The 56,797-nt window shown below is 68.9% G+C and carries 55 protein-coding genes, 3 tRNA genes and 1 pseudogene (2 of these 59 running past the window's edge); 35 read left to right on the top strand and 24 right to left on the bottom strand.

Translation table 11 applies throughout. The features are described 5' to 3' along the window. A protein-coding gene (locus BLQ91_RS29260; protein ID WP_090101903.1) for a CCA tRNA nucleotidyltransferase crosses the window boundary here: on the bottom strand, positions 1–147 show its 5' end (the start). Its footprint begins 1,296 nt before the window's first position; the window shows 147 of its 1,443 coding nt (coding positions 1–147); it begins with the start codon at positions 145–147; its stop codon lies beyond the left edge, outside the window. A 42-nt stretch (positions 148–189) separates the two neighbouring features. Between BLQ91_RS29260 and BLQ91_RS29255 the strand changes: the two genes are divergently transcribed. The 9 genes from BLQ91_RS29255 (at position 190) to BLQ91_RS29215 (ending at position 10,414) form a co-directional block, all read left to right on the top strand. Then, positions 190–708 carry an NUDIX hydrolase gene (locus BLQ91_RS29255; RefSeq protein WP_090101901.1) on the top strand — a complete coding sequence of 173 codons (519 nt, stop codon included), beginning with the start codon at positions 190–192 and terminating at the stop codon, positions 706–708. Next, positions 705–3,005, top strand: coding sequence for a DUF6049 family protein (locus BLQ91_RS29250; protein WP_090101899.1), 2,301 nt, complete (start codon positions 705–707; stop codon positions 3,003–3,005). The genes BLQ91_RS29255 and BLQ91_RS29250 overlap by 4 nt, the downstream gene beginning before the upstream one ends. Then, positions 3,002–4,651, top strand: coding sequence for a murein biosynthesis integral membrane protein MurJ (gene murJ, locus BLQ91_RS29245; protein ID WP_245733880.1), 1,650 nt, complete (start codon positions 3,002–3,004; stop codon positions 4,649–4,651). The genes BLQ91_RS29250 and murJ overlap by 4 nt, the downstream gene beginning before the upstream one ends. A 37-nt stretch (positions 4,652–4,688) precedes the next feature. Further along, positions 4,689–6,206: a protein kinase family protein gene (locus tag BLQ91_RS29240; RefSeq protein ID WP_090101897.1), complete on the top strand. Its 1,518-nt coding sequence runs from the start codon at positions 4,689–4,691 to the stop codon at positions 6,204–6,206. 67 nt (positions 6,207–6,273) lie between these two features. Further along, positions 6,274–6,891 carry an RNA polymerase sigma factor SigM gene (gene sigM, locus BLQ91_RS29235; RefSeq protein ID WP_090101895.1) on the top strand — a complete coding sequence of 206 codons (618 nt, stop codon included), beginning with the start codon at positions 6,274–6,276 and terminating at the stop codon, positions 6,889–6,891. After that, positions 6,888–7,634: a hypothetical protein gene (locus BLQ91_RS29230; RefSeq protein WP_245733879.1), complete on the top strand. Its 747-nt coding sequence runs from the start codon at positions 6,888–6,890 to the stop codon at positions 7,632–7,634. The genes sigM and BLQ91_RS29230 overlap by 4 nt, the downstream gene beginning before the upstream one ends. A gap of 77 nt (positions 7,635–7,711) precedes the next feature. After that, complete coding sequence (gene trxB, locus BLQ91_RS29225) at positions 7,712–8,692, top strand: thioredoxin-disulfide reductase (protein WP_090101893.1); 981 nt, start codon at positions 7,712–7,714, stop codon at positions 8,690–8,692. Positions 8,693–8,726: 34 nt separating this feature from the next. Then, positions 8,727–9,056 carry a thioredoxin gene (trxA, locus tag BLQ91_RS29220; protein ID WP_090101891.1) on the top strand — a complete coding sequence of 110 codons (330 nt, stop codon included), beginning with the start codon at positions 8,727–8,729 and terminating at the stop codon, positions 9,054–9,056. Positions 9,057–9,274: 218 nt separating this feature from the next. Further along, positions 9,275–10,414 (top strand): N-acetylmuramoyl-L-alanine amidase, encoded by a 1,140-nt coding sequence (locus BLQ91_RS29215; RefSeq protein ID WP_090101889.1) that lies wholly within the window; start codon positions 9,275–9,277, stop codon positions 10,412–10,414. A 50-nt stretch (positions 10,415–10,464) separates the two neighbouring features. Here the strand turns inward: BLQ91_RS29215 and BLQ91_RS29210 are convergent, their stop codons facing one another. Then, a complete protein-coding gene (locus tag BLQ91_RS29210) occupies positions 10,465–11,097 on the bottom strand; it encodes a GNAT family N-acetyltransferase (protein WP_090101887.1) in 633 nt (210 codons plus the stop codon). A gap of 134 nt (positions 11,098–11,231) precedes the next feature. Between BLQ91_RS29210 and BLQ91_RS29205 the strand changes: the two genes are divergently transcribed. Next, a complete protein-coding gene (locus BLQ91_RS29205; RefSeq protein WP_090101886.1) occupies positions 11,232–12,548 on the top strand; it encodes an aminotransferase-like domain-containing protein in 1,317 nt (438 codons plus the stop codon). A 17-nt stretch (positions 12,549–12,565) separates the two neighbouring features. Further along, positions 12,566–13,510, top strand: coding sequence for a D-alanine--D-alanine ligase family protein (locus tag BLQ91_RS29200; RefSeq protein ID WP_090101885.1), 945 nt, complete (start codon positions 12,566–12,568; stop codon positions 13,508–13,510). 88 nt (positions 13,511–13,598) lie between these two features. Here the strand turns inward: BLQ91_RS29200 and BLQ91_RS29195 are convergent, their stop codons facing one another. From BLQ91_RS29195 to rsmG, 3 genes are all read right to left on the bottom strand, one after another. After that, a complete protein-coding gene (locus tag BLQ91_RS29195) occupies positions 13,599–14,570 on the bottom strand; it encodes a ParB/RepB/Spo0J family partition protein (protein WP_090101884.1) in 972 nt (323 codons plus the stop codon). Beyond that, positions 14,567–15,442, bottom strand: coding sequence for a ParA family protein (locus tag BLQ91_RS29190; RefSeq protein ID WP_090101883.1), 876 nt, complete (start codon positions 15,440–15,442; stop codon positions 14,567–14,569). The genes BLQ91_RS29195 and BLQ91_RS29190 overlap by 4 nt, the downstream gene beginning before the upstream one ends. A gap of 95 nt (positions 15,443–15,537) precedes the next feature. Further along, the gene (gene rsmG, locus BLQ91_RS29185; protein WP_090101882.1) at positions 15,538–16,185 is read right to left on the bottom strand and encodes a 16S rRNA (guanine(527)-N(7))-methyltransferase RsmG; all 648 of its coding nucleotides are present in this window, start codon (positions 16,183–16,185) and stop codon (positions 15,538–15,540) included. 209 nt (positions 16,186–16,394) lie between these two features. Here rsmG and BLQ91_RS43440 point away from each other — a divergent pair, with 209 nt between their 5' ends. Further along, complete coding sequence (locus BLQ91_RS43440; protein WP_090101881.1) at positions 16,395–16,844, top strand: protein-tyrosine phosphatase family protein; 450 nt, start codon at positions 16,395–16,397, stop codon at positions 16,842–16,844. A gap of 136 nt (positions 16,845–16,980) precedes the next feature. Here the strand turns inward: BLQ91_RS43440 and BLQ91_RS29175 are convergent, their stop codons facing one another. The 5 genes from BLQ91_RS29175 to rpmH form a co-directional block, all read right to left on the bottom strand. Further along, complete coding sequence (locus BLQ91_RS29175; RefSeq protein ID WP_176959999.1) at positions 16,981–17,550, bottom strand: Jag family protein; 570 nt, start codon at positions 17,548–17,550, stop codon at positions 16,981–16,983. Between the two features lie 30 nt (positions 17,551–17,580). Beyond that, positions 17,581–18,618 carry a membrane protein insertase YidC gene (yidC, locus tag BLQ91_RS29170; protein ID WP_090101880.1) on the bottom strand — a complete coding sequence of 346 codons (1,038 nt, stop codon included), beginning with the start codon at positions 18,616–18,618 and terminating at the stop codon, positions 17,581–17,583. A 5-nt stretch (positions 18,619–18,623) separates the two neighbouring features. Further along, entirely contained in the window at positions 18,624–18,881 is a 258-nt protein-coding gene (gene yidD, locus BLQ91_RS29165; RefSeq protein ID WP_030480223.1) for a membrane protein insertion efficiency factor YidD, read from the bottom strand. Next, positions 18,878–19,171: a ribonuclease P protein component gene (rnpA, locus tag BLQ91_RS29160; RefSeq protein ID WP_374235882.1), complete on the bottom strand. Its 294-nt coding sequence runs from the start codon at positions 19,169–19,171 to the stop codon at positions 18,878–18,880. The genes yidD and rnpA overlap by 4 nt, the downstream gene beginning before the upstream one ends. 74 nt (positions 19,172–19,245) lie before the next feature. Further along, entirely contained in the window at positions 19,246–19,389 is a 144-nt protein-coding gene (rpmH, locus tag BLQ91_RS29155; protein ID WP_030465619.1) for a 50S ribosomal protein L34, read from the bottom strand. A gap of 347 nt (positions 19,390–19,736) precedes the next feature. Here rpmH and dnaA point away from each other — a divergent pair, with 347 nt between their 5' ends. The 11 genes and pseudogenes from dnaA (at position 19,737) to BLQ91_RS29105 (ending at position 32,310) form a co-directional block, all read left to right on the top strand. After that, positions 19,737–21,344: a chromosomal replication initiator protein DnaA gene (gene dnaA, locus BLQ91_RS29150; protein WP_090101878.1), complete on the top strand. Its 1,608-nt coding sequence runs from the start codon at positions 19,737–19,739 to the stop codon at positions 21,342–21,344. A 753-nt stretch (positions 21,345–22,097) separates the two neighbouring features. Further along, on the top strand, positions 22,098–23,222 hold the full coding sequence (gene dnaN, locus BLQ91_RS29145) for a DNA polymerase III subunit beta (protein ID WP_090101877.1): 1,125 nt from the start codon (positions 22,098–22,100) through the stop codon (positions 23,220–23,222). A gap of 43 nt (positions 23,223–23,265) precedes the next feature. Beyond that, positions 23,266–24,180: a phosphogluconate dehydrogenase (NAD(+)-dependent, decarboxylating) gene (gnd, locus tag BLQ91_RS29140; RefSeq protein ID WP_090101876.1), complete on the top strand. Its 915-nt coding sequence runs from the start codon at positions 23,266–23,268 to the stop codon at positions 24,178–24,180. 3 nt (positions 24,181–24,183) lie between these two features. Then, a complete protein-coding gene (gene recF, locus BLQ91_RS29135; protein ID WP_090101875.1) occupies positions 24,184–25,290 on the top strand; it encodes a DNA replication/repair protein RecF in 1,107 nt (368 codons plus the stop codon). A 154-nt stretch (positions 25,291–25,444) separates the two neighbouring features. Further along, a complete protein-coding gene (locus tag BLQ91_RS29130) occupies positions 25,445–25,942 on the top strand; it encodes a DciA family protein (protein WP_176959998.1) in 498 nt (165 codons plus the stop codon). 227 nt (positions 25,943–26,169) lie between these two features. Continuing rightward, entirely contained in the window at positions 26,170–28,140 is a 1,971-nt protein-coding gene (gene gyrB, locus BLQ91_RS29125) for a DNA topoisomerase (ATP-hydrolyzing) subunit B (RefSeq protein ID WP_090101873.1), read from the top strand. Between the two features lie 54 nt (positions 28,141–28,194). Then, positions 28,195–30,744 carry a DNA gyrase subunit A gene (gyrA, locus tag BLQ91_RS29120; protein WP_090101872.1) on the top strand — a complete coding sequence of 850 codons (2,550 nt, stop codon included), beginning with the start codon at positions 28,195–28,197 and terminating at the stop codon, positions 30,742–30,744. 310 nt (positions 30,745–31,054) lie between these two features. Continuing rightward, the gene (locus BLQ91_RS29115) at positions 31,055–31,726 is read left to right on the top strand and encodes a DUF3566 domain-containing protein (RefSeq protein ID WP_176960007.1); all 672 of its coding nucleotides are present in this window, start codon (positions 31,055–31,057) and stop codon (positions 31,724–31,726) included. Positions 31,727–31,801: 75 nt separating this feature from the next. Continuing rightward, positions 31,802–31,875, top strand: a tRNA-Ile gene (locus BLQ91_RS29110). Between the two features lie 198 nt (positions 31,876–32,073). Further along, a pseudogene (locus BLQ91_RS42200) lies at positions 32,074–32,193 on the top strand (DLW-39 family protein); the annotation flags it as partial. A 44-nt stretch (positions 32,194–32,237) separates the two neighbouring features. Continuing rightward, positions 32,238–32,310: transfer RNA gene (locus tag BLQ91_RS29105), tRNA-Ala, on the top strand. A gap of 69 nt (positions 32,311–32,379) precedes the next feature. On the opposite strand, the gene BLQ91_RS29100 is transcribed toward BLQ91_RS29105, so the two are convergent. Next, positions 32,380–32,775 (bottom strand): DoxX family protein, encoded by a 396-nt coding sequence (locus BLQ91_RS29100; protein ID WP_090101870.1) that lies wholly within the window; start codon positions 32,773–32,775, stop codon positions 32,380–32,382. A 108-nt stretch (positions 32,776–32,883) separates the two neighbouring features. Here BLQ91_RS29100 and BLQ91_RS29095 point away from each other — a divergent pair, with 108 nt between their 5' ends. Next, positions 32,884–33,417: a DUF2020 domain-containing protein gene (locus BLQ91_RS29095; protein ID WP_090101869.1), complete on the top strand. Its 534-nt coding sequence runs from the start codon at positions 32,884–32,886 to the stop codon at positions 33,415–33,417. 13 nt (positions 33,418–33,430) lie between these two features. On the opposite strand, the gene BLQ91_RS29090 is transcribed toward BLQ91_RS29095, so the two are convergent. Then, positions 33,431–33,997, bottom strand: a complete 567-nt coding sequence (locus BLQ91_RS29090) for a hypothetical protein (RefSeq protein ID WP_090101868.1) — start codon at positions 33,995–33,997, stop codon at positions 33,431–33,433. 93 nt (positions 33,998–34,090) lie between these two features. Between BLQ91_RS29090 and BLQ91_RS29085 the strand changes: the two genes are divergently transcribed. Together BLQ91_RS29085 and BLQ91_RS29080 are read left to right on the top strand one after the other, a co-directional pair. Then, on the top strand, positions 34,091–34,639 hold the full coding sequence (locus BLQ91_RS29085) for a peptidylprolyl isomerase (protein ID WP_090101867.1): 549 nt from the start codon (positions 34,091–34,093) through the stop codon (positions 34,637–34,639). Next, the gene (locus tag BLQ91_RS29080) at positions 34,636–35,553 is read left to right on the top strand and encodes a rhomboid family intramembrane serine protease (protein ID WP_245733878.1); all 918 of its coding nucleotides are present in this window, start codon (positions 34,636–34,638) and stop codon (positions 35,551–35,553) included. Before BLQ91_RS29085 ends, BLQ91_RS29080 begins: the two co-directional genes overlap by 4 nt. A gap of 7 nt (positions 35,554–35,560) precedes the next feature. On the opposite strand, the gene BLQ91_RS29075 is transcribed toward BLQ91_RS29080, so the two are convergent. Together BLQ91_RS29075 and crgA are read right to left on the bottom strand one after the other, a co-directional pair. After that, positions 35,561–35,956: a PH domain-containing protein gene (locus BLQ91_RS29075; protein ID WP_176959997.1), complete on the bottom strand. Its 396-nt coding sequence runs from the start codon at positions 35,954–35,956 to the stop codon at positions 35,561–35,563. Positions 35,957–36,189: 233 nt separating this feature from the next. After that, on the bottom strand, positions 36,190–36,456 hold the full coding sequence (gene crgA / locus BLQ91_RS29070) for a cell division protein CrgA (RefSeq protein ID WP_090101865.1): 267 nt from the start codon (positions 36,454–36,456) through the stop codon (positions 36,190–36,192). A 327-nt stretch (positions 36,457–36,783) separates the two neighbouring features. On the opposite strand from crgA, the gene BLQ91_RS29065 reads away from it, so the two are divergent. Further along, entirely contained in the window at positions 36,784–37,824 is a 1,041-nt protein-coding gene (locus BLQ91_RS29065) for a class E sortase (protein WP_245733877.1), read from the top strand. After that, a complete protein-coding gene (locus BLQ91_RS41660) occupies positions 37,824–37,979 on the top strand; it encodes a hypothetical protein (protein ID WP_090101863.1) in 156 nt (51 codons plus the stop codon). Before BLQ91_RS29065 ends, BLQ91_RS41660 begins: the two co-directional genes overlap by 1 nt. Positions 37,980–38,550: 571 nt before the next feature. On the opposite strand, the gene BLQ91_RS29055 is transcribed toward BLQ91_RS41660, so the two are convergent. Further along, positions 38,551–39,894 carry an FAD-dependent oxidoreductase gene (locus tag BLQ91_RS29055; protein ID WP_090101862.1) on the bottom strand — a complete coding sequence of 448 codons (1,344 nt, stop codon included), beginning with the start codon at positions 39,892–39,894 and terminating at the stop codon, positions 38,551–38,553. 77 nt (positions 39,895–39,971) lie between these two features. Between BLQ91_RS29055 and BLQ91_RS29050 the strand changes: the two genes are divergently transcribed. After that, a complete protein-coding gene (locus BLQ91_RS29050) occupies positions 39,972–40,613 on the top strand; it encodes an aminodeoxychorismate/anthranilate synthase component II (protein WP_090101860.1) in 642 nt (213 codons plus the stop codon). A gap of 53 nt (positions 40,614–40,666) precedes the next feature. On the opposite strand, the gene pknB is transcribed toward BLQ91_RS29050, so the two are convergent. Genes pknB through BLQ91_RS29015 form a run of 7 tightly spaced genes read right to left on the bottom strand, consistent with a single transcriptional unit; the run spans position 40,667 to position 50,309 of the window. After that, positions 40,667–42,673, bottom strand: coding sequence for a Stk1 family PASTA domain-containing Ser/Thr kinase (gene pknB / locus BLQ91_RS29045; protein WP_090101858.1), 2,007 nt, complete (start codon positions 42,671–42,673; stop codon positions 40,667–40,669). Between the two features lie 55 nt (positions 42,674–42,728). Next, the gene (locus tag BLQ91_RS29040) at positions 42,729–44,207 is read right to left on the bottom strand and encodes a serine/threonine-protein kinase (protein ID WP_090101855.1); all 1,479 of its coding nucleotides are present in this window, start codon (positions 44,205–44,207) and stop codon (positions 42,729–42,731) included. Continuing rightward, on the bottom strand, positions 44,207–45,679 hold the full coding sequence (locus BLQ91_RS29035; protein WP_090101853.1) for a peptidoglycan D,D-transpeptidase FtsI family protein: 1,473 nt from the start codon (positions 45,677–45,679) through the stop codon (positions 44,207–44,209). Before BLQ91_RS29035 ends, BLQ91_RS29040 begins: the two co-directional genes overlap by 1 nt. Then, a complete protein-coding gene (locus tag BLQ91_RS29030; protein WP_090101962.1) occupies positions 45,676–47,148 on the bottom strand; it encodes an FtsW/RodA/SpoVE family cell cycle protein in 1,473 nt (490 codons plus the stop codon). Before BLQ91_RS29030 ends, BLQ91_RS29035 begins: the two co-directional genes overlap by 4 nt. Positions 47,149–47,151: 3 nt before the next feature. Then, positions 47,152–48,570 (bottom strand): PP2C family protein-serine/threonine phosphatase, encoded by a 1,419-nt coding sequence (locus BLQ91_RS29025; protein WP_090101851.1) that lies wholly within the window; start codon positions 48,568–48,570, stop codon positions 47,152–47,154. Next, positions 48,567–49,028, bottom strand: a complete 462-nt coding sequence (locus BLQ91_RS29020) for an FHA domain-containing protein FhaB/FipA (protein ID WP_030480247.1) — start codon at positions 49,026–49,028, stop codon at positions 48,567–48,569. Before BLQ91_RS29020 ends, BLQ91_RS29025 begins: the two co-directional genes overlap by 4 nt. Before the next feature lie 51 nt (positions 49,029–49,079). Next, a complete protein-coding gene (locus BLQ91_RS29015) occupies positions 49,080–50,309 on the bottom strand; it encodes an FHA domain-containing protein (RefSeq protein WP_090101849.1) in 1,230 nt (409 codons plus the stop codon). A gap of 117 nt (positions 50,310–50,426) precedes the next feature. Here BLQ91_RS29015 and BLQ91_RS29010 point away from each other — a divergent pair. The 4 genes from BLQ91_RS29010 (at position 50,427) to BLQ91_RS28995 (ending at position 53,046) form a co-directional block, all read left to right on the top strand. Next, a tRNA-Leu gene (locus BLQ91_RS29010) sits at positions 50,427–50,509 on the top strand. A 124-nt stretch (positions 50,510–50,633) separates the two neighbouring features. After that, positions 50,634–51,410 carry an NADP-dependent oxidoreductase gene (locus BLQ91_RS29005; protein WP_143022854.1) on the top strand — a complete coding sequence of 259 codons (777 nt, stop codon included), beginning with the start codon at positions 50,634–50,636 and terminating at the stop codon, positions 51,408–51,410. A gap of 315 nt (positions 51,411–51,725) precedes the next feature. Next, the gene (locus BLQ91_RS29000) at positions 51,726–52,343 is read left to right on the top strand and encodes a hypothetical protein (RefSeq protein ID WP_090101845.1); all 618 of its coding nucleotides are present in this window, start codon (positions 51,726–51,728) and stop codon (positions 52,341–52,343) included. Positions 52,344–52,389: 46 nt separating this feature from the next. Next, positions 52,390–53,046 (top strand): NAD(P)H-binding protein, encoded by a 657-nt coding sequence (locus BLQ91_RS28995; RefSeq protein WP_090101843.1) that lies wholly within the window; start codon positions 52,390–52,392, stop codon positions 53,044–53,046. Between the two features lie 247 nt (positions 53,047–53,293). On the opposite strand, the gene BLQ91_RS28990 is transcribed toward BLQ91_RS28995, so the two are convergent. After that, positions 53,294–54,589, bottom strand: a complete 1,296-nt coding sequence (locus tag BLQ91_RS28990; RefSeq protein ID WP_245733876.1) for a D-arabinono-1,4-lactone oxidase — start codon at positions 54,587–54,589, stop codon at positions 53,294–53,296. Between the two features lie 72 nt (positions 54,590–54,661). Between BLQ91_RS28990 and BLQ91_RS28985 the strand changes: the two genes are divergently transcribed. Beyond that, complete coding sequence (locus BLQ91_RS28985) at positions 54,662–55,843, top strand: amino acid deaminase/aldolase (protein WP_090101839.1); 1,182 nt, start codon at positions 54,662–54,664, stop codon at positions 55,841–55,843. On the opposite strand, the gene BLQ91_RS28980 is transcribed toward BLQ91_RS28985, so the two are convergent. Beyond that, a complete protein-coding gene (locus BLQ91_RS28980; RefSeq protein ID WP_218130449.1) occupies positions 55,840–56,484 on the bottom strand; it encodes a TetR/AcrR family transcriptional regulator in 645 nt (214 codons plus the stop codon). The genes BLQ91_RS28985 and BLQ91_RS28980 overlap by 4 nt on opposite strands. Positions 56,485–56,566: 82 nt before the next feature. Between BLQ91_RS28980 and BLQ91_RS28975 the strand changes: the two genes are divergently transcribed. Beyond that, on the top strand, positions 56,567–56,797 hold the start of the coding sequence (locus BLQ91_RS28975; RefSeq protein WP_090101835.1) for a GH1 family beta-glucosidase. 1,017 nt of this gene lie beyond the right edge of the window; 231 of the gene's 1,248 nt are visible here — the first part of the coding sequence; its start codon is at positions 56,567–56,569; the stop codon falls past the right edge of the window.

Raw genomic sequence — 56,797 nt, 5'->3', positions numbered from 1 at the left:
CGGGCGTTCCAGCACGGCGTCGCGCACACTTCCACCCACGAGGTAGAGGCGCTTGCCGCCGGCGGTGAACCGAGCGGCGAGCTCAGCGACGACTGGTGTGATGGTGGGCTGTTCCACCACCGCATTCTGCTGGAGCGGTCGAGACACGGGAAACCAGCGTACTCAAGGTTCGTAAGTACGATCGGCCGTATGCCCTCGTCAGCAGCGCGTTCCGGAGGAAGCCCCCAGCCGGGGCGCCGGAAGAGGCGACGGGGCAGGCGGCTCAGGACGGTCGACGAGACGTCGGCGGGTGGCCTGGTGCTCGACGGCGAGCAGCGGGCCGCGGTGATCGGCAGACTTGACCGGCGGGGCCGGTTGCTGTGGTCTTTGCCCAAGGGTCACGTCGAGGCCGGCGAGACCGCGGAGCAGACCGCGGTGCGCGAGGTCGCCGAGGAGACCGGTATTCATAGCAGGGTGCTGCGCCCGCTGGGGTCGATCGACTACTGGTTCGTCGCGGACGACCGCCGGGTGCACAAGACGGTTCACCACTTCCTCCTCGAAGCGACGGGGGGAGAGCTTTCCGACGAAGACGTGGAGGTCACCGAGGTGGCGTGGGTGCCACTCGGCGAACTGGACGAGCGACTCGCGTATGCCGACGAGCGCCGCCTGGTCCGCCGAGCCGCCGAACTGCTCTCCGACCGCTGCCGGAACGGGGCGGAGTCGGCGTGAGCCTGAAGAAGTTCGTCTGCACAGCCGCTGTCGCCGCCTTCCTGGTGATCACAGCGCCGCCCGCGGGCGCCGTCGAGCAGTCGCAACCGGACGGGATCGACGCGCTGCCGTTCATGCCGGAGCCCGCCACCCAGGTGTGGGCGACCAGGTCGCTCTCCGCCCAGCCCGGCCAGCCGCAGCCGCAGTTCCTGCGGCTCGACATCGACCAGCTCACGCCCCGGTTCGTCACCGGCGACTCCCCGGCCACCGTCAAGATCACCGGCAGGATCGTCAACGTCGGCGACCGCAAGGTCTCCGACATCGTGCTGCGCCTGGAGCGCGGCGAGCCGCTCGAGGCCGAGGACGACCTGCGCAAGGCGTTGCGGGAGCCGGCGGCCGCCGAGGCGGTGCAGCCCAGGTTCACCCAGGTCGCCTCCGAGCTCGAGTCCGGTCAGCAGAAGGACTTCACGCTCGAGGTGCCGCTGCGGGGCACGGAGCCGACGTCGCTCGAGGTCGAGCGGCCGGGCATCTACCCGATCCTCGCGAACGTCAACGGCAGGCCGGACTACGGCGGCCAGGCGCGGCTCGCGGCGCTGTCCACGCTGCTGCCCGTGCTCGGGGTGCCCGGTGGCGAGACCAAGGGCAAGCCGGGCGCCGGAGCCCAGCTCACGGTCCTGTGGCCGATCGCGGACCGCCCCCGGCTGGTCCGGCTCGGCGGTGAGGGCCGGTCCGAGCTGGTCGACGACGAGCTCGCCGCGTCGCTCTCGGTCAACGGCCGGCTGTACGGCCTGCTGCAGGCCTACGAGCAGGCCATCGCGTCGATGAGCACCGCGATGTGCGTGGCCATCGACCCGGACCTGCTGCGCACCGTCCAGGCGATGAGCACCGGGTACACGGTGCGCGGCGGCGCCGAGGGCAAGGGCAGGGTCGAGGCCAAGCTGTGGCTCGACCGGCTCAAGCTCGCCGTCACCGGCCGCTGCGTCATGGCCCTGCCGTACGCCGACGCCGACCTCGTGGCGCTCAACAGGGCGAAGCTCAGCACGATGCGCACGCTCGCGGTGAGCGACGGCCCCAAGCTCATCCAGGACGTCCTGTCCGTGCGGCCGCTGCCGAACCTGGTGTGGCCCGAGGACGGCGTGCTGGACCAGTCGACGTTCGACGAGCTGGTCACGCCCGTGCCGGACAGGCCCGGCACGGGCGTGAAGTCGCTGCTGCTCGACCCGACCGGTCTCGCGGACGCGCCCGGAACGGCCCCCGTCGGCATCGGCGGCAAGAACCCGGTGACCGCGGTGAAGATCGACTCGATGGTCTCGGACGCCCTGCAGGGCAGCGACTCCCGGCCGCGCACGCTGTCCGGCGTCGCCGCGCCGGTCGAGAGCCAGCCGGTGTCGGTGCAGAACGCGCTCGCCGTCCTGGTGTTCCGCGCGGGGTGGCAGGGCGACGGCCGCAACGTCCTGGTCGCGCCGCCGCGCCGCTGGCACGCGCCGCTGCCGGAGATGACCGAGTTCCTGGCCGCCGCGCAGAAGCTGCTGGCCGGTGGCTACGCGACCCAGACCGGGCTCGAGCAGCTCACCGCGGCCACGCCGTCGGTGACCACCGCCAAGGTCGCGTACCCGGCGGAGGCCGGTGCGCGGGAGATCTCGCCGGTCATCACGAACTCCGTGGCGAACCAGGGCGTGGAGCTCAACGGCCTGGTCGCGGCCATGCAGCAGGAGGACAGCGCCCACGCGTCACCGGCGGACCTGTCCGGTCCGCTGTGGCTCGGCCTGCTGCGCGTGATGTCCGGTGCCTGGCGGCAGAACGAGGAGGGCGCGCGGTCCGCGGCCGTCATCAGCCAGGGCGAGATCGACGCGCTGACCGGCATGGTCGGCGTGACGCAGCCCAACAGCCCGATCCTGCTCGGCTCCGGCGACAGCCCGATCCCGGTCACCATCACCAACAAGCTCGACGTGCGCGTGACCGTGCGGATCAACCTCGCCGACACCCCCGGCATCCGCAAGCTCGACCTCGCCGACCAGGTGCTCCCCGCCCGCGGCGAGCGCGTCGTGCGTGTCCCGGTCGAGGTGCTGCGCTCCGGCCGTTTCCCGGTCACCGTCCGGCTGACCACTCCGGAGGGCGTCCCGCTGGGGGACACTGTCAAGCTGGAGGTGTCGTCGTCCGCCTACGGCACCATCACTGTGATCGTCACCGTGATCGCCGGGATCGCGCTCGTCCTGCTCTCGGGACGGCGCATCTACAAGCGGGTCCGTGCTCGCAACGGCGAGAACGGCGAGGCACCGTCCATCGAGAACGTCACACCGGAGAAGTCGAGCGCGTGAGCGAGACAGCCACGACCACCGAACCAGAGCAGCACAAGCAGGCACCGTCGGTCGCCAGGGCCAGCGGCTCGATGGCGATCGCGACGATCGTCAGCCGAGCCACCGGCCTGCTGTCGAAGGTGCTGCTGATCGCGGTGATCGGCGCCGAGACGCTCGGCGACTCGTACCAGGCGGCGTCGACGCTGCCGACCATGATCAACGAGCTGCTCCTCGGCGGCGTGCTGACCAGCGTGGCGATCCCGCTGCTGGTCCGCGCCGAGAAGGAGGACGGCGACGGCGGCGAGTCCTACGCCCAGTGGCTCATCTCGATGGGCACGCTGATCCTCGGCATCGGCACGGTCGTGGCCATGGCCTGCGCGCCCCTGCTCACGAAGATCTACATCTCCGACTCGGAGAACGCGAACCCCGAGCTCGTCACGGCGTTCGCCTACCTGGTCCTGCCGGGCATCGTCTTCTACGGCCTGACGGCGCTGCTCAGCGCCGTGCTGAACGCACGGCACGTGTTCGGCATCCCGACCTGGGCGCCGGTGCTCAACAACATCGTCGTGATCGTGGTGCTGGGCGTCTACGCGATGCTGCCGGGGGAGCTCACGCTCAACCCGGTCCGGATGACCGACACGCACCTGCTGGTGCTCGGTCTCGGCACCGCGCTCGGCGTGCTGGTGCAGGCGTCGGTGCTGTTCCCGGCCCTGAAGAAGACCGGTTTCAAGTTCAGGTGGCGGTTCGGCTGGGACTCGCGCCTCTCGGAGTTCGGCAGCCTGGCGTTCTGGGTGCTGCTCTACGTCGGCCTCGGCCTGGCCAGCATGACCGTGCTGACGAAGGTCGCGACCAGCGCCTCCGGCACGCTGACCGCGTTCAACTACCAGTGGCTGATCGCGCAGGTGCCCTACGGCGTCCTCGGCGTCTCGCTGCTGACGGCGCTGATGCCGAAGATGAGCCGGGCGGCCGCGCACGACGACAACGAGTCGATCGTCCGCGACCTGCTGTTCGGCAACCGCATGTCGGCGATCCTGCTGATGCCGTTCAGCGCGCTGATGACGGCCTCCGGCCTGGCGATCGGTCTCGCCGTCTTCGCACTGGGCGCCTCGGGCGTCACCGGTGGCACGAGGATCGGTCTCGCGCTCGCGCTCTCGGCGTTCGGCCTGGTGCCGTACGCGATCACGCTGCTGCAGCTGCGGGTCTTCTACGCGATGAAGGACGCCCGTACGCCGACGGTCATCCAGGCGTTGATCGTCGCGGTGCGCATCGGGCTGCTGTTCCTCTTCCGCGAGGTGGCCGCGCCCGGCGACGCCGAGCAGCTCGCCGTCGGTGTGTCGCTCGCCATGTCGCTGAGCTTCGTCTTCGGCGCCGTCGTCGGCCAGGTGTGGCTGCGGGTCCGCCTCGGCCGGCTGCGCACCGGCTTCACGATCTGGACCCTCTGCCTGACCGTCGTGGCCTCCTCGCTCGCCTTCGGTGTCGCGAAGGGGTTGAACTGGCTGGTGCAGGACCTGGTCGGCTTCTCGAGCGTGATCGCGTCGAGCTGGGTCGAGGTCGTCCTGGTGACGCTGGTCGGCCTGCCGCTCTCGTACGGCCTGCTGGCGGCGTTCCGGGTGCCCGAGATGCAACCGGCGATCGCCAAGATCAACCGTTTGGTGCGGCGCCGATGACTCCAGGCCGTGACCACCTTCCCGTAACCTGGTCTCCGTGAGTAGCGGAGTCCACGCCGCCCTGGTCCCCGGCGGTGTCATCGGCAACGGCCGCTACCGGCTGCTCGCGAAATCGGGAGCAGACGCCCGGTCCAACGCGGAGCTGTGGCGTGCCAGGGACGGTCAGCTCAACCGGGACGTGGCACTGACCGTCCTGCTGGGCGACCTGGCGAACAACGAGGCCGCGGCCCGAGCCCGCCGGACGGTCGAGCGGGCGATGCACGCGTCGTCGTTCACGCACCCCGGTGTGTCCAGGGTGATCGACGTGCTGACGCCCGGCACCGGCATCCGCCCGGACGAGGGCATCCTCGGCATGGTCGTCGCCGAGTGGACCCAGGGCACCGACCTGGTGGACCTCATCGCGGAGGGCCCGCTGCCGGCGGGTGCCGCGACCCGCCTGCTCGAACCTCTGGGCGCCGCCATCGAGGGCGCGCACCACGCCGGCCTCGTGCTGGGCGCCGACCACCCGCAGCGCATCCGGGTCACCTCGGACGGCCGCCTGCGCCTCGCGTTCCCCGGTCCGCGGCCGGACGCGATCGCGCGCGACGACGTCAAGGGCCTCGGCGCGATCCTGTACCTGCTGCTCACCGGCCGGTGGGCGCTGCCGGGCGGCCCCCAGGGCGTGCCGGTGGCCCCGACCGGGCCGGACGGCTCCGTGGTCGCGCCGAACGCGCTGCACCCGTACCTGCCGCACGACCTGTCGTCCGTGGCGGTGCGGTCGCTGGAGGACACGTCGGTCGGCGGCATCCGCACGTCCGCGGCGATCCTCCAGGTCCTCGACCAGATCGCGACCGAGGAGGCCCAGACGGCGCTCATCCCGCCCGTGTCGTCGGCACGCGATGACGACGACAAGGTCGTGTGGACGACACAGCGGCCGAGGCAGGACAAGCAGCAGAAGAAGAAGCTGTGGATCAGCGTCGGCGTGCTCGCCCTCGCCACGCTCACCGTGATCGTGTGGCTGAGCGTGCAGATCGTCGGGTTCTTCAGCGACGAGCCCTCCAAGGGCGGCGGCCCGACCGTGGTGATCAACCAGCCGGGGTCGAACGGCCAGTCCGCGCCCGTGCCGGCGCCCGCCGGACCGGTCCAGCCCGGCCAGATCGGCGTCTACGACGTCACGAACCAGGCGGACAACGCGAACCAGGCGAGCAGGGCCGTCGACAGCAATGCGAGCACGTTCTGGCGGACCGACAACTACTTCCAGCCCTTCCCGACGTTGAAGCCGGGCATCGGGCTGATGGCGTCGTTCGCCGAGCCGGTCAAGCTGGCCTCGATCACGATCACCTCACCCAGCAAGGGCACGAAGGTCGAGATCCGGGTGGCGTCCGCGCTGGACTCACCGCTCGAGGAGACCAAGGTCATCGGCGTGGCGGACCTGTCCGACGGGCAGACGCAGATCCAGCTGAACGAGCACGAGCCGACCGGGCACGTCCTGGTCTGGATCACGCAGCTGACGAGCTCCGGCGGCGGCAAGAACCAGTCCGAGATCCGCGAGGTCCTCTACACGCGAGCCCAGTAGGACTACGCAGGCGCTTTGAGCAGACCTGTCCGGGTGATCTGTGATCACCGCCGCTAAAGTCCTCCCCGTGACCGCCGCAGCCAGCTCGGACGCCGATCTCATCTCGGCCCACGCCGCAGGTGACCCCTACGCGTTCTCGGAGCTGGTCAAACGGCACCGCGACCGGATGTGGGCGGTGGCGCTGCGCACGCTGCGCGATCCCGAGGAGGCCGCGGACGCGCTGCAGGAGGCGTTCATCTCGGCCTTCCGGGCGGCGGCGTCGTTCCGCGCCGAGTCACAGGTCACCACCTGGCTTCACCGGATCGTGGTGAACGCGTGCCTCGACCGGATGAGACGCCGGCAAACAAGACCGACAGTGCCGCTGCCCGAGGCCGGCCCCGGCGAGCCCGTCGCTCCCCGTGACGCGATGAGCGACCGCGAGACCAGCCTCATGGTGCAGCAGGCGCTGATGGAGCTGCCGGAGGAGCAGCGGGCGCCCATCGTGCTCGTCGACGTCGAGGGCTATTCCGTCGCCGAGACGGCGCGGCTGCTGGGCATCGCGGAAGGCACGGTCAAGAGCCGGTGCGCGCGAGGGCGCGCCAAGCTCGCCAAAGTTCTCGGGCACCTCAGGAACCGAATCGCAGATGCGAACGTCCCAGCTGACGGTGTGAATGTGCAAGAGCAACGTCAGTGGGAGGGTCGATGACCGGCATGGAGCGCGTGCCGATGGGTCCGCCGTGGTCTGTCGACCTCATCGCGGACCTGCACGCGGGCGTGCTGCCCCCTGAGGTCGCCGCACAGCTGCGCCCGAGGGTCGAGGCGGACGCGGAGGCCCGGGAGATCCTGCAGGCGCTGGACGCGACGCTGGCGGACCTGGAGGCGCTGCCCCCGATCCCGATGCCCGACCACGTGGCCGCGCGGATCGACGCCGCGCTGGCGGCCGAGGCCCGTCCGGGCATCGCCCCGGTGGTCTCGCTGAACGACGCCCGCAAGCGCCGCAACCGCAGGCTGGGGATGGGTGGCGCCGGTGTGCTGGTCGCCGCCGCGGCCGCGTTCGGCATCGTCCTGGCCATGTCGCCGGGCGCCCAGCAGAAGTCGAACGACACCGCGCAGCCACCGGCGGCGACGTCGTCCGGCTCGGCTCAGGCCCCTCCTCTGGCGCTCAAGCGCGACGAGCTGGGTTCCGCGGTGGGCGAGGTGCTCAAGGCCCAGAACTACGGGCCGCTGGAGACCTCGGACCGCCTCGCCGGCTGTCTGAAGGGCGGCGGCATCACCAGCTCGGGCAACCCGCTCGGCATCAGCCCGGTCAACCTGGAGGGCAGGGACGCCGTGATGGCGATCCTGCCGGCCGGTCTCGGCCAGTACCGGCTGGTCGTGCTGGACCCGGACACCTGCGGACCGGACAAGCCGCAGGGCGTTCTGGCCGACACCACGATCAAGGCGAGGTAGTCGCTCAAGTCACGGAATCAGCTGCACCTACGATCCGTTGAGGCAGTCAGACGACGAGATCGAGGAGTTGCAGAGCCGTGAGCGTGCGCAACGTGATCATCATTGGATCGGGACCGGCGGGCTACACCGCGGCGGTCTACGCGGCACGCGCGCAGCTGGAGCCCCTGGTCTTCGAGGGTTCGCAGTACGGCGGCGCCCTCATGACGACCACCGAGGTCGAGAACTACCCCGGCTTCCGCGACGGCATCATGGGCCCCGAGCTCATGGAGCAGATGCGCGAGCAGGCCATGCGCTTCGGCGCCGAGCTGCGCGCCGAGGACGTCGAGTCCGTCGAGCTGACCGGCCCGGTGAAGAAGGTCGTCGCCAACGGCGTCACCTACGAGGCCAAGGCCGTCATCCTCGCGATGGGCGCCGCCGCCAGGTACCTGAACATCCCCGGTGAGCAGGAGCTGCTCGGCCGCGGCGTGTCGGCCTGCGCGACGTGCGACGGCTTCTTCTTCCGCGACCACGACATCGCCGTGGTCGGCGGCGGCGACACGGCGATGGAGGAGGCCACGTTCCTCACCCGCTTCGCCAAGTCCGTGACGGTCATCCACCGCCGCGAGGAGTTCCGCGCCTCGAAGGTCATGCTGGAGCGCGCCCGCGCCAACGACAAGATCAAGTGGCAGCTCAACACGCAGGTCACCGACGTCCTCGGTGACGGCACCGTGTCGTCCATCAAGGTCAGGGACACCCAGACCGGCGCCGAGTCCGAGCTGCCCGTCACCGGTTTCTTCCTCGCGATCGGCCACGACCCGCGCTCGGCGCTGGTGAAGGGCCAGGTCGACCTGGACGAGGAGGGCTACGTCCTCACCAAGGGCAAGTCCTCCTACACGAACCTGGACGGCGTGTTCGCCGCCGGCGACCTGGTCGACCACGAATACCGCCAGGCGATCACCGCCGCGGGCTCCGGCTGCTCCGCGGCGATCGACGCGGAGCGGTGGCTCGCCGAGCACGGCACCGAGCAGGCCGAGATCGCCGCCGAGGCCGTCGGCGGCGGCTACGGCAAGAGCAACTGAAGTTCCTTCTGCGAGACCTCTTAGGGAGAGCAACATGGCAGGCGCCACCGTCACGGTGACCGACAAGTCGTTCGCGGACGACGTGCTGACCAGTGAGAAGCCCGTGCTGGTCGACTTCTGGGCGACCTGGTGCGGCCCGTGCAAGATGGTCGCGCCGGTGCTGGAGGAGATCGCGGCCGAGCACGGCGAGAAGCTCACCGTCGCCAAGGTCGACATCGACGCCAACCCGTCGATCGCCCGCGACTACCAGATCATGTCCGTCCCGACGCTGATCCTGTTCCAGGGCGGCCGTCCGGTGAAGCAGATCGTCGGCGCGAAGCCCAAGGCGGCGCTGCTGAACGACCTCCAGGACGTCCTGGCCTGACGAGAAAGTCGCACGGACTGAAAGTCCGCTGCAACGCGCAACGTGACCCGCCCGTCTACCGATAAGACGGGCGGGTCACGTTCGTTCTCGGTGCCGAGCCGGTCCTCCCGGTACGACTGCGAGCAGCCCTGCATTGATCACTGAGCGCAGCAGGGCACAATGAAGACTTCCCAACTGACGCGCCGACCAGTTTCGGCGCCCTAGTCGAGCGAGGGTGCATGCAGCTGCTCCGCCGCGGGGACGTCGGAAGTGATGTTGCCGAGATCCGGTCGACCCTGACCGGGCTCGGAATGCTTCCGCCGGCCGACCCACAGGCGCCGCCGGTGTTCGACCAGCAGGTCGAGCACGCCGTGCGCGCCTTCCAGCAGCAGCGGGGGCTGATCATCGACGGCATCGTCGGCCCGGCGACCTACCGCGCGCTGCGTGATGCGACGTTCCGGTTGGGGGACCGGCCGCTCGCGTACCTGATGTCGCAGCCGACGACCGGCGACGACGTGCTGATGTTGCAGGAACGCCTGCTGGAGCTCGGCTACGACGCCGGCCGCGCGAACGGCGTGTTCGGCCAGCAGACCGAGCAGGCGCTGAGGAACTTCCAGCGCGACTACGGCCTGATCGTGGACGGCATGTGCGGCCCGGACACCGTGCGCGCGCTGCGCCAGCTCCAGCCGAAGGTCCGCGGTGGTCGTCCCGTGCTGCTGCGCGAGCAGGAGCGTGTCCGCAGTGCCGGTTCGCGCCTGTCGGGCAAGCGGATCGTCATCGACCCCGGCCACGGTGGTCAGGACCGCGGTGTCATCGTGAACGGCGTGTCCGAGGCCGACCTCATGCTGGACCTGGCCCGCCGCCTCGAGGGCAAGATGGCCGCCACCGGCATGGAGGCGTTGCTCACGCGCGGTCCGGACAACTGCCCGGACGAGGCGGAGCGCGCCAGGTTCGCCAACGAGGCGGGTGCCGACCTGATCCTGTCGCTGCACATCGACGGCAACTCGTCGCCGAACGCGCAGGGCGTGGCGACGTTCCACTACGGCACGGGCAACGGCACGTCGTCCACGGTCGGCGAGGCGCTGGCCGGGTTCATCCAGCGCGAGGTCACGGCCCGCACGACGATGTCGAACTGCGGTTCGCACCCGAAGTCGTGGGACCTGCTGCGGCTCACCCGCTGCACAGCCGTCCGCGTCGAGGTCGGCTACCTGACGAACGCCGAGGACCGCGCTCGCCTGGCGACGCCCGGTTTCCGCGACATCGTGGCCGAGGGCATCCTCGTGGCCGTGAAGCGCCTGTACCTGCTCGGCAAGGACGACCAGCCGACGGGCACGTTCACGTTCAACGACCTGCTGCGCTACGAGATGTCGAAGAGCTGATCTGACGAAAAAGGCCCCTCGCTTCCGGCGAGGGGCCTTTTTCGTCGGTCCTAGACGGGCCGGAGGCTCGGTTCCGCCGTGGAGACGGTGACGCTGTTGAGGAGGCGCTCCAGCGCGGCCTCGACGTCTTCCTTCCAGGTGATGGAGCTGCGGAGCTCCATGCGCAACCGGGGCCAGCGCGGGTGCGGCCGCACGGTCTTGAAGCCGACGCTCGTGAGGAAGTCGGCCGGCGTGACGCAACTGGGCCCTTCGTCGTCCGGGCGCATGTCGCCGAACGCCTCGATGGCCTTCACGCCGCGACGCGTCAGATCCTTCGCCACGGCCTGCACGAGCACTCGCGCGAGTCCTCCCCCTCGGAACTCCGGGAGGACGTCCAGCGACGTCATGAGGACCGCGTCCGGGCTCACCGGGGACGTGGGGAAGGCGGCGCTGCGCGGCACAGCGGCCGGTGGTGCGTAGAAGACCGAACCGGCGGGAATGCCGTCGCAGTAGATGAGACGGCCGCACGAGCCCCATTCGAGCAGGACGCTGGAGACCCAGGCTTCCTTCTCGAATTCGGTGTCGCCGTATTCCTCGGCCTGCTCTCGCAGGTGAGGAGCCAGCTCCCAGAAAACGCACGTCCTGCTGTGCTTGGAGAGATGCTCCAGGTTGTCCAGCGTGACGCCCACGACGCGACGGGACACCCCAACCTCCACCCGTTAACACACACAGTGAACCCTTACGAGGGTAGGCGAATGTGACGGAAGCCGGAAGGCGCATGCCCTGAACGGGACGACGGTTACACTCGCTCGGGACATTTCCCATTCAGGAGTCCCCCATGACTGTGCCCGGACAGCCCGCGAAGCAGGGCCCCAGAAGCCTTGACCCCCACCTCCGCCGCTACGCAGCGCGCACGGCAGGGATGACGGCATCGGAGATCCGGGCACTCTTCGCGGTGGCGTCCCGTCCCGAGGTCGTGTCGCTGGCCGGAGGCATGCCACACCTGGCCGCGCTGCCCCTGGAGTCGCTGTCCGCGGAGATCGGTCAGCTGGTGGCGTCCGAGGGCCTGGTGGCCCTGCAGTACGGCTCGGCGCACGGTGTTCCGCTGTTGCGCGAGCAGATCTGCGACGTCATGGCTCTGGAAGGCATCAACGGCCACCCGGACGACGTGGTGGTGACCGTCGGCTCGCAGATGGGCCTCGACATGGTCACCCGGATCTTCTGCGACCCCGGTGACGTGGTGATCGCCGAGGGTCCTTCCTACGTCGGCGCTCTCGGGTCGTTCACCGCCTACCAGGCCCAGGTCGTCCACGTCGCCATGGATGCGGACGGGCTCGTGCCGTCGTTGCTGCGCGAGGCGCTGGAGGCCTGCAAGCGCGCCGGGCAGCGGGTCAAGTTCCTCTACACGATCCCGAACTTCCACAACCCGGCCGGCGTGACGCTGGCGGTGTCCCGGCGGGCCGAGGTCCTGGAGATCTGCCGGTCCTACGGCGTGCTGGTGGTCGAGGACAACCCGTACGGACTGCTCGGGTTCGACGGCCAGACGTACCCGGCGCTGCGGTCGATGGACCCCGACAACGTGGTGTACCTCGGTTCGTTCTCGAAGACGTTCGCGGCCGGTCTGCGGGTCGGCTGGGTGCTGGCACCGCACGCCGTCCGCGAGAAGCTGGTGCTGGCCGCCGAGTCGGCCACGCTGTGCCCGCCGACGCTGAACCAGATGATCGTGTCCCGGTACCTGTCCACGCAGGACTGGAAGGGTCAGATCAAGACCTACCGCGAGGCGTACCGGGAACGGCGCGACGCGGCGATCTCGGCTCTCGAGCAGCACATGCCGCAAGGTTCCACGTGGAACATCCCGAACGGCGGCTTCTACGTCTGGGTGACGGTGCCGGAGGGCATCGACACCAAGGCGATGCTGCCCCGGGCCGTGACGGCCCGCGTGGCGTACGCGTCCGGCACCGGTTTCTACGCGGACGGGTTCGGCTCCCGCCAGTTGCGGATCTCGTACTGCTACCCGACGCCGGAGCGCATCCGCGAGGGTGTCCGCCGCTTGGCGAACGTCATCGAGGAAGAGATGCAGCTGGCCGTGACCTTCGGGGCGACGCCGGGCCGTCAGCTGTCCGGTCCGCAGACCCCGTCACCTGACACCGCCTGATCTTTTGGAGTTGTGCTGTGGCTGACCGCATGGTCGCTGTGCTGTCCGGTGGGCTCTCCCACGAACGCGAGGTCTCGATCCGCTCCGGCCGCCGCCTGTCGGCCGCTCTGCGGTCGGTGGGCCTGACGGTGGAGGAGTGGGACGCCGACGCCTCGTTGCTGACGCGCCTGCGGTCGAACCGCCCGGACGCCGTCGTCGTCGCCCTGCACGGCGGCGAAGGCGAGAACGGGTCGGTGCAGGCGATCCTCGAGATGTTCGGGGTGCCGTACGTCGGCACGGACTCGCGAGCGTGCCGGAGGGCGTGGGACAAGCCGACCGCCAAGGCCGAGCTCGCCCGTGCCGGGCTGGCGACGCCGGAGTGGGTCGTGCTGCCGCACGCGACGTTCCGGGAGCTCGGGGCCAAGCCGGTGCTCGACGCGATGGTGTCGACGCTCGGGTTGCCGTTGATGCTGAAGCCGGACCAGGGTGGCTCGGCGCTGGGCGCCCAGGTCGTCCGGGACGCCGCGGAGCTGCCGCCGGCGATGGTCGGCTGCCTGGCGTACGGCGACACCGTGCTGGCCGAGCAGTTCATCTCCGGGGTGGAGGTGGCGGTCGCCGTCGTCGACGGTCCCGAGGGCCCGTACGCGCTGCCCGCCGTCGAGATCGTTCCGGAGACCGGGGTCTACGACTACACGGCCCGGTACACCGCGGGGCTGACCGACTTCCACGCGCCGGCGCGGCTGGACGCGGCGTCGGCCAAGGCGGTGGGGGAGCTCGCGGTGGCGGCGCACCGGTTGCTCGGTCTGCGGGACGTCTCGCGGACCGATGCGATCGTGGCCGAGGACGGGACGGTCTACTTCCTCGAAGTGAACGTGTCGCCCGGACTGACCGAGACGTCGCTCCTGCCGATGGCCGTCGAGGCAGCGGGGCAGTCCCTGGGCGACATCTACGCCGGTTTGGTCGAGCGCGCCGTCGCTCGTTGACCTCTTCTCACAGGTGACGCCCCGTATCCTTTCGAATGCGGGGCGTCATCGTCACCGTGACATAAGGCCCGTGGGTGATCCTATAGGCCTACTCCGATGTCCGAATTGCCGTGTTCGGGCTGATCATGCCGACGATGCGTTCAAGATCGTCAACTGACCCGAATTCGACCACGATCCGGCCCTTCCGCTGCCCGAGTTCGACCTTCACACGGGTGTCGAAGTTGTCGGAGAGCCGCTCGGCGAGCTCCTGCAGACCGGGCGCGTGCATCTGCTTGCGCGGCGCGGCCTTCTCCTTCTTCGGCCTCTCGTTCTTGGCGATCGTCACCGCTTCTTCGGTCGCGCGAACCGACATGCCCTCGGCGACGATCCGGGCCGCGAGGTCTTCCTGCGCGCCGGCGTCGTCGAGACCGAGCAGCGCCCGCGCGTGACCGGCGCTCAGCACGCCCGCCGCGACCCGTCGCTGGACGGGGAGGGGGAGCTTCAGCAGCCGGATGGTGTTCGTGACGACGGGACGGCTGCGACCGATGCGGTCCGCCAGTTCCTCGTGCGTGACGCCGAACTCCTCCAGCAGCTGCTGGTACGCCGCCGCCTCTTCGAGCGGGTTGAGCTGGACGCGGTGGATGTTCTCCAGCAACGCGTCCCGCAGCATCACGTCGTCGGCGGTCTGCCGCACGATCGCCGGGATCGTCTTGAGCCCGGCCTGCTGCGTGGCACGCCACCGGCGCTCGCCCATGACGAGCTCGTACGTGTCCGCGGTCAGCTCCCGGACCACGATCGGCTGCATGAGCCCGAACTCCTTGATGGAGAACGAGAGCTCGTTGATCGCGTCCGGGTCGAACACCTGGCGCGGCTGCTTGGGGTTGGTCCGGATCGCGGTGACCGCGATCTCCCGGTAGACCGCACCTGCGACCTCGCTGACCGGCTGCGGCGCGGCGGTCTTGGTGGCCCCGTTGCCGATGGCCGCGGCGGGCCGGACCGTGCTGGGCGCACCGGCCGGCGGCCCCTGGGGGATGAGCGCGGCCAGGCCGCGCCCGAGTCCGCCCCTGCGCTGCTCCGTCATGCGCCCTCCCTCTTCGCCCCGCGGATCGCGATCTCCTTCGCGGCGTCGAGGTAGCTCATCGACCCGCGCGAGCCCGGGTCGTACGTCAGCACCGTCTGACCGAATCCCGGCGCCTCGGAGACCTTCACGCTGCGCGGGATCACGGTCCTGAGGGCGACGTCGCCGAAGTGGCCGCGCACCTCACTGGTCACCTGGTCCGCGAGCTTGGTGCGGCCGTCGTACATCGTGAGGAGGATCGTCGAGATGCCGAGGTCCGGGTTCAGGTGCTGCTGCACCAGCTCGATGTTGCGCAGCAACTGGCTCAGACCCTCCAGCGCGTAGTACTCGCACTGGATCGGGATCAGCACCTCCTGAGCGGCGACCATCGCGTTGACGGTCAGCAGCCCGAGGCTCGGCGGGCAGTCGATGAAGACGTAGTCGGGCTGCAGCTGGTCGAGCGCCTCGGGGGAGAGCGCCTCCTTCAGCCGCGCCTCGCGGGACACCATCGAGACGAGCTCGATCTCGGCGCCGGCGAGGTCGATCGTCGCGGGAACGCAGTAGAGGTTCGGCGACGTGGGGCTGACCTGAGCCGCCTCGGCGATCGAGATCTCACCGATCAGCACCTCGTAGACCGACGGCGTGCCGCTGCGGTGCTCGACGGAGAGCGCTGTGCTGGCGTTGCCCTGCGGGTCGAGGTCGATCACGAGCGTCTTGAGCCCGTGGATCGCGAGTGCTGCGGCGAGGTTCACCGTGCTCGTCGTCTTGCCGACGCCACCCTTCTGGTTGGCGACGGTGATCACCCGGCGATGGGCAGGCCGGGGGAGCAGTGACTCGTCGGGGTGCAGCACGTTTGCCGCACGAGCTGCCTCTTCTGCAATCGGGGTCCACACCACGGCGCTGTCATCTCCGTTGTTGGTCGGCTTGGCTTTGGTTTGGGGAGGCGCGGTTTCACGTGGAACACCCGCAGAATGGAACTCCGGGTACACGCTCACCGATCCCTCCTGGTCTGGCGTTCGACGATCAGCACCGTCGTCGGCACCTCGAGCACGTCCGCTCCCACCGCGACGACCGAGAGGTTGGCGCCACCTGCCTTGAGCACCGCGGCACCGTCGCGTTCGAGCTCTTCCTGCGCGCGCTCGCCCTTGAGCGCGACCATCCGCCCGCCGCCCTTGAGGAGCGGCAGGCACCACTTCGCGAGCTTCTCCAGCGGAGCCACCGCACGAGCCGTCACCGAGTCGCAGTTCAGCAGCTGCTTGCGGACCGGCCCCTCCTCGGCACGGCCACGCAGGACCGTCACGTTGTCGAGTTGGAGGCGTTCCTTCACTTCCTCGAGCCACGCGATGCGGCGCGCCATCGGCTCGAGCAACGTGATCCTCAGGTCCGGCCGCGCGATCGCCAGCGGCACGCCCGGCAGTCCGGCACCTGACCCCACGTCGACCACGCGCTCGTTCTTCCCGAACAGCTCCTCGATCACCGCCGAGTTGAGCACGTGGCGATCCCAAATCCTGTCGACTTCGCGGGGACCGATGAGTCCACGCTCGACGCCGTGCTCCTCCAGGAGCCTGACGAACTCGGCGGCACGATCGACGTGCTCGCCGAAGACGAGCTTCGCGTTGTCGGGCAACTCCCCGGCCATGTTCTCCGTCCGTGAGCGTTTCACGTGAAACCACGCGGCGGCGGCATTCCGGCGGCCGGTGGAAAAGCTGGCGAATGCCAGGGCACCATCATGACGGATCGACCGTGCGCTCCGCCAAATCCTGAGCGCCGTTTCACGTGAAACTTGGGGGAAAGTTGCTTCCGAAGATCTACACGGTGGCTCGACCGGGTCCGGGCACCGTCTCGACGATGTCCCACCCGGCCGGCGGGGCGCTTCTGGAGAGCAAGCTCCGCGGACTGCGAGAGCTCGGCGTGGACGTCCTCGTGTCGGCCCAGACGGACGGCGAACGGGTCGAGTGCGATCTGGTGGACCAGGCGCGCACGGCTGCCGCGGTCGGTCTGGAGCTCGTCTGCTTCCCGATCGACGACATGACGGTGCCGGACGTGGCGTCGGTGGTCGAGGTGATCCGCCCCCTGCACGCGCGGTACCGGGCTGGGGCGCACGTGGTGTTCCACTGCTGGGCGGGGATCGGGCGGTCGTCGTTGCTGGCCGGGTTGCTGCTGGGGATGGACGGGGTGGAGCCGGGGGAGGCGTGGAGGTTGATCTCGGCGGCACGCGGCTTCCGGGTGCCCGACACGGGGGAGCAGGAGGAGTGGCTCGCCAGGTGGTGGGCGAGTCGGTTTCACGTGGAACAGTGAGTCGATTGCCCGGTCGAAGCGTTCACGGGTCCGGCGACAGCGCCGCACCCGCTCTCTGCACGTACTCGGTTCCGGAGACAGCAAACGGCCCCTGGCTCCAACCGGAACCAGGGGCCGTTCGTCGACCAGGAAGCCGCTACGGCTTGGGGAAGATGATGACCCGGCGCTGCGGCTCCTCACCCTCGCTCTCGCTGTGCACGCCCGAGACGGCGGCGACGGCGTCGTGGACGACCTTGCGCTCGAACGGGGTCATCGGGTGCAGACGGGCGCGCTCGCCCGAAGCCGCGACCTTCTCCGCGGTGGTGCGGCCCAGCTCGGCCAGCTCGGCGCGACGACCGGCACGCCACTGGGCGATGTCCAGCATCAGGCGGGAGCGGACGCCCGTCTCCTGCTGGACGGCCAGACGGGTCAGCTCCTGCAGCGACTCGAGGACGTTGCCTCGGGGGCCCACCAGCTTGGCGAGGTCCTCGCCGCCGTCGATGCTCACGATGGCCCGGCCGCTTTCGACGTCCAGGTCGATGTCACCGTCGTAGTCGAGCAGGTCCAGCAGGCGCTCGAGGTAGTCGCCCGCGATGTCGCCTTCCTGGACGAGCAGGTCCTCGGTCTTGCTCTGCGACTGCGGCTGGGCCGCGGCGTCGGCCTCAGTCGCGGCCTCGGACGACGACGACGCCTCCACGTCGTCGGTCGCCTGCAAGGTCTCCGACACGATGTCTCCTCTCCGGGGCAACGCCCGAAATCAGCGGCGCTTCTTGCTGCCCGGCTTCTTGCTGGTGGATCGGCCTGGGGTCAGACCGGGAATCTCGGTGTTGGCACTGCCGTTCGCGGCGTCCGAGGCGGGCTTGGCAGCGGGCGTCGCACCACCGGGGCCGGCGGTCGGCATGCGCTTGGCGCCGTTCGCGGGCTTGGCTCCCGGAGCCGGCTTCTTCGGGTTGACCGGCTTCACGCCCGGCTTGGGGGCGAGTGCCTGGCGGGTCTCGACGACCGCGGCCTTCTTCTGCTCTTCCTCGGCGTCGATGCGCTTGTAGACGAAGTGCTGCTGGCCGAGGGTCCACGCGTTGTTGGACAGCCAGTACAGCAGGATCGCGACGGGGAAGAAGAAGCCACCGACGAGGACACCCACCGGGAAGATCCAGAGCGTCAGCTTGTTCATGATGGCCGTCTGCGGGTTGTCCAGCGCGGCCTGGTTCTGACGGGCGACCGAGTGGCGGGCCGTGAAGTGGGTCGCGATGGACGCCACGATCATCAGCGGCACCGACACGAGGATGACGTTCAGGCGCTCGGTGCCGAACTGCGCGAGCTGGTCGGACGGCATCGTGATGAACGTCGAGAGGTTCGTGCCGAAGAGCTTGGCGTTGACGAACGAGTCGACGCCCTGCTTGTCGAAGAAGTAGACCTCGCCCCAGCCAGGCCTGAACGAGCGCAGCACGTGGAACAGACCGATGAACACCGGGATCTGCACCAGCATCGGCAGGCAGCCGCCGAGCGGGTTGACGCCGTGCTCGGACTGCAGCTTCTGCATCTCCTGCGCCTGGCGCTGGCGGTCGTTCGGGAACTTCTTCTTGATCTTCTGCATCTCCGGGGCGAACTCCTGCATCCGCCGCATGGAGCGCACCTGGCCGACGAACGGCTTGAAGAGGATGGCGCGGAGGGTGAAGACCAGGAAGATCACGGCCAGCGCCCAGGCGAACCCGCTCGCCTCACCGAAGACCTTGCCGAACACCCAGTGCCAACACCACAAGATGAAGGACACCGGGTAGTAGATGAAGTTGAGCACGGGAGCTACTCCTCGGTGGATACGTCGGGGACCTGCCGCCTCGGCGGAACGGGGTCCAGGCCTCCAGGGTGCCAGGGTCCGCAGCGCAGCAACCGGCGGATGGTCAGCCAGGTTCCTCGCAGTGCGCCGTGGACTGTCAGGGCTTCCACCGCGTACGCGCTGCAACTCGGGTAGAAGCGGCAGGTCGGTGGCAGCAGCGGCGAGATGAACTTCCGGTAGAAGTGCACCGGCAGCAACGCCACCTTCGCGGGCAACGTGGTCATCGCAGCACCTTGCGCAGGGCAGAAGTGAAATCGGCGGCGAGTTCCGAACTCGACGCCTCGGCTGCTGGGGCCAACGCCCTGACCACGACGAGAGTTCCCGGCGGCATCTCCGCCAGCACGGGACGCACCACGTGGCGCAGGCGTCGATAGACACGGTGGCGCACCACCGAGTTGCCAACTGCCTTGCTCACGACGAAGCCCACCTTGGACGAATCCAAGGTGGGCACGTCGGGCTTCAAGACGTGGACGACCAACCGGGGTCGTCCGGCGCGGCGGCCTCGGCGGACCACCAGGCCGAAGTCCTGGCTGCGGGTGAGCCGGGCGGCCGGTGGGAGCACGACGACGCTGCGCTTACCAGCCGCTGTCAGGCGGACAGAGTGGCACGGCCCTTGCTGCGGCGCGCGGCCAGAATGGCGCGGCCGGCGCGGGTCCGCATGCGCAGCCGGAAGCCGTGCGTCTTCGCGCGGCGGCGGTTGTTGGGCTGGAAGGTGCGCTTACCCTTGCTCACGGTCGGTCTCCCGGTGCTTCACTGCTGACAAAGCCTTGTGGTTGTCCCCGATGGCAGTGGACGTAGGCGCGCGAAAGGCGCCCGTCGCAAGCGGGAGACTCGTACGAGGGTACGCATGCCCGGGTGCGGCGACCAAATCGGGGTGGGCGACGCCACGTCTTGTGAGGCGTGCCGGGCCTTGTTACCGTTCGTCCTTCGCGCGTGCCGGGCCGGCGTGGGAGCCGCTGACGAACCGGCACCACAACGCACCTTTTAGTGCACAGTTGTGGATAACTCTGTGGATACCTCTATTCTCCGTGTCCACATGTGGAGTCTTGGGCTCCGGCGGAGGGGAGGGGAGCGCGGAGGTGTCGAACCAGCAGGTCGATCTTGGTCTCGTGTGGGCCGAGGTGGTGCAGGAACTCGCCGCGAGCCACCTGTCCCCTCAGCAACGCGCGTGGATGAGGGTCACCCGCCCGATCGGTTTGCTGGACGGAACGGCACTGCTCGCGGCTCCCAGCGACTTCGCGAAGGAGGCGATCGAGCGCGCGCTGCGCGACCCGATCACCGCCGCGCTGTCCCGCAGGCTCGGCCGTTCGGTCTCGCTCGCGGTGAAGGTCGACTCGCCGGAACCGGTGAGCCCCGTCGTGGGCCCGCCGACCACCCCGATCCCCGTCCACGCGCTCCAGGCGGCCCAGGTCGCCCAGCCCGTGGCACCGGTCGTCCCGTCGATCCCCGGCGGCGACACGCCCGGCCCCGTGATCGTGGACGACGGGGCCACCGCCGACGGCCCTGAAGAAGAGGTGGACGAAGCCGGCGACGCGCTCGCCGCCGTCACCGAGATCTGGCCGACCTTCAACACCGCGAACGCGGCGGCCGGCGCGACGCCCAACGCGAATCTCCCGTACACGCGGCCCGCGAACCCGTCGCCGTCGCAGACGCGCCTGAACGAGAAGTACAACTTCGACACGTTCGTCATCGGCGCCTCGAACCGGTTCGCGCACGCCGCGGCCGTCGCGGTGGCCGAAGCGCCCGCCCGTGCGTACAACCCGCTCTTCATCTGGGGTGAGAGCGGCCTCGGCAAGACCCACCTGCTGCACGCCGTCGGGCACTACGCCCAGCGGCTGTTCCCCGGCATGCGCGTGCGGTACGTGTCGACCGAGGAGTTCACCAACGACTTCATCAACTCGCTGCGCGACGACCGCAAGGTCGCCTTCCAGCGCCGCTACCGGGACATCGACGTGCTGCTCGTCGACGACATCCAGTTCCTGGAGGGCAAAGAAGGCACGCAGGAGGAGTTCTTCCACACGTTCAACACGCTCCACAACACGAACAAGCAGATCGTGGTGTCGAGCGACCGGCCGCCCAAGCGGCTGGAGACGCTGGAGGACCGCCTGCGCACGCGGTTCGAGTGGGGCCTGATCACGGACATCCAGCCACCCGAGCTGGAGACCCGCATCGCGATCCTCCGCAAGAAGGCGGCGCAGGACCGGCTCGCGGCCCCGGCCGACGTGCTGGAGTTCATCGCCTCCCGGATAGAGCGGAACATCCGCGAGCTCGAGGGCGCGCTCATCCGCGTCACGGCGTTCGCGTCGCTCAACCGCCAGCCGGTCGACATCCAGCTCGCCGAGATCGTGCTGCGCGACCTGATCCCGGACTCGCACGCGCCGGAGATCACCGCGCCGACGATCATGGCGGTCACCGCCGAGTTCTTCGGCGTCTCGATCGACGACCTGTGCGGCCCCGGCAAGACGAAGGCCCTCGCCCAGGCGCGGCAGATCTCCATGTACCTGTGCCGCGAGCTGACGGACCTGTCGCTGCCGAAGATCGGCCAGACGTTCGGCGGCCGCGACCACACGACGGTCATGCACGCGGACAAGAAGATCCGCAAGGAGATGGCCGAGCGCCGGCGGATCTACGACCAGGTCCAGGAGCTCACGTCGCGGATCAAGCAGCGCGCCCGCCACGCTCCCTGACCCACCCGGGTGGCAACCAAGGGGTCCTCCACGACGGAGGGCCCCTTTTTCGTGTCCGCGCGGCGGTCCACCCGACCGGCGATCGGCGGACCGGTCCGGCCGCGGACGGCACCGGCCCGGCGCGACGGCGAGCACCCGGGGGACGAGCTACGCGAAACGATGGGGCTGCATAGGTACGTGCGGCCCCAACCACCACCACGCGCGACGCACGTACCCGGGTAGTCGAGGGGTCTGCGGCCGCCCGGCGGGGCTTTCTGTTCACCCCCGGCACTCGAAGGGGTGGGGACAACTGGAAAAACCTGAGACGCGGGCCACGATCCGGCCACAGAAGCCTGTTGAACACCCGGGTACAACTGGCCCGCACCCGGGGACGCACCCGGGGACAACTGTGGACGATCTGTGGATCGCCACCTGTGCACAACTGGTTGTCCCCGGGTGCGCCGATCTGTCCCCGGGTGCCATCCCCCCTTAGTCCACATGGTGGGTGGCACCTTGACCTGCGCGTTCAACACCAGTCCACACAATCCACAGCCCTTACTGTTACTGCTGTTGGATCTCTTCTAGGAGAATCTCTAAAAGCAAAACAGCGTGGACAGCTCCCGGGGATCGGTGCCCGAACCCCGAAGTGACGGGAGGGGCCGGGACGCTCTAACGTGGTTGCTCCGCACCTCGGGTTGCCGAGGCGAGGCTCCCTGACCCCCACTGGCACGTTGTCGTGGATGGGCTTGTCGACTGTCGAGGAAAGGACGCCTCATGAAGATCCGCGTCGAACGCGACGGCCTGGCCGACGCTGTCGCCTGGGTCGCTCGCAGCCTTCCGTCCCGTCCACCGGTCCCGGTGCTGGGCGGCGTGCTGCTCGACGCGGAGTCGGACGACTCGCTGACGGTCTCCGGGTTCGACTACGAGGTCTCCGCCCAGGTCGGCGTCCCGGCCACGATCGCCGACGGCGGCCGCGCCCTGGTCTCCGGGCGTCTGCTCGCCGACATCACCAAGGCGCTGCCCAACCACCCCGTCGAGATCTCGGTCGACGGCTCCCGCATGATGATCAGCTGCGGCAGCGCCCGGTTCAGCCTCCCGACGATGCCGGTCGAGGACTACCCGGCCCTGCCGTCCATGCCGCAGCTGATCGGTGAGCTCCCCGGCGAGATCTTCGGCGAGGCCGTGAGCCAGGTCGCCGTCGCGGCCGGCAAGGACGACACGCTCCCGATGCTGACCGGCGTCCGCGTCGAGATCGGCGACGGCAAGCTGACGCTCGTCGCCACCGACCGCTTCCGCCTCGCCATGCGCGAGTTCCCGTGGGAGCCCGACGCGTCCCTGGGCGACGTCGCGGTGCTCGTCCCGGCCCGCACGCTCGGCGACGCCGCCAAGACGCTCGGGTCGTCCGGCAGCAAGGTCGAGATGTCGCTCGCGGCGAACGACGGGCTGCTCGGCCTGTCCGGCTCCGGCAAGCGCACCACCACGCGCCTGCTCGACGCCGACTTCCCGAAGTACCGCCAACTGCTCCCGTCCGAGCACTCGGCCGCGGCGATCATCGACATCGACGCGCTGCAGCAGGCGATCAAGCGCGTCTCGCTCGTCGCCGAGCGCGGCACCCAGGTCCGCCTCGAGTTCGTGGAGGGCGGCCTGCGCCTGTCCGCCGGTGGCGACGACGAGGGTTCGGCCGAGGAAGAGCTCCCGGTCGAGTACACGGGCGACGCGGTCACCATCGCGTTCAACCCGGGCTACCTGCTCGACGGCCTCGGTGCCGTCCGCACGCAGAAAGTCCACTTGTCCTTCACCACACCGAGCCGACCGGCGCTGCTCAAGCCGGTGGACGAGGATGGGAACGTGGCGCCGGGCTACCTGTACCTGCTGATGCCCGTTCGCCTTCCCGGCTGAGAAAACCCTTACCGGGTACCAGAAGAACGTAGGGGAGAACACCGTGCAGCTCGGACTCGTCGGCCTCGGCAAGATGGGTTTCAACATGCGCGAGCGGGTGCGCCGGGCCGGTCACGAGGTGATCGGCTACGACCGCAACCCGGAGGTCAGCGACTCGGAGTCGCTGGCGGACATGGTCGCCAAGCTCGAAGCGCCGCGCGTGGTGTGGGTGATGGTGCCGGCAGGCGAGATCACCAGGAACACGGTGAAGGAGCTGTCCGAGCTCCTGTCGCCCGGTGACCTCGTCATCGACGGCGGCAACTCCAAGTTCACCGACGACCGCGTCCACGCGGACCTGTTGGCGGAGAAGGAGATCGGCTACGTCGACGCCGGTGTGTCCGGTGGCGTGTGGGGTCTCGAGAACGGCTACGCGCTGATGGTGGGTGGCGACGCCGCCCACGTCGAGCAGGCGATGCCGATCTTCGACGCGCTGCGTCCGGAGGGTCCGCGCGAGGAAGGCTTCGCGCACGCGGGCAAGGTCGGCGCCGGCCACTACTCGAAGATGGTGCACAACGGCATCGAGTACGGCCTGATGCAGGCGTACGCCGAGGGTTTCGAGCTGCTCGACAAGACCGACGTCGTCGACAACGTGCCCGCGGTGATCTCGGCCTGGCAGCGCGGAACCGTCGTGCGGTCGTGGCTGCTCGACCTGCTGGTGCGCGCGCTCGAGTCCGACCCGGAGCTCGACGACCTGCGCGGGTACGTCGAGGACTCCGGCGAGGGCCGGTGGACCGTCGAGGAGGGCATCAACAACGCGGTGCCGCTGCCGGTGATCTCCGCCGCGCTCTTCGCCCGGTTCACCTCCCGGCAGGAGGACTCGCCGGCGATGCGCGCGGTCGCCGCGCTGCGCAACCAGTTCGGCGGTCACTCCGTGCACCTCGCCGGTCCGTCGTCCGGCGGCGGCAGCACCCAGGGCTAGCGAGTGCACGTCAGACATCTCCAGGTCAGCGACTTCCGGTCCTGGGAGCTCGCCGACCTGGAGCTCGACCCCGGCGCCTCGGTGCTGGTCGGGCGCAACGGCCAGGGCAAGACGAACCTGGTCGAGGCGATCGGGTACGTGGCGACACTCGGTTCGCACCGGGTGGCGAGCGACGCCCCGCTGATCCGGCACGGCGCCCAGCGCGCCGTGGTCCGGGCGGCCGTGGTCAACGACGACCGCGAGCTGCTCGTCGAGCTCGAGATCACGGCGGGCAAGGCGAACCGGGCGCGGATCAACCGCGGTCCGGTGCCGCGTCCCCGTGACGTGCTGGGGATTCTGCGCACCGTGCTGTTCGCACCGGAAGACCTCTCTCTCGTGAGGGGCGATCCGAGCGATCGGCGGAGGTTCCTCGACGAGATGCTCGTACTGCGCACACCGCGCTATGCCGGTGTGCGCAGCGACTACGACCGTGTCCTGAAGCAGCGCAGCGCGTTGTTGAAGACGGTGAAGCACTCCCGATCGGCGGACCTGTCCACGCTCGACGTGTGGGACGGGCACCTCGCCCAGCACGGCGCCGAGCTCCTGGCCGCGCGGTTGAAGCTGGTCCGCGACATGGCGGACCACGTGACCTCGGCGTACGCGGAGGTCGCCCCGGAGTCGCGTCCGGCGCTCATCTCGTACCGGTCGAGCGTCGGCGACCTGCCGGAGGACAGGGAGAGCATCGAGGACCTCCTGCTGGCCGAGCTCGACCGGGTGCGGCGGCAGGAGATCGAACGCGGCGTCTGCCTCGTCGGCCCCCACCGGGACGACCTGGACCTGACGCTCGGCGACCTGCCGGCGAAGGGCTACGCCAGTCACGGTGAGTCGTGGTCGTTCGCCCTCGCGCTGCGGCTGGGCGGCTACGAGCTGATGCGTGTCGACGGCATCGAACCGGTGCTCGTGCTGGACGATGTCTTCGCGGAGCTCGACCGGGGCCGCCGGCAGCAGCTCGCGAAGGTCGCGGCCGCCGCCGAGCAGGTGCTGATCACCGCGGCGGTGGCGGAGGACGTTCCGGACGAGCTGAGCGGCGCCCGTTACGAGGTGCACGGCGGGGAGGTGCGGCGTGTCTGACTCGAAGGCCGGCTCCGGGGGTTCTCAGCCCCCACATGTAGCTCGATCGGGTGTGTCCGCCCACACATCTGGGGACAAGTCTGTGGATGGTGTGGATAACTCGGTCACAAATGCGGACTTGTCCACAGGTTCATTCACACCTGAGGGTGAGCCTTTGCGAGGTTCTGACCTTGCGCGAGCCGCTCTGGAGGCGGCGAAGGCCAGCGCCAAGGCCCGCGGACGGGTGCCTGGGAGCAAGTCGAAGGGCCGTCCGGTCAACCGCAGCCGGCGGCGCTGGTCCGGTCCCGGACCGGACGACCGCGACCCCCAGCCGCTCGGGCGGATCGCGTCCAGGCTCGCCGCCGACCGGGGCTGGGTCGAGCAGCTCCAGGGTGGCCAGGTCTTCGGTCGTTGGGCAAAATTGGTGGGAGAGGACGTCGCCGAGCACGCGCAACCGATCGCGCTCAGTGACGGGGAACTGACGGTCCAGGCGTCGTCGACGGCATGGGCCACCCAGCTGCGCCTGCTGCAGCGCGACCTGCTCAAGCGGATCGCCGCGGGCGTCGGCAACGGCGTCGTGAAGAAGCTCAAGATCAAGGGGCCGGACGCCCCGAACTGGCGACACGGCCCCAGGCACGTTCCTGGGCGCGGCCCGCGTGACACCTACGGGTGAGGTCCCGTCCGGGGCTCAGCGGCCGTTCTGCGGCTCAATGAGCGTTCACCTGCGGATTTGAACCCCCGTTTCAGCCGTCCCGACCCGTCTCGTGCTTGTTGAGGCGCTCTGTGACCGGTTCAAAGGTGTCCTTGGCCCCTTTCTGTCGGGGTGTCCCGGTAGAATCACAGGGAGCGTCACCCATCACCGTGCGGCTCTGCCCGCATCAGCGAGGAGACTCCAGGCCCGTGTCAGCTAAGAAGAATGAGTACGGCGCGTCCTCGATCACCGTCCTCGAGGGTCTCGAGGCAGTGCGCAAGAGGCCGGGCATGTACATCGGCTCGACCGGCGAGCGCGGTCTGCACCACCTGGTCCAGGAGGTCGTGGACAACTCGGTCGACGAGGCCATGGCCGGCTACGCGACGACGGTCGACGTCACCCTGCTGGCCAACGGCGGCGTCCGGGTGATCGACGACGGCCGCGGCATCCCCATCGACGTCCACCCCGTCGAGGGCAGGCCCACCGTCGAGGTCGTGCTCACCGTGCTGCACGCGGGCGGCAAGTTCGACAGCGACTCCTACGCGGTGTCCGGCGGTCTGCACGGTGTCGGCATCTCCGTGGTGAACGCGCTGTCCACCGCCGTCGAGGTGGAGATCAAGCGCCAGGGGCACGTCTGGACCCAGCGCTACGAGAACTCGAAGCCCGCGCACGAGCTGCGCCAGGGCGAGCCGACCGACGAGACGGGCACGACCGTCACGTTCTGGGCGGACCCCGACATCTTCGAGACGACCGAGTACAACGTCGAGACGATCGCGCGCCGCCTGCAGGAGATGGCGTTCCTCAACAAGGGCATCACCATCGTCCTGCGCGACGAGCGGGTCTCGGAGGAGGACGAGGAAGCCGACGCCGAGGGCCACAAGGCCGCGGTGAAGGAACGCGTCTACCACTACCCGGGTGGCCTGGAGGACTTCGTCCGCCACATCAACCACACCCGCGAGGCCGTGCACCAGAAGGTCATCGGCTTCGAGGCGCAGGGCGAGGACCTGCAGGTCGAGGTCGCGATGCAGTGGAACACGGGCTACACGCCGTCGGTCTACACCTTCGCGAACACGATCAACACGCACGAGGGCGGCACTCATGAGGAGGGCTTCCGCGCCGCGCTGACCCGGGTGGTCAACGAGTACGCGCGCGAGAAGAAGGTCCTCAAGGAGAAGGACGCGAACCTCACCGGTGACGACATCCGCGAGGGCCTCGCGGCGATCATCTCGGTGAAGCTCAAGGAGCCCCAGTTCGAGGGCCAGACGAAGACCAAGCTGGGCAACAGCGAGGCCAAGTCGTTCGTGCAGAAGTCGACGAACGAGCACCTGGCCGACTGGTTCGAGCGCCACCCCAACGAGGCGAAGACGATCGTCACGAAGGCGGTCTCCTCGGCGCAGGCCCGCATCGCCGCCCGCAAGGCCCGCGAGCTGGTGCGCCGCAAGGGCGCCCTCGACATCGGCGGCCTGCCGGGCAAGCTGAAGGACTGCCGCTCGACCGAGCCGGAGCGCTGCGAGCTCTACATCGTCGAGGGCGACTCCGCGGGCGGCTCCGCCAAGGAGGGGCGCGACTCGATGTACCAGGCGATCCTGCCGATCCGCGGCAAGATCATCAACGTCGAGAAGGCGCGCATCGACCGCGTCCTCAAGAACACCGAGGTCCAGTCGCTGATCACGGCGCTGGGCACCGGCATCCACGACGAGTTCGACCTGTCGAAGCTGCGCTACCACAAGATCGTGCTGATGGCCGACGCCGACGTCGACGGCCAGCACATCCGCACCCTGCTGCTCACGCTGCTGTTCCGCTTCATGCAGCCGCTCATCGAGCACAACCACGTCTACCTCGCGCAGCCGCCGCTCTACAAGATCAAGTGGCAGCGCGCGGAGCCGGAGTACGTCTACTCCGACCGCGAGCGCGACGCCGTGATCAAGTCGGGCACGGAGGCCGGCAAGAAGCTCGGCAAGGAAGACAACATCCAGCGGTACAAGGGTCTCGGCGAGATGAACGCCGAGGAGCTGTGGGAGACCACGATGGACCCGGCCAACCGGATCCTGCGGCAGGTCACCATGGACGACGCGGCCACCGCCGACGAGCTGTTCAGCGTGCTCATGGGCGAGGACGTCGAGGCACGCCGTTCGTTCATCACCCGCAACGCCAAGAGCATCAAGTTCCTGGACATCTAGTCCGGTCTTGGTTTCTGGGCATCCTGGCGTTCCTGGCGAGAAGGAAAGAGAACAGTGACCGAGACGACTCTGCCCCCGCAGCACGACCGCATCGAGCCGGTCGAGATCCAGCAGGAGATGCAGAACTCGTACATCAACTACGCGATGTCCGTCATCGTGGGTCGTGCGCTGCCGGACGTGCGTGACGGGTTGAAGCCCGTGCACGTCCGCGTTCTGTATTCGATGTTCGACTCCGGCTTCCGCCCCGACCGCGGCTTCAACAAGTGCGCGCGCGTCGTCGGCGACGTGATGGGCAACTACCACCCGCACGGCGACTCGGCGATCTACGACGCGTTGGTGCGTCTCGCCCAGCCGTGGGCGCTGCGCTACCCGTTGATCCAGGGCCAGGGCAACTTCGGCTCGCCGGGCAACGACCCCGCCGCCGCCATGCGGTACACGGAGTGCCGGCTCTCCCCGCTGGCCATGCACATGCTGGCCGACATCGAGGAAGAGACCGTCGACTTCCGCGACAACTACGACGGCCGCATCCAGGAGCCGGTCGTCCTCCCGTCGCGCGTCCCGAACCTGCTGATCAACGGCAGTTCGGGCATCGCGGTCGGCATGGCGACCAACATCCCGCCGCACAACCTCCGCGAGGTGGCGGACGCGGTGGTGTGGGCGCTCGACAACCACGAGGCCTCCGACGAGGAGACCCTCGAGGCGATGATCGCCAGGATCAAGGGCCCCGACTTCCCGACGTACGGCCAGATCCTCGGCACGTCCGGCATCGAGGACGCGTACCGCACCGGCCGCGGCTCGGTCCGCATGCGCGCCGTCGTCGAGATGGACGAGGACGCCAAGGGCCGCACGATCCTGGTCGTCACCGAACTGCCGTACCAGGTCAACCCGGACAACCTCGTCGAGAACATCGCCGCCCTCGTGCGCGACGCGAAGCTCACCGGCATCGCGAACATCGCCGACGAGTCGAACCGCCGCATCGGCATGCGCATCGTGATCACGCTCAAGCGCGACGCGGTGGCCAAGGTCGTGCTGAACAACCTCTACAAGCACACCCAGCTGCAGTACTCGTTCGGCGTGAACATGCTGGCGCTGGTCGACGGCGTGCCGCGCACGCTGCGGATCGACCAGATGATCCGCCACTACGTGAAGCACCAGATCGAGGTCATCCAGCGGCGCACCAGGTTCCGCCTGCGCAAGGCCGAAGAGCGCGCGCACATCCTGCGCGGCTTGGTGAAGGCGCTCGACCAGCTCGACGCCGTCATCGCGCTGATCCGCCGGTCCGAGACGCCGGACGTCGCGCGCACGGGCCTGATGGAGCTCCTCGACGTCGACGAGATCCAGGCCAACGCGATCCTGGAGATGCAGCTCCGCCGCCTGGCCGCCCTCGAACGCCAGAAGATCATCGACCAGCTGGCCGAGATCGAGCTGGAGATCGCGGACCTCAAGGACATCCTCGAGAAGCCGGAGCGGCAGCGCAAGATCGTCCGCGACGAGCTCACGGCGATCGTGGACAAGTTCGGCGACGACCGCCGCACGAAGATCATCCCGTTCGACGGCGACGTGTCCATGGAGGACCTGATCGCGGTCGAGGACGTGGTCGTCACGATCACGCGCACCGGCTACGCGAAGCGCACCAAGACCGACCTCTACCGGGCGCAGAAGCGCGGTGGCAAGGGAGTGCAGGGCGCGCAGCTCAAGCAGGACGACATCGTGGCGCACTTCTTCGTGTGCTCGACGCACGACTGGATCTTGTTCTTCACGAACAAGGGCCGTGTGTACCGCACGAAGGCATACGAGCTGCCCGAGGCGAACCGCAACGCCCGCGGCCAGCACGTCGCGAACCTCCTCGCGTTCCAGCCGGACGAGCAGATCGCGCAGGTCATCCAGATCAAGAACTACGGGGTGTCGCCGTACCTCGTGCTCGCCACCCGAAAGGGTCTGGTGAAGAAGTCGAAGCTCTCCGACTTCGATTCCAACCGATCGGGTGGACTTATCGGCATCAACCTCCGTGAGGACGACGAGCTGGTCGGAGCCGTGCTGTGCTCAGCTGATGACGACCTGCTCATGGTGTCCGCGGACGGCCAGTCGATCCGCTTCCACGCCACCGACGACGTGCTCCGCCCGATGGGGCGCGCGACGTCGGGCGTGCAGGGCATGCGTTTCAACGCCGACGACGAGCTCCTTTCGGTCGGTGTCGTCCAAGAGGGTCTCTTCGTTTTGGTCGCGACCGACGGGGGGTACTCGAAGCGAACTCCGATCGAGGACTACCCGGTCCAAGGCCGGGGAGGCAAGGGCGTGCTGACCATCCAGCACGACCGCCGACGTGGCAGGCTGGTGGGCGCGCTCATCGTCGACGTCGACGACGAGCTCTACGCCATCACCTCGAGCGGCGGGGTCATCCGGACCCGTGCCGAGCAGGTGCGCAAGGCTGGACGGCAGACGAAGGGCGTGCGGCTGATGAACCTCGGTGAGAGCACCACTTTGATCGCAGTCGCACGCAACGCGGACGAGCCCAGCGACGTCGTTATTGGAGAGACGTCTGCCGCGGAGGGCTCTGCCGCCGACGCCGACCAGGCAGCCACCCCCACCGACTCGGCTGAGTAGTCGGAACCGCTAGCGAGAGGTCAAGGACAAGCTCGTGACTCCACCCGAGAACCGCGAAGGCCGGGACGCGGACAAGACCGCGGTGATCACCAAGCCGACTCCCCAGGGTTCTGCCCAGAAGCAGGCGGAGAAGAAGGCTGACTCGGCCGCGCCGGCGGCGTCCGGTTCCTCGGGTGGAACCGTGCAGGACAAGACGAAGCCCGTGTCAGCGGAGAAGGTGACCGAGGCCAAGACGGCCGAGGCCGCCGCTCCCGCCGCGCAGGAGAAGCCGACGGCACCGGCCGAGGACAAGACGATCTCGGTCGACCCGGTGGCTCCCGCCGCGGACGAGCCGGTCGTCGTCTCGACCCCGCCGCCCTGGCAGCGGGTGACGAACGACACGGAAGCCACCCAGCACGGCACCTCCGAGACGCACGTCGCTCCGGGCGCGCCACCCGTGCCGTCGTCCGAGCCGGCGCCGGCGTTCCCGTCGACCGACCCGGACACCGTCAAGGTGCAGAAGCCCTTGGTCACGGGCTCGGCCGTGCCCGCGGGCCTGGGCAGCAGCCGCACGTCGGTGAACATGGGCACCAGCGGTGCCCGCCCCGCGGCGTCCTCTCCGTCGGCCCGCCGCCCCGGCCGCGGCCCGCGTCGCGCCTCGCTGCAGGTGAAGCGCGTCGACCCGTGGTCGGTGCTCAAGCTCGCCCTGGTGCTGGGTGTCGCGCTGTTCTTCGTCTGGCTCGTGGCGGTCGGCGTGCTCTACGGCGTCCTGCACGGCATGGGCGTCTGGGACAAGATCAACAGCACCGCGAACGACCTGCTCCAGGCCAACGAGCCGGGGGAGCCGTTGATCAGCGCGGGCCGCGTGTTCGGCGTCTCGGCGATCATCGGCGCGGTGAACATCGTGCTGTTCACCGCGCTCGCGACCGTCGGCGCGTTCGTCTACAACGTGTCCGCGGATCTGGCCGGTGGCTTGGAGTTGACGCTCTCCGAGCGTGAATGACCCCCGATTTGGGAGCGGCGAGGACGATCCTGTAAGGTTCTCCTCGTCGCCCCGAGAGGGGTGACAGTTGATCGAGGGCCTATAGCTCAGGCGGTTAGAGCGCTTCACTGATAATGAAGAGGTCGGAGGTTCAAGTCCTCCTAGGCCCACTCGATTCAAGGGTTATCCATGTCGGCGGAGAGCGCCGACCGAATCTTGAATCATCGCATCTTCATCTGAGGGCCAAGCTCTCAGATCCCCGCCGGGGAAGTCCCGGATCCCCATCACAGTTGTTCGCTCGGCTGGCAGTCGTCGCCTTGCTGTAACGTGGTGGGGTCGCTTACTTTTGGTCTTGGGAAGGATTCGAAGTGGCTAAGAAGATCATCGCACTCGTCGTGGTCGCCGGTGCGGTCCTGTTCTTCGTCAAGCGCAGCCGTTCGGCCAAGGCCGACGCGGACCTGTGGCGCGAGGCCACCGCTCCCACCGACTGATCTCGGTCTCGCTCTGAGGACGGCGTGCCGTCCTCAGGCACGGGGACGTAGCTCAATTGGCAGAGCACCGCCTTTGCAAGGCGGGGGTTAGGGGTTCGATTCCCCTCGTCTCCACACGTTTTCACACTGAAGCCCTGTTCGCGCCGCAGCGAACAGGGCTTCAGTGCATTCACGGCTGACGCGTCAGGCGTTCGCCAGCGACTTCCTCGACGACCTGGTGCGCAGCTGGTCGATGCTCCAAGCGCCGGCGCCCGTGAACACCAGCAGCAGGAACGCCCACGAGTAGATCGCCGCGAGCTCGCCACCGTTCTGGATCGGCAGCAGGCCCTTCGGCTGGTGCACCACGAAGTACGCGTAGGCCATGGCGCCGGAACTGATCAGCGCAGCCCAGCGCGTCCACAGTCCGATGAGGACCAGGCCGCCGGCGATCAGCTCGATGAGCATGACCGGGCCACCGGGCCAGGACAGCAGCTCGGTTCCCTTCTGGACCTTCTGCACGCCGTGGAACACGAAGAGCAGACCGATGATGATGCGGAACAGCGCCAGGGCGTGCTCTCGTCGTGACTCCAGGAACTCCATGACGGGATCCTTCCGGGGCGCGGGATGAGGGGGCAGGGCACGAAAGGTATGGACCAATTACAGTGTCCCGCTCGAAGCGCTTCCGGCGTCTGGTTGACTGTTGCCCCTATGAAACGAGCACTGTTGCTGCCCCTGCTCGGCGCGCTCGCGGCGTGCGGCCCCAATGTCGCCCAGAACGTGCCGGCGCCGACCACCCAGACCCAGCAGGTCACCACCACGACCAGCGCGGCTCCGACAGTGCCGCCCGCGCCCCAGCCCGCGAGCGACGGCACCTGCCCGTACCTCGCGACCGCCTACGTGGCGGAAGCGAACGGGCAGCGCGTACCGAAGGTGAAACTGTCAACGGACGAACCTCACCCGGCGTGCTTCTTCTACGCCACGGCAACCGAGATCCAGTTGACCGTGCGCGTGTACGTGGGAGATGAGCGCGTTGCGAAGATGATCGTGAACGAGGCGGCGCCGGACGGTTCACAGCCCGCGAGTTCACCCACCGGCTGGGCCGGGGGATATGTGAACAACAACAGCGGCGTCGTCTACGCCGTGGCGAAGAGCGACGCCGCTGTGGTCGTCACGAGCAACCAGAAGCAGTCGATCAAGGCTCGCCGGATCGCGGAAGAGGCGATCAAAGGGCTGAAGCTCTGACTGCTGCCGGTGCTTACTTGACGTGTTCCTTCTGCACGGGCACCTGTCCGTTGAGGACCGGCTCCGCGTGCGGGACCTGGTCCTCCTCGTGCAGCTGGACCTCCTGCGGCCGGCGCGTCATCGCGACGTAGCCCGCCGCGGCCGCCGCGATCAGGAGACCCAGCACCCACGGCCAGCGGCGGCGCTTCGGTGCGTCGGCACCGAGCTGGGCCGCGGCCTTGCGGATCTCCTTGGCGCGCACCTTCGCGTCCTTGCGCGCGTGCTTCGCTGCCTTCTTCACTTCCTTGCGCACGACCTCGGCCCTGCTCATGAGGTCGGCGCGAGTCTGCGCGCTCTTCTTGGCGAGGCGCTTGCGAGAGCGACGAGTCTGCTTCTCCCAGTCCTCAGCCTTGCCCATGAGCGTGTCGGCCCGCTCCACGAGTGCGCCGCGAACGTGATCAGCCGTGATGCCGCGCTCGGCGAGCTTGACCTCAGCGGCGTGACCAGCGCGAACGACACCCTCACGCGCGGCCTTCAGACCGGTGCCGACAGCCTTGCCAACATTCTCGCCGGCACGGGTCATGACGTCCACCTCGTCCATTCTGTGCTCCACACGTTGTCGTCCGGTGATGGCATAGAGGTACCCATCGTGCCCGTTTCTGAACATCGGCGCCTGTGATGGCACGATGGAGCCGTGGCTGACAGCAACGAATCCTTCGTCGGGACCAAGGTGACGGCGACCCTGCACACCACGCAGGGCGACATCCGCATCAACCTGTTCCCCGACCACGCCCCCAAGACGGTGGCGAACTTCGTCGGGCTCGCCGAGGGCACCAAGGACTACACCGAGGCGAACGCGAGCGGCACCAAGTCGGGTCCGTTCTACGACGGCACCCTGTTCCACCGCGTCATCGCGGGCTTCATGCTCCAGACCGGTGACCCCACGGGCACGGGCCGCGGTGGCCCCGGCTACCGCTTCGCGGACGAGTTCAACTCCGAACTGCAGTTCAACAAGCCGTACCTGCTCGCGATGGCGAACGCCGGGCCCAACACCAACGGCTCGCAGTTCTTCATCACCGTGGCGCCGACGACGTGGCTGAACTTCAAGCACACGATCTTCGGTGAGGTCGCCGACCAGCAGTCGCGCGACGTCGTCGACGCGATCGGCAACACGACGACCGGCGCGGGCGACCGTCCGGTCAACGACATCAAGATCGAGCGGATCACGATCGAACGCGCGTGAGCAACGCATCCGTGCCACCGGAGGAGCCGATCGGAGCGGAGCCGGAAACCCCGGTCTGCGCACGTCATTCCGATCGGCCCACCCGGCTGCGCTGCACCAGGTGCGACCGTCCGGCCTGCCCGGAGTGCCTGCGCGACGCCTCCGTCGGCATGCAGTGCGTCGACTGCGTGAACGAGGGCGCCCGTTCGGTCCGCCAGGCCCGCACGTCCGCGGGCGCGGTGGCCTCGACCGGCCGGCCGGTCATCACGCAGGTGATGATCGCGCTGAACGTGCTCGCGTACGTGGTCACGGTTGTCCAGTCCGGCAGCCCGATGAACAACTCCCGCGCGGAGCTGTTCACGGCGACGTCGATGATCCCGGAACTCACCGCCAACGGTGAGTGGTGGCGCATCCTGACGTCGGGCTTCATGCACTTCGGCCTGCTCCACCTCGCGCTCAACATGGCGGCGCTGTTCGTGGTGGGTCCCATCGTCGAGCAGGAGCTCGGCAAGCTGCGGTACAGCGCCGTGTACCTCCTGTCGCTGCTCGGCGGCAGTGCGGCGGCGTTCTACTTCGGCACCGTCTGCCAACAGCTCGCCGGTGCGTCCGGTGCGGTGTTCGGCCTGATGGGCGCGCTGCTGATCGTGTTCAAGCGCCAGAAGCGGGACATCTCGACGATCCTCGTGGTCGTCGGCATCAACCTGGTGTCGAACCTCTTCACCAACGCCTCGCTGCTCGGGCACCTCGGCGGGTTCGTCATCGGCGGACTGCTGACGCTCGCGATGGTCAGGGCACCGCAGAAGAACCGCAACGCGTACCAGACCAGTGCCGTCGTGGCGGCCGTGGTGTTGCTCGGCGTGATGTTCGCGCTGCGCGCCACCGAACTCGACACGACCGCCGAAATCGTCCTCGAGTACGCCAGGACGTGCCGCTAGAAGCGATTCACGGGCGCAATGCGTGCAGCACCCCCGCCACTTCTTCGGGATCGGCGCCGAGGTCCAGCCTCGTGAGGACGACGAGGCGGTCGTCGGCGTCGAGTTCCAGCGTCTGCTGTTCCCTGCCGAGCCGGCGGGTGGTCTGCAGCTTCACCTTCACCTCGTGCCACGGCAGCACCGTGGTGCTCGCGAACCCGCGCACGGCGAGCCCGTTCGCGTCCGCCGTGAGCCTCGGCCGGGCGATGGAGGCGAACGCCGCGAGGTACGCGACCAGCAGCGTTGCCAGTCCGATGAGCAGACGGCCCGCGTTGTCGTCAGCGATGAAGGTCGCGACGGCGAGGGCGAGAGCCGCCACCCACGCGACGGCGACCAGCAGGGCGGGAGTGGACCAGGTGCGAGTCACACCGTCGAGTGTGCCGCATGAAATGTGGACGACCGAACGGGTCCGCATGAGGGAAAACCGTCGCTTGTGCATTTTGGTGCAAAGTTGTCCACAGGACTTGTCCCCAATGGGGATGACTTACAGCCGTGTGCTTCGGTGACGCTCGCGTGAACCAGGTGAACACGCCCTGAACAAACGACGGCCCGGACGTGTGACGTCCGGGCCGACCCTACGAACAGTGACGTGGCCTGCGGCTAGCGCCAGCGCATCGTCATGAGCAGACCGATGATCATCAGCGCGAAGCCGATGGCGAAGTTCCACGCGCCCAGCTCGAGCATGAACGGGATCTTCTCGGCCGCGATGTAGTTCACGACCAGCCACGCGAGGCCGAGCAGCATGAAGCCGAGCATCACGGCGACGTAGACCGGGTGAGACGGCCCCGCTGCCTTGACCTTGACCGGCGTGCGGCGGTCAGTGGGTGCGGTGTAGACCGCCTTCTTCCGGACCTTGGACTTGGGCATGCTGTCCTCGCCTGACGTGGATATCCGTGAGTGACGCTAGTTTACGTGCACTACTCGGGAGACACGTTAACGTAGCGACGGTGGTCAGCGAACCACCTTGCAGACGCAGTTGTTTTCAGTTCACAGTCCGCGCGGAGGTTTCAGGTGAACTCGGGACCGCAGCAGCCGCCTCCCCGGCGCCCTGCACCCCGTCGCGATGACCTGCAGCACGCGCGGGCCACTCCGCCGGGGCGCCCGCTGCCGCCGCCGGAAGCAACCCAGTTCACCAGCGCTTTCTCCGGAAGCCTGCCGCCGAACGCCCCGCCGCCGCACCGCCAGGGCCCTCCGATGGGCACGCCCGTCCGCGCAATGCCGCAGCCCGGCCGCCCGCAGCCCGGTCCGCCTCCCGGAATGCCGCCCAGGGGCATGCCCCCGCGGCCGATGCCGCCCCGTCCCCGCCCGGTCGAGCCGCCCACCGAGGTGATCCCGCGCGTCGAGGACGACTACGACGAGTACTACGACGATGACGAGTACTACGACGACGAGCCGGAGGCCGAAGACGCCCTGCCGCCGGACAGCCTCGCCCGCAAGGCGGTGCGCGGCATCGGTGAAGGCCTCATCACGCTGGGCCTCGTCGTGCTCCTGTTCGTCGTCTACGAGGTCTACGTGACCGACCTGCTCTCCGCGGAGAAGCAGCAGGACGCCACCGCCGCGCTCGACTCCGAATGGAGCTCGAACGTCGTCACGCCGCCCCCGGCCGACCCGAACCGCCAGTCGAAGCTGAACCTCATCGAGGGCAAGGCCTTCGCGAAGATGTACATCCCGGTCTTCGGCAACGACTGGAAGTTCTCCGTGGTCGAGGGCACCACCGACAAGCACCTCGAGATCGGCCCCGGCCACTACAAGGACACCGCCCAGCCGGGCGAGGCGGGCAACTTCGCCATCGCCGGCCACCGCGTGGGCAAGGGCGCGCCGTTCAACGACCTCGACCTGCTCCAGTCGTGCAACTCGATCGTCGTGCAGACCCAGACCCAGTGGTTCGTCTACCGGGTGCTCCCCATGCGCGAGGAGGTCGCCGGCTGGGCGACCAACCCAAGGTCGAAGGAAGCCGCCTGTGCTGGCGTCGCCCCGCTGGCCACCACCCTCGGCGACGCCTACGCCAAGACCGTCGGCCAGGAGATCGTCACCCCGAGCCAGGGCGAGGTCATCGCCCCGGTCCCGCACCAGGTGGGCACCGCCGTCCCCGCGGACAGGCAGGCCCGCCTGCTCACCCTGACGACCTGCCACCCGCGCTTCTCCGACAAGCAGCGGCTGATCGTGCACGCCATCGAGACCAAGAGCTACCCGGTGGCAGACGGCTTCGTGCCGCCCGAGATGACGGAGGGCTGATGTACGGCTGGATCTGGCGCCACCTGCCGGGCCCGCTGTTCCTGCGGGTGATCGAGGCCGTCGTGCTGGTCGCCGGCATCGTCGCGCTGCTGATGTTCGTCGTCTTCCCGTGGGCGGAGCCGAAGCTGCCGTTCAACAACGTCACGACCCAGTGAGCTGCTCCACGGCAATCCGCCCGCTGCAGATCGCTCGACCGGGTGAAGCGCGGCCGGGATCATGTCCTTCCGGTGGCTGTTTGCGCAGCTCAGGTCAGTGTCGGGGTAGCGTGGACGGTGTAGACGCGAGAGTTGTCCACAGGATTTCCGGCGCTGCGGGAACCTGAATCCCGCCGTTGTCGTTGCGCATGAGGAAGCGCGCGGGGGAGCGGGGCTCGGTTGGCTTCCCTAGGTCGAGTCGGTGAATTCGCCGACTTGGTGGGGCAACGGCGAGTAGTCGACGCCGGAGCAGGCCTCAGTCGAGTCACACCGCTACGCCGCCGTGCCCCGCCAGCGCTTGGGCGAGCCAGACTCAAGTACGTCAGCGGTCGTGGGTGCCGAACTCAGGTACATCAACGGTCGAGGGGTGCCGAACTCAGGTACGTCAGCGGCCGTGTCGGATATCGGGATCGCGCAGCGGGTGTCCGCACGCCCGGCCGAAATGGTGAAACCGCCACCACGCACATGCGCGATGGCGGCTCCATCAGGGAACGGCGTGCAGCCGTTCAAGCAGCTCAGCTGTTCGAGCAGGTCAGCCGTTCGAGATCGCGGTCATCTCCTCGCGCGAGACGACCTTCACGCGCTCACGGCCGTGAGCCGCGCCGAGCGCGATCTCGTGCGCGTCGAGACGGCCCCAGCCCTCGTTCGTCACGAACGGCACGCCGCGCTGCTCGAGGAACTCGACCACCGCGGACGGCGAGGGCGACGAGGCGAGCGGCAGGCTCGCGGCGTCGTCCAGGAGGCTGGTGATGGTCTCCAGGGCGTCGCCCTTGGTGTGGCCGATGAGGCCGATCGGGCCCCGCTTGATCCAGCCGGTCGTGTAGACGCCGGGCATGGGCACCTCGTCGAGGTCCAGCACGCGGCCGGCGAGGTGGGGGATCGTGCCCGAGCCGTGGTCGAACGGGATGTCGGGCAGGTGCGTCGAGAGGTAGCCGACGGCGCGGTACACGGCCTGGACGTCCCAGTCGGTGAAGACGCCGGTGCCGCGGACGTTGCCGTCGCCGGTCAGCTCCTGGGTTTCCGTGCGCAGGCCCGTGACGCAGGAGTCGCCGAGCACCTCGACCGGGGCTTCGAGGAAGTGCAGGTGCAGGCGGCGGGGGCGGTTGCCGACGTCGCGGATCGCCCACTCCTGCAGCGTCTTCACGATCATCTCGACCTGCTTGTTGGTCCTGATCGCGTGCATCGAGGCCTCGTCGAACTCGATGCCCTCGGCGTGGACGATCACCTCGACGTTCGGCGAGTGGTCGAGCTCGCGCAGTTCCAGCGGCGTGAACTTCGCCTGGGCCGGGCCGCGGCGGCCGAAGACGTGCACGTCGGTGACGGGGGAGGCGGCGAGGCCCTCGTAGACGTTCGCCGGAATCTCGGTCACCAGGAGCTCGTCGGCGGTCTTGGCCAGCACGCGAGCGACGTCCAGGGCGACGTTGCCGACGCCGAGCACCGCGACCGACTTCGCGGTCAGCGGCCAGGTGCGGGGGACGTCGGGGTGGCCGTCGTACCAGGACACGAAGTCCGCGGCGCCGAAGCTGCCGGGCAGGTCGATGCCGGGGATGTCGAGCTCGCGGTCCGAGGAGGCGCCGGTCGAGAAGATGACGGCGTCGTAGAACTGGCGGAGGTCGTCGAGCTTGATGTCGACGCCGTACTCGACGTTGCCGAAGAAGCGGACCGACGGGCGGTCGAGCACCTTCTGCAGCGCTCCCACGATGCCCTTGATGCGCGGGTGGTCGGGTGCGACGCCGTAGCGGACCAGGCCGTACGGCGCCGGGAGCTTCTCGAAGAGGTCGATCTGCGCGTCCACGTCGGACTTGGTCAGGATGTCGGCGGCGTACACGCCTGCGGGGCCGGCGCCGACGATCGCGACGCGCAAGGGGCGACTCATGACACCTATTTTAGGGAAGCCTAACCTGTCAGAAGACGAGAGCTAACTCACTCGACCCGACCGACTAGGCTCTCTCCATGCGCGTGCTCGTGGTCGACAACTACGACAGCTTCGTCTACAACCTCGTCCAGTACCTGGCCCAGCTGGGTGCGGAGTGCGTCGTGCGGCGCAACGACGAGGTGGACCTCGACGAGATCGACGACGTCGACGGTGTGCTCGTCAGCCCCGGTCCCGGGACACCGGAGCGCGCGGGCGCGAGCGTCGACGTCATCAAGAAGTGCGCCGACACCGGCAAGCCGGTCTTCGGCGTCTGCCTCGGCCACCAGGCGATCGGCGTGGTCTGGGGTGGCACGGTCGACCGCGCGCCCGAGTTGCTGCACGGCAAGACGAGCATCGTCTTCCACGAGGGCCAGGGTGTTCTCGCCGGAGTGCCGCAGCCGTTCATCGCGACGCGCTACCACTCGCTGACGGTGCTGCCCGAGACGATCCCCGCCGAGTTCGAGGTCACCGGCAAGACCGAGACCGGCATCGTGATGGCCATGCGCCACCGGGAGCTCCCCGTCGAGGGCGTGCAGTTCCACCCCGAGTCGGTGCTCACCGACGGCGGCCACCGGATGCTCGCCAACTGGCTGAAGGTCTGCGGCTTCGAGGTGCCGGAGTCCACGGTCGCCCAGCTCGAGAACGGCATGCGCACGCTCGCCGCGGCCGCCCGCCGGTAAAAGCGGAGGGGCGGCCCCCCGGAGGGAAGCCGCCCCACGAGCTCGCAGCTCTTCTAGCTCGTCACGATCCCGAACTTGCCGACGGTGATCGTCACCGTCGAGCCCTTGGTGATCGTGGTGCCCCTGGCCGGGTTCTGCGCCACGACCTTCTTGGTCTGGGTCGGGTCGCCGACCTGCTGCTCCTGGACGTTGAGGTTTCCGTTCCAGCCCAGCTGCTTCAGCTTCGCGTCGGCTTCCCGCTCGCTGAGGCCCGTGAGGTCCGGCATCTCGATCTGGTTGCCCTTCGAGACCCGCAGCGTCACCGTCGCGCCCTTGTCGACCTTCGCGTTGCCCTGCGGCGTCTGCGAGAGGACCGTGCCCTCGGGCTTGGAGCTGTCGACCGGTTCGATGACGACCTTGAAGTTGGAGCCCTCCAGCGTCTGGCGGGCGTCGTTCTGGTCGTCACCGACGACGTTCGGCACGTTCTGCCGGTCCGGCGCCTTGCCGAGCTGGATGGTGATCGTGCCGCCCTTTTTGAGCTTCAGGCCCACCGCGGGGTTCTGCTGCGCGACCTTGCCGGCCTTGCCCGGGTCGTCGACCTCGATGGTCTGGTCGCTCTGCTGCAGCTTGAAGCCGTTCGGGTCCTTGTCCAGGACCGCCTGGGCGTCCTGCGGGGTCTTGCCCGTCAGGTCGGGGACGGTGCCCTCACCGGGAGGCGCGCCAACGGCGATCGTGACCTGGCCACCCTTCAGGATCTGCATTCCCTCGGCCGGGTTCACGCTGACGACCTTGTTGATCTGGTCGGCGGTGCACTTCGCGGGCGTGCCGGCGGGGCCGGGCTCGCAGGCGACGTCCTCCTGGACCGCGACGAGGCCGACCTTGGTGATCTTCTCCTTGGCCTCCAGCGGGCTCAGGCCCACGATCGACGGGACCGAGGCCTTCTCCGCCGGCTCGGCGCCGCCGTTGTCCATCACGTTCGCGGTGATCCACGCGGCGAGGCCGAGCACGGCCGCGCAGAGGATCACCACCAGCGTGACCATGATGGCCTTCTTGCGCTTCGCGCGACGCTCTTCCTCTTCGTCGGCGAGCGGGTCGTAGCTGTCGTCCGGCTCCGACTTCAGCGCCGCCGGGCGGTGCCTGCCGCCGCCACCGGACATCACCTGCGTGCGAGAAGTGCGCGCCTGCTCGTTCATCACGGCGGTGCGGTCCTCGGCCGTCATCACGGCCGGCGCGGACGGGCGCTGGCCCGACAGCACGCGCACCAGGTCGGCGCGCATCTCCGCGGCCGACTGGTAGCGGTTCGCCGGGCCCTTCGACATCGCCTTCAGCACGATCGCGTCGAGCTGCGGCGACACCTTCGGGTTCAGCTGCGACGGAGCTTTCGGGTCCTCCCGGACGTGCTGGTACGCGACCGCCACGGGCGAGTCGCCGGTGAACGGCGGCTCGCCGGTCAGCAGCTCGAACAGCACGCAGCCGGCCGCGTAGACGTCGGAACGGGCGTCGACGGACTCGCCGCGCGCCTGCTCCGGCGACAGGTACTGGGCCGTGCCGATGACCGCGGCGGTCTGCGTGACCGCCGCCTGACCATCGTGCAGCGCCCTCGCGATGCCGAAGTCCATCACCTTCACGGCGCCGGACTTGGTGATCATCACGTTCGCCGGCTTCACGTCGCGGTGGACGATGCCGTGCCGGTGGCTGAAGTCGAGCGCGGCCGAGACGTCGGCCATGACCTCCATCGCGCGCTTTCCGGACAGCGGGCCCTGCGTCTTCACCATGTCGCGCAGCGTCCGTCCGTCGACGAACTCCATCACGATGTACGGCAACGGGCCGTACTCGGTCTGCGTCTCACCGGTGTCGTAGACGGCGACGATGGCGGGGTGGTTCAGTGCCGCCGAGTTCTGCGCCTCGCGGCGGAATCGTTCCTGGAACTGGGCGTCACGGGCGAGGTCGGCTCGTAGCACCTTGATCGCCACGTCTCTGCCGAGGCGGACGTCCCGCCCCTTGTGGACCTCGGACATGCCGCCGTACCCGAGGGTCTCACCCAGTTCGTAGCGGTTTGAGAGCAGTCGTGGAGTGCTCATCGGTGCTTCGTCCCGCTCCTCGTCGACGGTGTTCCCAAGTCGGTTCTGGTCTTTCTCATGGCGCGCACGTCACCTTCACCTGCGAGCCCGCCGGCACCTCGCCTGTCGGCGCGATGGCGGTGACCCGGCACTTCTTCAGGTCCCCCGGCGACGTGCCCTGGGCGCTCAGCACTTGGGGCTCCAGGCCGTGGTCGACCAACTCGGTCCTGACCTCGTCGCCGGAACGACCGATGTAGTCGTCCTCGTCGATCCGCTTCGGCGCGTTGCCCGGTATGCGGTCGGCGGAGTCCGGCTTCGCCTGCCCGTTCGCCGGCGGGTTCGGGTTCGCCGAGGTGGAGGTGGTCGGACGGCCACCCTGACCACTGGCATCGGTCGACCCCAGCGTCAGCTTCCACACGAGGACCACGCCGAGCACCACCAGCACGGTCACCAGAAGAGCGACCATAACCCAGACGGCAGACCGGTTCCTCCCCGGTGGCGTCGGCATCGGGGTGAACGTTCCGGTCTGGTGCACCGGTTGCATGCCCGTCTGGTGCGCCGCCGGCTGCATCGCCGGATGGGTGCCGGGACGGCTTTGGTGGTGTTGCTGCTGCATCTGCGGTGGTACCGGAAGCGGTTGCGACACCTGCGGAGGCGGTGGCTGCTGCACGACCTGCTGGGGGATCGGCGGCATCGTGAAGCCGGACGGCGTCGGCAGCGGCTGGCCCACCCGCACGGCGCTCACCGCCGCGGCGAACTCACCGCCGGTCCGGTAACGCTGCCTCGGGTCCTTCACCAGCGTCGCCTCGATCAACGCGCGCGCACCCGGCGGCACGTCCGGCGGCAACGGCGGCGCGATGTCGCGGATGTGCATCATCGCGACCGTCACCGCGTTGTCCGAGAGGAACGGCCGGTGCCCGGCGAGGCACTCGTAGCCGCACACCGCCAGGGAGTAGACGTCGCTCGCCGGCTCGGCCTCGCCACCGAGGGCCTGCTCGGGAGCGATGTAGTGCGCGGTGCCCATCACCATGCCGGACCGCGTCACGGGGGCCGCGTCCACGGCCTTCGCGATGCCGAAGTCGGTGATCTTCACCTTGCCGGAGGGGGTCACCATGATGTTGCCGGGCTTCACGTCGCGGTGCACCAGCCCGCGTTCGTGCGCCGCCTGCAACGCGTTCCCGGTCTGCTCCAGCAGGTCGAGCGTCACGTCGGCGGCCAGCCGGCCGCGGGAGATGATCGTCGCGAGCGGCTCGCCCTCGACCAGTTCCATGACGAGGTAGGCGGTGTCCTCGGGTCCGTCGGTGACGGACGCCGTCTCGCCGTAGTCGTGCACCGACGCGATGCCGGGGTGGTTGAGCGACGCGGTCATCCGCGCCTCGGTGCGGAAGCGGTGCAGGAACTCCGGGTCGCCGGAGAGCTCGGCCTTGAGCACCTTGACGGCCACCCGCCGGTCGAGCCGCTCATCCGCGCCTTCCCAGACCTCGCCCATGCCACCGACCGCGATCCGCCTGGTGAGGCGGTAGCGGTCGGCGAGGAGCTGGCCCGTGGTCAGCATCAGCGGCCTGCCAGGTACGCGTTCATCACGGCGCGGCCGACGGGAGCGGCGACCTTGCCACCGGTGGCGCCCAGACCGCGGTCGCCACCGTCCTCCACGATCACCGCGATCGCGATCTCCGGCTTCTGCGCCGGCGCGAAGCCGATGTACCAGGCGTGCGGGTTGTTCTTCGTGACGTCGGTGCCGTGCTCGGCGGTACCCGTCTTCGACGCCACCTGGACGTTCTGCAGCCGGCCCTCGCCGCCCGTGTTGATCTCCGACTGGATCATCATGTCGCGCAGCGCGGCCGCGTTGGCCGTGCTCATCGCGGTGTCGACCTCGTCGGGCTCGGTGTCGTCGATCGACTTCAGGTCCGGGCCCAGGATCTTCGACACCAGGTACGGCTGCATGCGCTTGCCGCCGTTGGCGATCGTCGCCGCCACCACCGCGTTCTCCAGCGGCGTGATCTGCACGTCGCGCTGGCCGATACCGGTCTGGTAGAGCGCGGCCTCGTCCGGAATCGGCCCGAGCGTCGAGGTCTCGACCACCAGCGGAACCTCGAGGTCCGGGTCGTTGAAGCCGAACTTCTCCGCCTGGCGGCGCAGCTTGTTCGCGCCGACCTGGCCCGCCATCTCACCGAACGCCGTGTTGCACGACTTGGCGAGGGCGGTCTCCATCGACACCGTCTCGCCGGGGCCGCACGGGGTGCCGTTGAAGTTGGGCAGCGGGGTGTTGCTGCCCGGCAGCGTGATCGAGCCCTTGGCGGTGTACTGCGAGTCCTTGTTCTTGCCGTCGGCGAGCGCCGCGGCCGCGACGACCACCTTCAGCGTCGAGCCGGCCGGGTAGAGGGCCTGCGTCGCGCGGTTGACCAGCGGGTCGTTCGCGTCCTTGGCCGTGAACTGCTTCCAGGCGGCCGCCTGCGCGTTCACGTCGTGGCTCGCGAGCAGGTTCGGGTCGTAGGACGGCGTGCTCGCCATCGCGAGGATCTCACCGGTGTCCGGCTTGATCGCGACGACCGAGCCGGTGAAGCCCTTCGCGGTCAGCTGGTCGTACGCGGTCTGCTGCACCTTGGTGTTCAGGGTGAGCTGCACGTTGCCGCCGACCGGGTCGCGACCGGTGATCAACGCGGAGACGCGGCGCGCGAACAGCCGGTCGTCCGAGCCGTTGAGCAGGTCGTTCTCGGCGCGCTCCATGCCGGAGGTGCCGTAGGTGACCGACAGGTACCCCGTGACGGGTGCGTAGACCGGGCCCGCGTTGTAGGTGCGCAGGTACCGCAGGCGGTCGGTCGTCTCCTTGACGTCCGCGATCACCGTGCCGTCGGCGACCGTGATCAGACCGCGCTTGCGGGCGTACTCGTCGAGCAGCACCCGGCGGTTGTAGGCGTTCTTGCGCCACTCGTCGGCGTTGATGACCTGGACCCACGTGGCGTTGCCCAGCAGGAGCAGGACCATCACCATCATGGCCATGCCGACGCGGCGGAGCGGTGTGTTCATTTGGGACGCTCCACCATCACAGTGTGCTGGTCGGCGATGGCCGGTTGCTGCGGTTTCGGCTTCGGAGCCCGCTGCGGGGCCCGCGCCGCCGCGGAGATCCGCAGCAGCAACGCGACCAGGACGTAGTTCGCGAGCAGCGACGAACCACCCTTGGACAGGAACGGTGCGGTGATGCCCGTCATCGGGATCAGCTTCGTGACACCGCCGACGACGATGAACACCTGGAAGCAGACCGCGAACGCGAGACCGCCGCCGAGCAGCTTGCCGAAGCTGTCGCGCACGGCGATGGCGCTGCGCAGGCCGCGCAACGCAAAGATCATGTAGACCAGCAGCAGGGCCGCGAAGCCGATGAACCCGAGCTCCTCGCCGATCACGGCCGTGATGAAGTCGGTGTTCGCCTCGGGGATCATCTCCGGGCGGCCGGCGCCCAGGCCCGCGCCACCGATGCCGCCGGTCGCGAGCCCGAACAGCGACTGCGAGATCTGGTAACCGCCGCCGACGAGCTCGTAGCGCGAGATCGGGTCCTGCCAGTTCGCCACACGCTGCTGGACGTGCCCGAAGAGCTTCCACGCGACGATCGCGCCGCCGGAGAACAGGCCGAGGCCGAGCACGACCCACGCCGCGCGTTCGGTGGCGACGTAGAGCAGCACGAGCACGATTCCGAAGAACAGCAGCGAGGAGCCGAGGTCCTTCTGCAGCACCATGACCGCGACCGTGACGCCCCAGGCCGCGAACAGCGGGCCGAGGTCGCGCGCACGGGGCAGGTCCATGCCGAGGAACCGGCGGCCCGCCACGGTGAAGAGGTCCCGCTTCGACACCAGGAAAGCGGCGAAGAAGACCATCAGCAGGATCTTGGCGAACTCACCGGGCTGGATCGACAACGGGCCGATGCGCAGCCAGATCTTCGCGCCGTTGATCTCCGGGGCGATGAAGCCCGGCAGCACACCGGGCAGCATCAGCGCGACGAGGCCGGCGAGGCCGAACGTGTAGCCGAACCGCGCGAGCGTGCGGTGGTCGGTGAGGAACTTCAGCGTCGCCGCGAACAGCAACAACCCGATGGCGGTCCAGATGACCTGCTTGAAGGCCATCGGGTCCCACGTCGAGCCGTCCGGGAAGACGGTGCCCTCCATGGCGAGGTCGATCCGGTGGATGACCACCAGGCCGAGCCCGTTGAGCAGCGCGACGCACGGCAGGATCACCGGGTCCGCGTACGGCGCCCACCGGCGCACGGCGAGGTGGGCACAGGCGAAGAGGCCGAGGTACGCGAGACCGAGGTAGAGGATCCTCAGGCTCAGCGAGCGCTCCTGGTTCAGTTCGACCAGGATCAACGCCAGCGTCACGAGGCCCGCGGCGAACGACAGCATGACCAGCTCGGTGCCGCGCCGCGTCGGCGCTCGCAGTCCTGGCGACGTGCTCGTCGCCACCGACGCACCTGCTGAGCCTTCCCCGGTGGGGACGGGCGAGCCCATCAACTACGGACCCTCCCGGCATTCCACACCCGGCTTCTGCTGGGAGGGGGTGAGCGAAGGCTCGGTGGAACCGGTCTCCGGGTTCGCCGAACCGTTGGCGGGCGCGTTCGAGGTGCTGCTGCCCGGCGTGCTGGACGGGGTGGTCGGCGTCGTGGGGGTGCTCGACGTCGACGTGTCCTTGCACAGCGGCAGCATGTGCTCGGTGCGCAGCAACCGGACCGCGGCGCGGGCGCCGTCCAGGCCGTTGTCGCTGCGGATGCCCGCGGTGATGGTCTTGCGACCGGCTTCCTGCAGGTCGTCGAGCGTGATCGGGGTGCAGCCCGTGGAGCCGGGCGGGCACGAGTCCTCGACCTTGGACGACAGCTTGAAGCCGAGCACCGAGCCGTTCAGACCGCGGAAGATCGCGACCTGGCCGTCCGCGGTGGCGCCGACGTAGTACTGGGTGTTGAGCCACAGCTTGCCGCCGACCGCCACGACCGCGGCGAGCAGGAGCAGCACGAAGATGATCGCGAACGCCTTGAGGGCGTTGCGCTTCTTGCGCTTCGGGTCCTGCGGGGGAGGAGGCGGTGCCTCCATGCGCTGGGGCACGGGCGGGCGCTGCTGCGTGAGCGTCGCCGCCCGCGAGGCCGCCGAGTCCGGCGGGGTGTTGTGCTCCTCGCTGCCGTCGCCCGCCGCGCCGCCGACGATCGGGTAGTCGTCGCCGAAGTCGACGTCCTCGACGTCCGCCACGATCACCGTGACGTTGTCGGGGCCGCCGCCCTTGAGCGCGAGCTCGATCATCCGGTCCGCGCAGGCCTGCGGGTCGGGGATGCGGATCGCCTCGTCGAGCGTCTCCAGGCTCACGACGCCGGACAGACCGTCCGAGCAGAGCAGGAACCGGTCGCCGGCACGCGCCTCGCGCACCGTGAGGCTGGGCTCGAAGTCGTGCCCCGTGAGGGCGCGCAGCAGCAGCGAGCGCTGCGGGTGCGTGGCCGCCTCGTCCGGGGTGATCCGGCCCTCGTCGATCAACGACTGGACGAACGTGTCGTCGTGCGTGATCTGCGCGAAAGAACCCTCCCGCAGGAGGTACGCGCGCGAGTCGCCGATGTGCACGAGCCCGAGGCGGTTGCCCGCGAACAGGATGGCCGTGAGCGTGGTGCCCATGCCCTCCAGGTCCGGGTCGCTCGTCACGAGCTCGGAGATGGCGCCGTTGCCACTCGCGACCGCGTCGCGCAGCTTGCCGAGGAGGTCGTCGCCGGGCTCGTCGTCGTCGACGTGGGCCAGCGAGGCGATGACCACCTTGCTCGCGACCTCACCGGCGGCGTGGCCACCCATGCCGTCGGCTACTGCGAGCAGGCGAGGGCCCGCGTACACGGAGTCCTGGTTGTTGGAACGAACCAGGCCCCTGTCGCTGCGGGCCGCGTATCGAAGAACCAAGGTCATGAGCGCAGCTCGATCACCGTTTTGCCAATGCGGATCGGGGTGCCGAGAGGTACGCGCAAGGGTGCGGTGACCTTGGCTCGGTCCAGGTAGGTGCCGTTCGTGGAGCCGAGGTCCTCCACGTACCAGTCGGTACCGCGCATGGACAGCCTCGCGTGCCTGGTCGACGCGAAGTCGTCGTCCAGGACGAGAGTGGAGTCGTCAGCGCGACCGATCAGGATCGGCCTGCCGTCGAGCGAGATGCGGGTGCCGGTCAGCGCCCCGTGGGTGACCACGAGTTGCCGAGGCGCCTTGCTCCCCCTCGCCGACTTCTCGGACCTCCGGAACCCGGGCAGACCTGACGCCCGGAGCCCTGAGGCTGCGTAGAGATCAGAGCGGACCACACGTAGGGCGGCCAGCACAAAAAGCCAGAGGAGCACGAGAAAGCCCGCTCTGGTCAGCTGCATCACCAGCTCTTGCACCGGTTGTAACCGCTCCTGCCTTGAGTTGCATGCCGACGCCCGTGCCGACCACTAGCCCGCGGTGCGGAAGACCAATGACGAGTGGCCGATGCGGACGACGTCGCCTTCCGCGAGTTGCCAAGTCTGCACTGGCGTGCCGTTCACCGTGGTGCCGTTGGTCGAACCGAGATCCGCGAGCATCGCATTCTGCCCGTCCCAGGAGATTTCCAGGTGTCGCCTGGAGACACCCGTGTCCGGGAGGCGGAAGTCGGCCTCCTGCCCACGTCCTACGACGTTTCCACCCTGCTTGAGGTTGTACGTCCGGTTGGATCCGTCGTCGAGGTGCAGCGTCGCGTTGAGCTGGCGGTTCGCGCCCTGGGTCGCCGGCGGGGCGTATCCGCCCTGGTTGTAGCCCTGGTCGTACCCGCCGGGCTGGCCGTAGCCCGGCTGCTGGCCGTAGCCCTGGTCGTAGCCGCCCTGCTGGCCGTAACCCTGGTCGTAGCCGCCCTGCTGGGCGCCGCCGTAGCCCTGGTCGTAGCCCTGCTGGCCGTAGCCCTGCTGCTGGCCGTAGCCCTGGTCGTAGCCGCCGCCGCCCTGCTGGCCGCCGCCGTAGCCCTGGTCGTAACCCTGCTGGCCGTAACCCTGGTCATAGCCCTGCTGGGCGCCGCCGTAGCCGCCGCCCTGCTGGCCGTAGCCCTGGTCGTAGCCGCCTTGCTGGCCGTAGCCCTGGTCGTAACCCTGCTGGCCGTAACCCTGCTGCTGGCCGTAGCCCTGCTGCTGGTCGTAGCCCTGCTGGCCGTAGCCGCCCTGACCATAAGGGTCCTGGGCGGGCTGGCCCTGTCCTTGTCCGTAGCCGGGTGGCTGGCTCATGGATCGGTCTCCTGCGGTGCGAGGTGGTGCTGACCGTCGGCTGGCCGCTTTCACGTCGGGGTCGACGGACGAGCTGGTTCGGAACTGTCCGGTGTGCAGCGCCTCGGAGCGCTCCAGGGAGACTACGACGTCACCATAGGTATCCCATCCGGACTCGGCCAGGTGCTCTCGCAGGCCCTCTGCGAGGAGCTGTGTGATGCGTAGTTCATCCTGCTCATCGCCCGCAAGACGTTCGTGGTCCTGGGCTCCGAGCAGCACTGTGTAGTGGTTGGGGGCTAGCAGTCTGCCACCCGCGAGCTCGCGGATGTTGCTGTCACCCTCCCGTTGCAGCGCCTGTGCCACCTCTTGGGGCACGACGTTGCCGCCGAACACCCGCGCGAAGGTGTTGCCGACGAGACCTTCGAGCTTGCGCTCGAAGCGTTGCAGGCCCATGTCGACTCCTTCCGCGCGGACGGGCTCCCGCACCGATCGTATCCGGGCGCGACGACGCCTACAGGGGGCGATTAGGAACCTGGTTTGGACGCGTGCTAGTGTTCTCAACGTCTCCAGGGGCAAGTGGCGGAATGGCAGACGCGCACGGTTCAGGTCCGTGTGTCCGAAAGGACGTGGGGGTTCAACTCCCCCCTTGCCCATAGAAAGACAGAGGGAACCCCTCTCGCGGAATCGCGAGGGGGGTTCTTTCGTTGATCGGCAATATCGGATTCCTTGATCCAACAGGTGATGTCTGTCACTCGTTCGGGGGCCAGCATGTGGGCGATGGCGGCAGCGGGCTTCGGTGCGGAGCTGGAGCTGGTCGAGATCCCGGAGCCCCAGGCGGGACCCGGTGAGCTGAAGGTCCGGTTGCTCGCCGCGAGCGTCAACCCGTTCGACCGCAAAGTCGTCGACGGGATGCTGCGGAGTTCCGCGCCTCACGTGTTCCCGTTGGTTCCTGGGACTGATGGCGCGGGAGAGGTCGTCGGTTCCGGGGAGAAGATTTTCGGCACCTTCTTCCGCCGTCCCGTCGGCGGCGGAACATACGCCGAGTACGTCACAGTTCCGGCCACCAACGCGTTGGCTTCTCTGCCCGAAGACGTGGATCCGGCCGTCGCCGCCGCATTGCCGACAGCGGGAATGACCGCCCTGCAGTTGGTCGAGGCGCTGGGACCCGCGGAATCGGTCCTGGTCGTCGGCGCTTCGGGAGGCGTCGGGTCGTTCGCCACCCAGATCGCCCGCGCGGCCGGCAAGCGCGTCATCCCGATCGGCCGCGGCGACTCGCTCGTCGAAGCCGACGCCCTGATCGACCTCGTGAGCGCCGACCGTTCGTCGTTCGAGGCGAACGCGCGCTACGCGCCGTTGGCGTTGAACACGAACTACGTCTCCGCTGACCCGGCGCAGAACTTCAGCATGAAGGGCACGAAGGAAGCGTTGGAGCGGCTCGCGTCGATGGTGCAGGCCGGTGAGCTGCGGGTACCGATCGCCCGCCGCCTGCCGCTGCGCGGGGCTGTCGATGTTTTCGCAGGTCATGGACCCGGCAAGACCGTGATCATCATGTAGGTGGTCGTTCTGGCGCGGTGAACGGTCGGCGGACGGCGACCGCTCACCGATCGGCGGTTTCGCGCGCCACGCCTGGCGGACCCGCTCTGAGCAGGCCTTTCGGTGCCGCCATCCGGGTCGACGTCACCCAGACGGCAGCATCGTAGGACCGAACTCGCCACACCGGTCTTCGACCGGTCACCGACCGCTCGGCGCCGTCGATCGCAGGGGGTGCGCTGACCTGGGGGCGGGCCGTGCGCTTCCTGCTAATCCTTATCCAGAGCACGAGTCGAAACGCGGCGGATCGCCCGCCGCGGGTGACGAGGAGGCACTGGCGTGAGCAGCACCCCAGCAAGGATCGCGGCCCTCGACAGCTCGAACGGTCTGTCGACGACCCCGGTCCCGGTTCCGGAACTGCCCGCGTCCGTCGAGGAGTTGGCAGCCGCCGCGGCGATCCGCCTCGGCTGGCACGGAGTCGTTCTCCCCGAGATGGTCCTCATGGGCCGCAAGGTCGTCGTCGTGGCCGAGCTCCTGGCCGACGCCCACGCCGAGCGCGTGTGCGTGGGTGCCGCTCCCGAGGCCGACAAGACCACCGTCTCCACCTGGGTGTGGCCGGAGATGGAAGGCCGCGTCCCGCCGTCCGCCGTCCGCATCGTCGGCGTCCTGGCCGTCGCCCGCCACTGGCGCACCGCCCTCGCCTCCGCGGTCCCCTTCGCCCGCTACGGCAACGCCGCGGTCGTCCTCCCCGAGTCGGTCGCCTTCTCCCACGACTACCTCGCGAACTGCCTGCCCCGCGTCCGCCGCTACGGCGTCTCCGTCCTGCTGGCCGACGACGAGAAGGACCTCTCGGTCGACGTGTCCGGCCGCCAGGAGAACGCCCCCGCCGAGGACACCGCCATCACCCGCTGGGTCAACGAGCTCGTCTACGAACAGCTGCTCGCCACCGCGTCCTGATCGCGCGCGTCGTGCTGGACACCGCACACTGATCTACGGTCGGGACATGCGAGTAGTCATAGCCGGCGGACACGGGCAGATCGCGCTGCTCCTCGAGCAGCAGCTGGCCACCCGTGGACACGCCGCCACCGCACTGGTCCGCAATCCCGATCACTTTGGTGACGTGCAGGAAGCCGGAGCCGTTCCGGTGTTGTGCGACCTGGAGTCTGCCGACCTCGACTCGGTCGCCTCGTATTTGAACGGCGCTGACGCGGCTGTGTTCGCCGCCGGCGCGGGTGCCGGATCCGGCGCCGCCCGCAAGGACACCGTGGACTACGGGGCCGCCGCCCTCTTCGCCTCCGCTGCCGTGGAGGCGGGGGTGCGGCGGTTCGTCCAGGTGTCGTCGGTGGGCATCGAGGCCGCGGACTCGCCTGATGTGGATCCCGAGTTCGCCGTGTACCTGAAGGCCAAGAAGATGGCCGAAGAGGATCTTCGCGGCCGGGACCTCGACTGGACGGTTCTCCGGCCCGGGCGGTTGGTGGACGGGCCCGGGACCGGGCTGGTCACCCTTGCGGCGCCTCGGTTGCCCCGCGGGTCGGTTGCCCGGGCTGATGTCGCTGCTGTCCTGGTCGAGTTACTGGGGGCTCCCGGGACCATCGGGAAGACCCTCGAGTTGGTCGAGGGGGAGACGCCCGTCGGTGAGGCGGTTCGCGCTGTTCTCTGATCTTGTCGGGGGCGCTGGGTAGGTTGTGTTGCGAGGGGTCCCGAGGATGAGGGGACGCCTGCGTCAGCTTGCGCCGGCGTGGGTGTGCGCGCTCTGTCCGTAGGTCCTCGCTGTTGCGTTGGCGGGTTGATGGCGCGCCTGTTGTGTTGGGCGGCTACCGGTTGCGTTGGTTGCCGGTTGCGTTGGTGGTTGCGCCGGGAGCGCTTGCTCGGGAAGGCGTTCGGACGGCTCGCCTTCGGCTTCGCGGTCAGGTGCCCAGCACGCGGTCCAGGTACTGGTTCGTGAAGGTGCGGCCTGGGTCCACCTCGTCGCGCACCCGCAGGAAGTCGTCGAAGTGGGGGTAGAGCGGGCGGAGCTCGGTCGCGGTCAGGTCGTGCATCTTGCCCCAGTGCGGGCGGCCTCCCACTGACGCGGCGATGCTCGCGTACGCGTCGAAGAAAGCCTTGTACTGCATGCCCAGTGCTTGGTGCATCGAGATGTACGCGGTGTCTCTGCCGTTGGCCGTGGAAAGCCAGATGTCGTCTGCCTGGGCGACGCGCACCTCGCACGGGACGATCAGGTGGTCGCGGTCGCCCAGCTTGCCGGCCACCGCGCGGAGTTCCGCGATGACGTCCATCAGGGTTTCGCGGGGGATCGAGAACTCGGTCTCCACGAAGCGGACTCGGCGCGGGGTCACGAAGACGTTGTGCGAGTAGTCCGAATAGGACCGTTCGGTGATCAGGGAGCCGCAGACCTCGTTGAGGCGCTTGGTGTAGCGCGGGAACCTGCGTGCCACCTTGGTCACGGCGCCGAACGCCGCGTTCTCCACCACCTCGTACTCCCAGGTCTGGCGGAGCTTGGAGAGCGGGCGTGCCGGTTCGGTGATCCTGTTGTTGCGCTTGAGGATCACGCGGTCGGAGTGGGTGAACCAGTGGAACTCGACGTGGTCCTCCACGGCGCAGAGGTCGTCGAACTGCTCCAGCACCGCGTCCAGGCGGCCGGGGGACTCCGACGCCCGCAGGACGAACGACGGTACGCAGCGCAGGGTCAGGGTGCTGATGATGCCGAGGGCGCCGAGGCCCACGCGGGCCGCGTTGAAGAGGTCCGGGCGTTCGGTTCGGGAGCAGGTGACGACGGAGCCGTCGGCCAGGACGAGTTCGAGGGACTCGACGGCGGTGGCGAGGACGCCGAGCTTGGCGCCCGTGCCGTGGGTCGAGGTGGAGATCGCGCCGGCGACGGTTTGGGCGTCGATGTCGCCGAGGTTCGGCATGGCCAGGCCGAGGCGGTGGAGGTCTGCGTTCAACGACCACAGGGGAGTGCCCGAGCGGACGGTGACCAGGCCGGTTTCCGCGTCCGCGTGGACGATGCCCGTCCAGCGGTCGAGGTCGAGCGCCGTTTCGGGGGCTACGGCGATGTCGTTGAACGAGTGGCCGCTGCCTCGCGCGCGCACGCGGGAACCCGAGAGGACCGCCTCGGCGATCTCGTCTGTGCTGGCGGGGTGGACGACGCGCGTCGGCGTGCACGAAGCAGTTCTAGCCCAGTTCGTCCACACACGAACCTCCACGAGAGTGTGACCTGCGAGTAACGTAAGTGAAAGCTCTTCACGTTTCAAGGGTCGAGGACGTACCGTCAGAGCATGCGCAGAACTCGACTCGACGCCGCGACGAAGGACCTGGATCCTCCGTTCGCGATCGTCGACCTGGACGCCTTCGACCACAACGCGGCGGACCTCACCCGTCGCGCTGCCGGTCATCCGATCCGGGTGGCGAGCAAGTCGGTTCGCGTGCGCGACCTGGTGTGCCGGGCGCTCGAACGGCCCGGTTACGCCGGGGTCATGTGCTACTCGCTGGCCGAGGCGTTGTGGTTGTCGGAGCAGAACGTCAGCGACGACCTGCTGGTCGCCTACCCGACGGCCGATCGTGCCGCTCTGCAGAAGCTCGCCGCCAACGAGACGGCCCGGCAGCGCGTGACGATCATGGTCGACTCGGTGGAGCACCTCGACTTCGTGGACGCCGCCGTCGGGCCGCACGCCGACATCCGGGTGTGCCTGGAGCTCGACGTGTCGTGGCGGCCGTTGCCCGGTGTCCACATCGGTCCGCGGCGGTCGTCGGTCCACACGCCGCAGCAGGCGAGGGCGCTCGCCGCGAAGATCGTGCGCCGCACCGGGTTCCAGCTCGTCGGGGTCATGGCCTACGAGGGGCAGATCGCCGGGCTGGGGGACAAGCCGCCCGGTCAGCCGGTTCGGGCGATCGGGATCCGGTTCATCCAGGCGAGGTCCGGGCCGGAGCTGGTCCAACGGCGGACGGCCGTGATCAACGCGGTGCGGCAGGTCGCCGACCTCGAGTTCGTCAACGGCGGTGGCACCGGCAGCCTGGAGCTGACCGGATCCGACCCGTCGGTCACCGAGCTCGCGGCGGGCAGTGGCCTGTTCGGGCCGACGTTGTTCGACGCCTACCAGGCGTTCCAGCCGCAGCCCGCCGCGCTCTTCGCGTTGCCGGTGGTGCGCAAGCCGGCCAAGCGGGTCGCGACGCTCTTCGCCGGCGGCTACATCGCGTCCGGCACGCCCACGCCCGACCGCCAGCCCTCGCCGTACCTGCCGGAAGGGCTCAGGACGCTCGGGCTCGAGGGTGCCGGCGAGGTGCAGACGCCGGTCACCGGCAGGGCGGCGGAACAGCTGCGGATCGGCGACCGCGTCTGGATGCGGCACGCCAAGGCGGGCGAGCTGTTCGAGCGGTTCGACGAGGTGCACCTGGTGCGCGGTGACCGCATCGAGCGCACCGTGCCCACGTACCGCGGCGAGCGCCGCAACTTCGGCTAGGCGGGCAGGCGTGACGACAGGTAGCCCCTGACCAGCGCCTTCGCCTCGGCCAAGATCGCGGGGTCGCCGACGGGGTTGTTGCGGAAGGCCATCTTCAGCACGGCGTCGGCGGCCTCGACGGCGATCGCGATCGGCAGGCCGACCTCGCCCATCGGAATGCCGAACTTGCCCGAGATCAGCTCCGAGATCTTGTCGGAGATGACGGCGTTGTTGTCGCGCCGGTCGTCGAGCAGGCGCATGTCCACGACGTCACCGAAGTGCAGCTTCCCGAACGCGGGGATCTCGCGGTGCATCGTCACGTAGACGTCGAACACCGTGTCCACGGCGTCCCACCAGTGCTCGAGCGTCGCCTGCTCGAGCCGTTCGGTGATGCCCTGGGAGAACTTGTCGACGTTGCGCAGCGTCAGCGCCTGCACGACGGCTCTCTTGTCCGGGAAGAACTGGTAGAGCGAACCGACCGCGACGCCCGCCCTCTCCGCGATCAACGTCGTGGTGACGCCGTCGTAGCCCACCTCGTCGATCAGGGTCGCGCACGCCTCGAGCATTCGCTCGACTCTCTTGGCGCTGCGCTGCTGGACGGGCTGACGGCGAAGGGGGGTGGTGCTCGTCACGGCGACTCCCAATAGTTCGGGTACTTCCATCTTGCCCGTTGTACGGCTCTTTCACTTCCCCGAACCCGTCAACACGCCTACGATCCGAACAAGTTTCACATTTGGAGGATCGATGAGCGGCTTCCTGTGGGGAGTGTCGACGTCCGCGTTCCAGATCGAGGGCGCGTTCGACGCCGGCGGTCGAGGCCCCTCCGTGTGGGACGCGTTCACCCCGGTGCACGAGAACCAGAACGCTTCCGTTGCGTGCGACCACTACCACCGGTGGCGCGAGGACGTGGCGCTGATGACCCAGCTCGGCGTCAACGCGTACCGCTTCTCCATCGCGTGGCCGCGCGTCCAGCCC

It is taken from the genome of Lentzea jiangxiensis (genome assembly GCF_900104175.1).
Lineage (GTDB): Bacteria > Actinomycetota > Actinomycetes > Mycobacteriales > Pseudonocardiaceae > Lentzea > Lentzea jiangxiensis.
The sequence above is the reverse complement of the archived record's forward strand: the minus strand, read 5'-3'. Positions and strand labels throughout refer to the sequence as shown.

Bases quoted from the DNA above. Each gene is read 5' to 3' on its own strand.
- rsmG (WP_090101882.1), bottom strand. From the start codon at position 16,185: ATGGCCGGGGAGTTGCCCGACAACGCGAAGCTCGTCTTCGGCGAGCAC.
- BLQ91_RS29215 (WP_090101889.1), top strand. From the start codon at position 9,275: ATGCAGCTGCTCCGCCGCGGGGACGTCGGAAGTGATGTTGCCGAGATC.
- BLQ91_RS29035 (WP_090101853.1), bottom strand. From the start codon at position 45,679: ATGAACACACCGCTCCGCCGCGTCGGCATGGCCATGATGGTGATGGTC.
- BLQ91_RS28980 (WP_218130449.1), bottom strand. From the start codon at position 56,484: ATGGAAGTACCCGAACTATTGGGAGTCGCCGTGACGAGCACCACCCCC.
- BLQ91_RS29050 (WP_090101860.1), top strand. From the start codon at position 39,972: ATGCGCGTGCTCGTGGTCGACAACTACGACAGCTTCGTCTACAACCTC.
- pknB (WP_090101858.1), bottom strand. From the start codon at position 42,673: ATGAGCACTCCACGACTGCTCTCAAACCGCTACGAACTGGGTGAGACC.
- BLQ91_RS29195 (WP_090101884.1), bottom strand. From the start codon at position 14,570: ATGACGGAGCAGCGCAGGGGCGGACTCGGGCGCGGCCTGGCCGCGCTC.
- BLQ91_RS29230 (WP_245733879.1), top strand. From the start codon at position 6,888: ATGACCGGCATGGAGCGCGTGCCGATGGGTCCGCCGTGGTCTGTCGAC.
- BLQ91_RS29100 (WP_090101870.1), bottom strand. From the start codon at position 32,775: ATGGAGTTCCTGGAGTCACGACGAGAGCACGCCCTGGCGCTGTTCCGC.
- BLQ91_RS29205 (WP_090101886.1), top strand. From the start codon at position 11,232: ATGACTGTGCCCGGACAGCCCGCGAAGCAGGGCCCCAGAAGCCTTGAC.
- dnaN (WP_090101877.1), top strand. From the start codon at position 22,098: ATGAAGATCCGCGTCGAACGCGACGGCCTGGCCGACGCTGTCGCCTGG.
- BLQ91_RS29055 (WP_090101862.1), bottom strand. From the start codon at position 39,894: ATGAGTCGCCCCTTGCGCGTCGCGATCGTCGGCGCCGGCCCCGCAGGC.
- BLQ91_RS29040 (WP_090101855.1), bottom strand. From the start codon at position 44,207: ATGCTGACCACGGGCCAGCTCCTCGCCGACCGCTACCGCCTCACCAGG.
- BLQ91_RS29090 (WP_090101868.1), bottom strand. From the start codon at position 33,997: ATGGACGAGGTGGACGTCATGACCCGTGCCGGCGAGAATGTTGGCAAG.
- BLQ91_RS29095 (WP_090101869.1), top strand. From the start codon at position 32,884: ATGAAACGAGCACTGTTGCTGCCCCTGCTCGGCGCGCTCGCGGCGTGC.
- BLQ91_RS29005 (WP_143022854.1), top strand. From the start codon at position 50,634: ATGGCGGCAGCGGGCTTCGGTGCGGAGCTGGAGCTGGTCGAGATCCCG.
- BLQ91_RS29255 (WP_090101901.1), top strand. From the start codon at position 190: ATGCCCTCGTCAGCAGCGCGTTCCGGAGGAAGCCCCCAGCCGGGGCGC.
- BLQ91_RS41660 (WP_090101863.1), top strand. From the start codon at position 37,824: ATGTACGGCTGGATCTGGCGCCACCTGCCGGGCCCGCTGTTCCTGCGG.
- yidD (WP_030480223.1), bottom strand. From the start codon at position 18,881: ATGACCACGTTGCCCGCGAAGGTGGCGTTGCTGCCGGTGCACTTCTAC.
- BLQ91_RS29065 (WP_245733877.1), top strand. From the start codon at position 36,784: ATGGGCACGCCCGTCCGCGCAATGCCGCAGCCCGGCCGCCCGCAGCCC.
- BLQ91_RS28995 (WP_090101843.1), top strand. From the start codon at position 52,390: ATGCGAGTAGTCATAGCCGGCGGACACGGGCAGATCGCGCTGCTCCTC.
- BLQ91_RS29030 (WP_090101962.1), bottom strand. From the start codon at position 47,148: ATGGGCTCGCCCGTCCCCACCGGGGAAGGCTCAGCAGGTGCGTCGGTG.
- BLQ91_RS29015 (WP_090101849.1), bottom strand. From the start codon at position 50,309: ATGGGCCTGCAACGCTTCGAGCGCAAGCTCGAAGGTCTCGTCGGCAAC.
- BLQ91_RS43440 (WP_090101881.1), top strand. From the start codon at position 16,395: ATGTCCCACCCGGCCGGCGGGGCGCTTCTGGAGAGCAAGCTCCGCGGA.
- crgA (WP_090101865.1), bottom strand. From the start codon at position 36,456: ATGCCCAAGTCCAAGGTCCGGAAGAAGGCGGTCTACACCGCACCCACT.
- BLQ91_RS28985 (WP_090101839.1), top strand. From the start codon at position 54,662: ATGCGCAGAACTCGACTCGACGCCGCGACGAAGGACCTGGATCCTCCG.
- trxA (WP_090101891.1), top strand. From the start codon at position 8,727: ATGGCAGGCGCCACCGTCACGGTGACCGACAAGTCGTTCGCGGACGAC.
- BLQ91_RS29025 (WP_090101851.1), bottom strand. From the start codon at position 48,570: ATGACCTTGGTTCTTCGATACGCGGCCCGCAGCGACAGGGGCCTGGTT.